Below are 56017 nucleotides of genomic sequence, written 5' to 3' on the forward strand. Positions count from 1 at the left end.
CTACCCCATGAACATCGCGATCAAGCTGGACCACGCCCGCATCGCCCGGAGCGAAGCCATCACCAGCGTCGTCACCGGCATGATCAACGTGACCAACAGCGCGGCAGACGGCGGACTGATCAAGGGCGACCTGTCGCTTCCCGAAACCCGCTACCGAATCGCATGGCAGGGCGGCGCCGACATCCGCCAGCTTCAGGGTGTCCGGCGCAAGGGCGAAGGCACCGACCTGCTCGACCAGCGCGTCGCGTCCCGGCAGGCGGCTGCCAAGCCGACCGACTGGAAGCTCGACATCCGGGTGCGCGCCGACAATGAAATCTACCTGACAGGCATGGGCCTCGATTCCGAATGGAAGACCAACATGCGGGTCACCGGCACTACAAAGGCTCCGCGCGTGGTCGGCAAGATCGAGGTGATACGTGGCCGCTACAGCTTCTCAGGGCACCAGTTCGACCTTGAACAGGGGATCATCACCTTCAACGGGCCGATGATGAACCCCGTGCTGGCGATCCGCGCCGAAACCCGGATAAACACGGTGGCGGCAGGCATCGCCGTCGGCGGCACGGCGCAGAAGCCGGACATCAGCTTCATCTCGACACCTACCCTGCCACAGGACGAGATATTGGCGCGCATCCTGTTCGGCGACAATGTCGCTAACCTGTCCGCCACGCAGGCGATCCAACTAGCCGCCGCGCTCAACGGGTTGCGCGGTGGCGGCGGCGGCCTCAATCCAATGGGCAAGTTGCAGAATGCGTCAGGGGTCGATCGCATCGGCATCGTCAGCGGTGACAAGGAAACGGGGCGCGGCGCATCGCTGGCTGTGGGTCAACACATCTCCAACAATATCTATGTGGAGGTGATCACCGACCCCAAGGGCTTCACCGCCACCCAGCTGGAAATCTCGCTGTCAAAGACGCTCAGCCTGCTGTCGAAGACCGGCACCAACGCCGGATCATCAGCAAATCTGCGCTATTCGAAGGATTATTGAAGCCGCTCGGCGCGGTAGCGGGCGATCAGCCCCTCATATTCATCCATGGCGGGAAAGCGCTCAAAGCTGATCGCTGCGCCGGTCTTCGCCCAAGGCAGCTTCTCCGCCGTTTGCGTCTCCATCCACGGCGCGAACCAGCTGGCATCGTCCAGCATCGTCGCGCGAACATTGACGAAGCCCATGTCGGCGGCGGGCCTGGTGAAGACCCAGCTCTTGCACCAGTCGCAATGATGATGGTGGACGTCTTGCCCATGCAGCCCGCCGATCACCGGGTCGCCCGCGATCAGTTCAAAGCCGCCCGAGGGCATGATGATCGTGGTGGAAAAGGCACTGCCCGTCATCTTCTGGCAGCCGGTACAATGGCAAGCCGCCTCACCCCATGGCGCTTCGTTCAACCGGAAACGCACACGGCTGCACCGGCAACCACCTTCGATGGGGAGATTGGGAATTGGCATGGGATTTCTCCTGATTTTGGGATGAAAGTTTATCCTCCCCATCGGAAGATGGGGAGGATTTTCCAGTCCCTCAATGAAAGTCCCGAGACCTCGGCAATATCCGCACATTGCGCGGATGGCTGGACGTGCGCGGATGCTGAGGGTGAACAAACTCATCCGCCCGCGACAAGGCGATCTGTGGCCTATGCGTATCCGACAGACGCGACAGCTCTGCGGTGCGATCATGCACGCGGCTCGCCATCAGGTGGACGACCCCCTCCTTGCTCCGCTGCACCTCGCCCTCGACCAGCATCAGCCGCGACGCCATCACCGGCCGCCGCTGCATTTCGAACAGCCGCGCCCACAGCAAAATGTTGGTGACCCCGGTCTCATCCTCGATCGTGATGAAGACGACATTGCCCTTGCCCGGCCGCTGCCGCACCAGCACCACACCCGCTGTCCGCACCTTCGTCCCGTTCTTCGCAGCCGATGTCTGGGCGCAGCTCAGCACCCCCTCGGCGGCAAAAACCGGCCGCAGGAACTGCATCGGATGCCCTTTGAGCGACAGGCGCGTCGTCTGGTAATCGGCCGCGACCTGTTCGGCGAGCGGCATGGCGGGCAACATCGCGTCCGGCTCCTGCCCCAATTCTCCCGCCGCCTTCTGGTCCCGCCTTCGCGCAGCGGCGAACAGCGGCAATTCATTGGATGGCGTCCGCCGCGCTTCCCACAACGCCGCCCGCCGGTCCTGTCCCAGAGACCGGCAAGCGTCCGCATCCGCCAATAGCCGCAACGCCCGCGCAGGCAACCCAGCCCGCCGCGCCAAATCCTCCAGGCTTGTAAACAGACCCGGCTCCCGCGCCTCGACCATCTGCGCAGCCCAAGCCTCGCGAAAACCATCGATTTGACGAAGACCCAGCCGCAGCGCCAACGCCCGCCCTTCTCCTTCACCCCGCCCCACGTTCCGCGACCGAAGCAGCGGTTCAAGCGCATTGTCCCACCCGCTCATATTCACATCCACATCATGCACGGCAACGCCATGCTCGCGCGCATCCCGCACGATCTGCGCCGGAGCATAAAAGCCCATCGGCTGGGAATTGAGCAGCGCGCAGGCAAAGACGGCAGGCTGATGGCATTTGATCCACGCCGACACATAGACCAGCCGGGCAAAGGACAAGGCATGGCTTTCAGGAAAGCCATAGCTGCCGAACCCCTCGATCTGGCTATAGCAACGCTCGGCAAAATCCTGCTCATAGCCGCGCCGCACCATGCCGCCGATCATTTTCTCCTTGAACTTGTCCATGCCCCCCACCTGCCGGAAAGTCGCCATCGATCGCCGCAGTTGATTGGCTTCCGAAGGCGTAAATTCCGCCGCGACAATAGCTAGCTTCATCGCCTGTTCCTGGAACAGGGGGACGCCGTAGGTATCCTTCAGCAACTCTCGCAATTCGTTGGGATTATGCGGTGGGCTAGGCGAAGGAAATTCCGGCTTCTCAAGACCTGCCCGTCGCCGCAGATAGGGATGCACCATATCGCCCTCGATCGGCCCAGGCCGAACGATCGCAACCTGCACCGTCAAGTCGTAAAGATTTTCCGGCTTCAGGCGCGGCAGCATGTTGATCTGCGCCCGGCTTTCCACCTGAAACACACCGATGCTGTCCCCCTTCTGAAGCATGGCGTAGACCGCAGGGTCTTCGGAATCGAGATCGACGGTCAGGTCATGATCGCCCAGGTTATGACGCCGCATCAATTCATAGGCCCTGCGAATGCAGCTCAACATGCCGAGCGCGAGCACATCGACCTTCATCAGCCCAAGCGCATCGATATCGTCCTTGTCCCATTCAATGAAGCTACGATCAGGCATCGCGGCATTGTGAATGGGCACCGTTTCATCCAGCCGGTTCTGGGTCAGAACAAAGCCACCGACATGCTGGGACAGATGCCGGGCAAAAGGCGCACGGATCAACTGCTGAACCAGCGAACGCAACCGCACGATCTCCGCATTGTCGAGGGAAAAGCCTGCATCGATGAAACGCCCATCCCCCAGATCGCTTGAGTAGCTGCCCCATACCGTACTCGACAGGCGCGCCGCGATATCTTCGCTCAGACCCAGCACCTTCGTCACTTCGCGCAAAGCGCTGCGCGACCTGTAATGGATGACGGTCGCGGCGATCCCCGCCCGCTCGCGCCCGTAGCGGCGGTAGATATATTGCATCACCTCCTCACGCCGCTCATGTTCGAAATCGACGTCGATGTCGGGCGGTTCGTTGCGCTCTTCCGACACGAAACGGGAAAAGAGCAGGTCGTGCTTCATAGGATCGACGGAAGTAACGCCCAGCAGGAAGCAGACGATGGAATTGGCGGCAGACCCCCGCCCTTGGCAGAGGATAGGCGGCTTTTGTGCGCGGGCGAAACGGACAAGATCGTGAACGGTCAGGAAGTAATAAGCATAGCGCTGCATTCGGATAAGGCGCAGCTCCTGTCCGATCAGCGCCCTTACCTTGGGAGGCAATCTGCGCCCGTAACGGCGCTTTGCCCGGCGACGCACCAAATCCTCCAGCCAGCCATCAGGTGACCAGCCGGACGGCACCGGCTCATGAGGATATTCATATTTTAGGTCGGTGAGGACGAAGTCGATCTCATCAACGAAGCGGATCGTTTCAGCCAGCGCTTGCGGATAGGCGGCATAAAGGCGGGCCATTTCCCGCGGAGATTTGAGATGCCGCTCAGCATGCGCTTCCAGCCGTCGCCCCGCTTGCTTGAGCGTCACGCCATCACGAATGCAGCTGAGCACGTCCTGCAATGGCCGCGATGTCGCTTCGGCATACAGCACATCATTGGTCGCGATGACTGGCACGCCCACCTCACGAGCAGTCTGCTGAATAGCGGTGGCATGTCGGCGGTCGCGCCCATGATAGTACCGAGTCAGGCCAAGCCACACGCGTCCCGGGGCTTTGTCCTGCAACCGGTGCAATGCCTCCTGCCATGTGGGCGGAGAGGCAGGCGGCACCAGTTTCAGGTGGAAAATGGGCAACGCCTCATCACCGGAAGGATAATCAGGGGGAGCCTTGTGCGCTTCTTGGGGCCGAGCCGTGGATAGCGGCAGGACAATCAACAAAAGGTCGTCAAGGTGGCTAAGCAAATCACCAAAGGTAAGAATGCAATCTCCCTTCACCGCCTCCATATTGCCCTTGGTCAGCAGGCGGGTGAGCCGTCCCCAGCCGAGGCGGCTTTTGGGATAGGCCAGAATGTCAGGCGTGCCATCGACAAAGACCAGACGAGCGCCCACCACCAGACGCAGATCGGTGTGACAGGCCGCCTCTTCCTCGGCAGTCAGCTCGGCCGCTTCACCCCTCTCCTTCTTTTCTTTGATGCTAGCGGCGCGCGCCTTGTCCGGCGCGTCACGCAACGCGACATAGGCGCGCACCACGCCAGCCACGCTGTTCCTGTCAGCAATACCAATGGCGCGAAGCCCCAGATGATTGGCTTGTGCGACAATATCTGAAGGGTGCGAGGCGCCGTGCAGGAAGCTGTAATTGGACATGACGCCCAGTTCGGCGAAGGCTGGGCCTTCTCTTGACGCTGGCGGTCTTACAGGCTGCTCTTGCCGCTTCTTCTCCCTTCCCTCAATCATGTCCAACTCCCGCCGGTCGGGGGACTTGGGCTTGGACGGATCAGGCCCCTTGCCGCGTTTCATGCGAACAGGCCGTGGATGTACCAGCCGGGATGTAGCGCCTCCGTGCCGTAAAGGCCGTGGCGGAAAATCCAGTAGCGGCGGCCGCGCGCATCCTCGATCCGGTAATAGTCACGCGTCATCCCTGCGCTTTCGCCCGCCAGCGCACCGTCCTTCGCCTTCCACCATTCAGGTGCGATCCGTTCCGGCCCTTCATAGCGGGTCACTTCATGCGCGCTACGCCGCCAGCGGAAATGATGCGGTGGACCGTCTGGCACCTCCGCCACCACCTCGATCGGCTGGGGCGGGTCGAACAGGTGGATGGGGCGCATCGGCGGATCGCCGGGCTCTCCCTGACGCGGCCAGTTGGACGGCGCGCGGCTTTCGATCGCAGGCAGCGCAAGCTGCGCCTGCTCGGGAATATGGCTGTCGCGCGGTTCAAGACGCTGGATGCGGTTACGGCCAGCCCGGACGGACAGCCGATCGACCAGCGCAGCCACCGCTTCCTCGCGCTTGGCCTCTCCTCCTTCCAGCGCCAGTTGGGTCGCGGCCATCGGTTCGGTCTGCGGCACGGTAAGGCGCAGCATGTCGAAGCCGAAACCGGGATCGACCGGATCGGACAGGCTGTCGATCCGCTCCTGCACCAGCCGCATGATCGCAGGCGCATCGCGCACCGGCAAACCTGTTTCCACCCGCAGCGGAAAGGCTAGGCCATCTGTGCGGAAGAACAGCAATTCGAACCGCCGCCCGCCCTCGCCCCGCTCGGTCAGTCGCTCGCCCGCTTCGGCCGCCATCTCCTTGACCCGTTGCAAGGCATAGGCGGTGCTGCCCACCGGCTCTGCGAAACGGCGCTCGATACGGAGGACAGGACGCGGGTGGCGGGGGGCAAGGGGGCGATGCCCCAGACCCAGCAGGCGGTGCAGCGCATCGACCGCCTCCTCGCCAAAGCGCGCGGCCAACGTCGCTGCGGGCCGGGCGGCAAGATCGCCGATGGTGCGCAACCCCGCGCGCCGCAGCGCTACGCCGCTCTCCTGCTCCAACTCCAGCGCCTCGACCGGCAAGCGACGCAAGGCGGCGTCCTCATCGGGCGCTGGCCCTGCCGAAAAGCGGCACAGCGCATGCGCGCCCTCCGGCGTCCCCGCTACTGCATGACGCACCTCCATGCCGTGCCGTTCAAACCGGTCCACCGCCTCGCGCGCCAGGGCTTCCTCACCGCCCCACAGATGCGCGCAGCCGGTGATGTCCAGCATCAGCCCATGCGGCGGATCGATCGCGGCCGCAGGCGTATAGCGCGCGCACCCATCGCACAGCCGCTCCAGCCAATCCTGATCCGCATGATGATCGGCCTCGAAGCTGACCAGATCCGGCTCTTGCGCCCGTGCATCGGCCAGCGTCATGCCCGCGCTCAGGCCCAGCGCCAGCGCATCAGCGTCCGGCGTCACAAGACGCATGGCCCCGCGCACAGCCTCCACAATGACGACCGGCCCGGCACCGGCCTGCGCTTGCCACAGGTCAGGCCGCGCGATGCGCAGCCGATCGACCGGCAGGAAGGGGAACCACAGCGCCAGGTAGCGCCGCCTCGTCAGCGTGTCCTCCGCTTGCCCATCCATGCTCATGGCGTTCATCGCACTCTTCTCCAAAATCTCCCCGCTCGGCATCCCACACCATCCGCCATGTCATGCCGTCTGCGCCCGAACGGCGGCGCAACAGGTGGAGCGAGAAAGCGCTCATGCCCGGCGCATTGCCCGGCAACGGCACGGATGGCGCAGCCTCCACCCGCCAGCGTGTTTCCGCCGCGCTCGGCACCGGATCGCCGCCGATCCGCAGCACGAAGGCGGTCACCCCCGACGTCTCCGCCGCCAGCGCCAGACGGCGGCTGGCAGTCAGGTCCAGCAGCGGCGCGCGTCCGCGCAGTTCGATGACCAGCGCGCCCAGCGCCGGGCAACGCAGCGCATCAACCGCCGCGCGCAACAGCAGCGCCTCATCCTTCATGACGCCGATCAGCAAATGGGCTGGATCTATTCCAAGCGCGGAGAGCCCCGGGCCATAAGGTTGACCCGCCGTTCCATCTGGAAGGCGCAACCAGAACAGAGGAGCCTCACGCGCTGCAAGATGGGCAAGGATCAGGGAAAGACCGGCAGTAGCGCCCTCATCTTCAGCATTCCCGAACAATTCATGCACCCGGCCGCTGGCAAGGCCACCCTGCAATGCCTGATCAAAAGCCGCATGTCCGGTCGCGATACGCGCGCCTGCTTTGACGGCCGGAATCCCTTCCAGTGATGCAATGTGCCGCCTGAGGGCTGCAAGCCTGTTCACCGAATCCACCATAGAATGTTCTCTATATGTTCTTTTCGGCGATAGTACATCCCCTGTCAATCAACTTGGCTGCCATCAGAAAAAAGGGAGGATGGTTTCAGCTTCTTACACACATTGGCCATCATCCGGAAAAGTTTCACACCCGGCTTTCTGCCAAGCTAATCTGTGTTGATGGACACGCCCCACATTGCCTCGCTGGCTCATGCGCCCTTCATTCTGGCGCGCCGCATCGCTTCGGCTCGCAGCCTGCGTCTTGTTTCCAGCGCTGCGACTGCGCTCCTCGCCTCCTACCCGAAGTCGGGCAGGACCTGGCTCAGGTTTATCCTGGCGCAATATTTCCTCGCGTCGCGTGCATATCCGCCCATTACGACCCAGAGCATGTTCACCTTCGCGCCCAATTTCGACTTGGATCCGGTGCGCGGCATACCGGCCTTTGTCCGCAGATCGGAGGAGGCCTCTTTCCCCCTGATCCCTTCCACTCATCTGCGCTTCAAGCCGACCCTGCCCGGTCGGCTTCCCATCATATTCCTGATCCGGGATCCGCGGGCCGTGCTCATTTCCGACTATCACCATGTGACCCGGCACAAGATGTCGTTTCAAGGCAGCGTTGATGATTTTCTCAGGGATGAGAATAGAGGCCTGCCCCACTATATCAAATATATGAACAGCTGGGCCAATGGCCTCGAACGGCATGATCATCACATCATATATTATGAGGATCTACTGCTTCAAACGGAGGCAGAAGTCGAAAAGATGCTCAATTTCCTGGATGAGCCAGTCAATAGCCGTGCTCTTGTATATGCGGTGGAAAACTCATCCTTTGAAAAGCTCAAGGCATTGGAACTCGCCCAGGGCATTCCCGGCCATGAATATGACAGATCGGATTCAGATGCCCTGCGGATCAGAAAGGGACAGTCCGACAGCTTCCGCCAGGAACTGACGATCGAGCAACAAAAATTCATCGAGGATGGCTGCAAATCTCAGTTGCACCCCCGGATGCTGGCCAAGCTGGATCGATACGGCTTTTCGGACCCGCCTTCGTCATCCACCGTGAAACCGATAGGGATATCGCAATCCGCGGCGCCCGAAAGACAAGTGCATGATCCAGTAACCAAGCGCCGCCTTCCCTCTCTTGGCGTGCAACTCTTGAGCGAGGCGATGGTCATAATCGGCCTCGCCGCCATGCTCATCGCCCCGACCATTCTGGCAATAGAAGTAGGCGAATGGTTTTTCCGGCGGGAATGGGATGGTCATTCCCTGGAAGATGGCCTCGCCTTGTTCGGGATCGACCGGGTCGGGCCTTTGGAAACACCGACCGAACAGATACTGGACGTCTTTCTCGCGCTGCCACTGACCATCGCTTTGTTCATGAACGGCCTCCTCATATTCCTGGCTGCCGTACATTTTGGAGACTGGGGTCTTCAGGGCGTACGGCTCAAGAAAAAGCTCGCCGTCGAGCAGAGCAAAAGGCGCCAGCGGAGCCACGCCAAAAATCCGCCCTCGGACCTCAAACCGGCAGGAATGGTGAATCCCAGCCGCTGATCAATGTTCATCTGGCCCTGTTGAGCAAGCCACGCCCAGTCGCGCTTTATAACGGTAAAAGGCCCGCCCCGCGAAAATGCGCGGGCGGGCCTTTTCAGTGCGTGAAACGAAAGGCGGGCAGAGCCGCGCGGCTATCCTGCGGCTGATCCGGCCGCAGGATAGCCGTGCTTATTCGCCATCATCCTCCGCTTCGGGTCCGGTCATCATCCCTTCGGCGACCTCTTCGGTCTTGCCCCGGATCACCTTTTCCAGGCGCTCCGCCATTTCGGGATTTTCCTTGAGGAAGGTCTTGGCATTTTCACGACCCTGGCCGATGCGGACGGAGTCGTAGGAGAACCAGGCGCCCGACTTTTCGACCACGCCAGCCTTAACGCCAAGGTCAAGTATCTCGCCGATCTTCGAAATCCCCTCGCCGTACATGATGTCGAATTCGACCTGCTTGAACGGTGGGGCGACCTTGTTCTTCACCACCTTCACGCGGGTTGCGTTGCCGACAATATCGTCGCGATCCTTGATCTGGCCGGTGCGGCGGATGTCGAGGCGAACCGACGCATAGAATTTGAGCGCGTTGCCGCCTGTCGTCGTTTCCGGATTGCCGTACATGACGCCGATCTTCATGCGCACCTGATTGATGAAAATCACCAGGCACTTTGAACGCGAGATCGAACCGGTGAGCTTGCGGAGCGCCTGGCTCATCAGACGCGCCTGAAGGCCGACATGGCTATCGCCCATTTCGCCTTCGATTTCAGCGCGCGGCACCAGCGCGGCGACCGAGTCCACCACCAACACGTCGATGGCATTAGAGCGCACCAGCGTATCGACGATCTCCAACGCCTGTTCGCCGGTATCCGGCTGCGACACGATAAGTTCGTCGATGTCGACGCCCAGCTTCTTGGCATAGGCCGGATCGAGCGCATGTTCCGCGTCCACAAAGGCCGCAATGCCGCCGGTCTTCTGCGCCTCTGCAATGGCGTGCAGCGCCAGCGTGGTCTTGCCCGAGCTTTCAGGGCCATAGATTTCGATGATACGGCCGCGCGGCAGGCCGCCGATACCCAGCGCGATGTCGAGCCCCAGCGATCCCGTCGAAACCGCCTCGATCTCAATCTTCTCGCGGCTGCCCAGCTTCATGGCCGAACCTTTACCGAAGGCGCGGTCAATCTGGGAAAGGGCCGCTTCCAATGCTTTCTGTCTGTCCATTGTCCCTGTCTTCTTGGAATCGATGAGTGAGAGCATTGCTGTCATCGGCCTATCCCCTGTCAAGCGGAAGCGCCGATTCAGTGGCGCCTTGGCCATCATGTATCCCCTTTGTTCTCAAAGAACAAGAGGGGAACGGAAATTTCCTATTTAGGCGGAAAGAACCTTCGTCAGCGCCCGCTCAACGGCGCCAATCGTGTAAGGTTTTGCCAGAGTCGGCCGATCCGAATGCCCTGACGGCACGTCATCAGCCATGCCCCCTGTCGCGAAAATAAAGGGGATGCCGTTTTGTGCCAGCAGGTCCGCGACCGGCCAGCTTTTCTCACCCTGCAAATTGCAGTCCACCAACGCGGCGTCGAAGCCGCCCTTGCGCGCATGGTCGCACGCCTCGTCCACCGACACGGCAATGGCATGCAGGCGATATCCCAATGTTTCGAGATAATCTTCCAGCATCATGCCGATCATCGCTTCATCCTCGACCACCAGGATGGTCTTGCCGTCCGACATGTGCGATCCCCTATTTCGTTACGCTCGCTATCTTATCATCGGCGCGCGGACCAGCATAAACGCCTGATCGTTCAAGAAGTTCATTCCACCCCTGCACCCATTGCCAGGGCGTCCCGGGCGGCCTCGGCCAGCTGGCTGACGGAAAATGGCTTGGGCAGGAAGGCGACATTGGCAAGGTCGATCGACTTGCGCAGCTGCTCCTCGGCATAGCCCGACATGAACAGCACGGGAAGGTCGGGATGCGTATCCCGTGCCCGCGCGACCATGGATGGGCCATCCATATTGGGCATGACCACGTCGGAGATCAGCAGGTCAATCTTCTCGCCGCTCGCCAGCACCTCAAGCCCCTGCTCGCCATCATTGGCGGTCAGCACCTTGTAACCCTGCCGCGAAAGCGCCCGTTCGGCGACGGCGCGGACCATATCCTCGTCCTCGACCACCAGCACCGTGCCCGTGCCCCAGGTCTCGCTGCGTTTGATCGGCAGCTTGGCGGGAATCGCCTGCTCCATGTCCGCGCCCTGATAGACGGGCAGGTAGATGACGAAGCTCGCCCCCCGGCCAATTTCAGATTCGGCGAAGATATAGCCGCCCGATTGCTTGACGATGCCATAGACGGTGGAGAGGCCAAGCCCCGTGCCCTTGCCCAATTCCTTGGTCGTGAAGAAGGGCTCGAATATCTTCGAAAGAATGTCGGGCGGAATGCCAAGGCCGGTATCTGACACGCGCAGCGCGGTATAATCGGCGGCGGGCAATATCTCCTGCCGCATCTCTCGCACCTTGCCCGCCGGGACGGCATAGGTCTGGATATTGAGGATGCCACCTTCGGGCATGGCGTCACGGGCATTGACGGCCAGGTTCACGATCACCTGCTCCAACTGGCCCGGATCGGCCCGCACCGCGCCCAGATTGCGGCCATGGCTGACCTCCAGCTTCACGCTTTCGCCCAGCAGGCGCTTCAGCAGGTTGGAAACGTCAGCGACGATGTCCGGCAGCTGTAGTACCTGCGGGCGCAGCGTCTGCTGGCGCGAGAAGGCGAGCAGCTGACGCGTCAGCCCCGCCGCGCGGTTGCTGTTCGATTTGATCTGCTGAATATCGTCATAATCGCTGTCACCCGGCGTATGGCGCATCAGCATCAGGTCACAATGGCCGATGATGGCGGTTAGGATATTGTTGAAGTCATGCGCGACACCGCCCGCAAGCTGGCCGATTGCCTGCATCTTCGTCGCCTGCGCCACCTGCCGCTTGAGCTTGCTCTCCTCGCTATTGTCCTTGAGGCTGAGCAGCACCGCCGCTTCGCCAAGGCCACGCACACCCGCCAGGCTGAGCGCCGTCGGTTCCTCCGGCTCGTTGCGCAACCTGATCGCGATATCGCCCGACATTTGCGGGCCAACGGCAAAGCGGCGTACGGCGTCGGCGACCGCCGCCTGATCCTCCCGCACCACCAAGTCACCGGGATAGCTGGGCCGCTCGGCACGCTTGAGCCCCGCCGCACGGGAAAAGGCATTGTTGAGGAACAAGACCCGCCCATCGCGATCCGCCATGGCAAGGCCGAAGGGCAGCAAGGACAGCAGCGTCTCGATATAGGAAAGCGCCGATGTGCCGCCTGCGCTGCCCGCTGGCTCATCGATCAGCAGCAGCAGCATCGGACCATCCTGGCCCACTTGGCTCCCAGCAGGCTGAGCCGCCCGACGCAAAGGGACCTGCAACAACCGCAGCGGCAGCCCGCCCGACTCCTCACGCGCCAGAAACAGCCGTCCCTTGTCATCGACGCGCATATGGGCGGCAAAGTCACGGCCGGTGATATTGGCGTCGATCCGGCCAGCGGCGCGCAGCAGGAAAGCCCCGTTCGCCGCGCGGATGCGCCCTTCACCGCCGATCATCACCGCCATGATCCCGGCCTCGCCCATCTGCCGTCCGGCGTCTCCGGTCAGCAGGCGGTGCACATCATCCAGCGCGTTTGGCTGGCGCACCGGGGTAAAGCGCCACAGCAGATAATCTTCCGACCGGCCCGTGCGGCACAGATCGACATCCAGCCGGAGAGCGCCCTGCGCAACACCTTCGACCCGCGCTTCTCCATCGCGCCAGGCCGCGCGGGCGGCCGCGCTCAGGCTTTCCGTCAGGCCCGGCTCGGCAGTGACATTGGGGGGCGTCGGAAATCCGGGAAACCATTCGCCGAACAGGTCGCTGGCGCAAACAAGCCGCCCTGCCCGGTCGGTCACGGCAATCGCCATGTTGGACGCATCCGCGGCGGCGCGCGCTACCGTCCAATCCGGCACCGCCTCGCCGTCTGCCGCCTCTTCCGGGAAAATACGCCGATACCAGCTGAGCAGTGCGGCAATGGCAAGGATCATGGCGCCGAACCCCGTGGCCATAGCGGGGTTGCCGGTCGCCAAGATGACGAGAACCGCCGAAAGCAGCGCCGCCAGTATCAGCAGCGGCAGGGACAGCCGGGAAGGGCGCTCGCCCGTCCACGCTTCCTCATCCCTTTTGACGCGCGAGGCCATCGGCCGGCCTTCCCCCTGAAAACGCCTGGACTATCCGCTCCGCGTCAGACGCGGGCGACTTCTTCCAATGCGCTGCTTTCGGGTGCCTTGCCAATCCTCAATTTACGCGCATGCCATTTCCGGCCCATCCGATGGCGCCAGATCCAGTCGGCAAGGAAGTAACCGACCACCGCGAACGCGATCGAAATCAGCGCCAGCCCGAACAGCATGGCGGGCGCCGCTTCGGAAAAGAGCCAGCCGCACCATTCGCGGATCGACGCATGTTTATCGACCAACGCCATGAAACCGGAAGCGTCCGCGCTGCGGCCCAGAAACCAGTTGCCCACATAGACGGACGCCATCAGGAACAGCGGTGTCGTCGCGGGGTTGGAAAGAAAAGTCATCGCCGCCGCCAGGGGAATATTGGCCCGGAAAGGCAGCGCCAGCAGCGCAGCCCCTGCAATCTGCACGCCGGGGATCAGCAGGAATATCCCCACCAGCAGCCCCAACGCCACGCCTCGAGGAACGGAACGGCGGGTGAAGCGCCACAGCGAAGGTTCCAGGACACGGTGCGCGACGGGGGCGATGAAGCGGTTGTCTTCCAGCGATTCACGGGTCGGGGCATTGGCGTGCCACCACCGCGACAGGCGGCCCATGCTCGCTCTCGGCCCCATCAGCGATGGTCCTTCATGATACGCTGCTGATCGCGCTTCCAATCGCGTTCCTTGATCGTCTCACGCTTGTCGTGCGTCTTCTTGCCCTTGGCCAGCGCCAGCTCAACCTTCGCCTTGCCCCGGCTGTTGAAATAGACGCTCAAGGGGACAAGCGTCATGCCCTTGCGCTCCACCGCGCCGTGCATGCGCGCGATCTCCCGCTCGTGCAGCAACAGCTTGCGGGGCCGCTTGGGCTCATGATTATAGCGATTGCCATGGCTGAATTCGGGGATGTTGCTGTTGACCAGCCACACCTGATCGCCCTTCACCTCGGCATAGCTCTCGGCGATGTTGCCCTCGCCGAAACGGAGCGATTTCACCTCCGTGCCTTGCAGCGCGATGCCCGCCTCGAACACATCCTCCAGGAAATATTCAAAACGCGCGCGCCGGTTCTCGGCGACGATCTTCTTCTTGTCGAACAGTTCGGGACGGGGGCGGGCCATGGGACTCTTAACTAACTCACTTCACCATATAAGGCCGCAGCCCATTTAGACGAGACCCGCAATTTCCAAAGCCCGATCAACAGCGGCGCGGCTCGATTCCGAAGGCCAGGTGATCGGCAGACGCAGTTCACCGGGCATGTCGGATCGCACGCGGCTGAGCGCATATTTAACCGGCCCAGGTGAAGAATCGCTGAACAGCGCGTCGTGCAATGGGTAGAGTCGATCCTGCAACGCCAGCGCACAAGCCCAGTCACCCGATGCGCAGGCCGTCTGGAACTCCGCACAGAGACGCGGCGCGACATTGGCCGTGACGGAGATGCAGCCCCTGCCCCCCATGGAATTAAATCCCAGCGCGGTTTCGTCATTGCCGGACAGCTGGCAGAAATCATCCCGGCAGGCGAGCCGCTGCGCGGTGACCCGCCCCAGATTCCCGGTGGCGTCCTTGATGCCAACGATCGTCTGATATTCTTCCGTCAGGCGATGGATCACCGGCACGCCAATGTCGGTGATCGTGCGGCTCGGCACATTATAGAGGACGATCGGCAGCTGGCAGCGCTCGGCCAGATAGGCGAAATGCTGATAGACGCCTTCCTGGTTGGGCTTGTTATAATAAGGCGCGACCACCAGCGCCGCGTCCGCGCCAGAAGCCTGCGCCGCGAACATATGCTCCAGAGCGATTCGCGTGTCATTGGACCCGCAACCCGCGATGACCGGCACGCGGCCCGCGGCCTGATCGACGCAGATGGCGACGACGCGATTATGCTCCTCGACCGTCATGGTCGCGCTTTCGCCGGTGGTGCCGCATGGCACCAGAGCGCTGCTTCCCTCCTCGATCTGCCAGTCCACAAGGGCGCGAAACGCGGCCTCGTCCACGCTTCCGTCGCGAAATGGGGTGACCAGTGCCGGAATCGACCCGGAAAACATCAACAAACTCCTTCAATTCACCGGCATTCCGGGGCACACTGTCGAGTGTAGGCCTCGGCGCGCTATAGCGCGTCATTCAAGGCCTGATAAGGATGGAATTGCGATGATGTCCAGTAGGCTGTCAGCTCGCCGCCCCGAAACAGCATTGGTCCGCATGCCCTTGATCGCTCTTCTTCTTTTTACCGCTGGCGCCAGCGCCCAGACCGAAGCCCCCGTTGCGACGCCCTATCCGGCTGGCGCGGTGGTCCAGCAACTGCCCGCCACGACTCAGTCATCGCCTCAGCCATCGCCCTGGAATCAGGTGAGCAGCCGAATCGGCGTCGCGTCCGATCCGTCCATCTCCGCGACGATCAGCCAGTGGCGCGCATTGCAGCAGAGCGATGGCTTGGGCTTTTCCTCCTATGCCAGCTTCATCCTCGCCAATCCCGGTTGGCCGGGGGAGGACCGGATGCGACGGCTGGCGGAAACCGGGATCAATCCCAACAGCTATGATCCGCGTCAGGTTACGGCCTTCTTCGCCCGCTTCCCTGCGCGCACCGCGACCGGCCATGCGCGCAACGCGCTGGCGCTGATGCAGATGGGCCGCATGCCAGAAGCGCGCATCGCCGCACGCAGCGCATGGGTCGGCGGCACGCTTTCGCCGGATGACGAGGCTCGGCTGCTCTCGCTCTTCGGCAGCAGCTGGACGAGTGCGGACCATGACCAGCGCGCCGACGTGCTGCTGTGGGGCGGCGACATCGCCGGGACGCAACGGATGCTCGCTTATGTGACGGCCACGCGGCGGCCGGTCTACGAAGCGCGCATCGCCTTCCGCCAGAAAGCTCCGGACGCCGCAGCTAGGATGCAAGCCGCGGAACCAGTCGGCATATCCGACGCTGGCTTCGTCGCGGACAAGGCGACCTGGCTGTTGAACACGGGCAATTGGATCGCCGCACGGCAATATCTCGCCAACCGGCCCCAGCTGGCCTTCCGCCCGGGCAATGCGGAAAAATGGTATGAGACATTGCTCGGCCAGGCGCGCGCCGCCGCCAACGACAGCCAGTGGAGCTTCGCCTATGGCATCGCCAGCAAGCTGGACGACACCTATGCGCCCGGCACCGACGTTTCCAGCCGCCCGATTGGCGAGCGTGATGACTATACCAGCCTCGCCTGGCTGGCGGGATCGACCGCCTTCTACAATCTGAACCGCCCATCGGACGCGGCGGCGATGTTCCGGCGCTACGCAACGGCTGCCAAATCCCCCCAGACCCAGTCGAAGGGCTATTATTGGGCAGGCCGCGCAGCGCTGGCAGCCGGTGATACGGCTACCGCGACCAGCTATTTCGCCCAGGCTTCGGTGTTCCCGGATCAGTTCTACGGCCAACTTGCCCTGGAACGCGTCGGAAAGCCGGTGCCCGCGCCTGCCCGCGTGGAACGGGCCGTGGAGATTTCCGCCGCCGATCGCACCGCCTTCGCCAGTCGCTCCGTCGTCCGCGCGGTGAAAGCGCTGGGGCAGATGGGCTATTGGGAGGATCAGAGCAAATTCGCCCGCGCGATCGCCAATAATGCCGACAGCGACAGCGACCATTATCTCGCCGCCGAACTCGCCAAGAGCATCGGCAGGCCCGACATGGGCGTGATGGTCGGCCGCCGCGCCGTGTCCAGCGGCCTCACCGGCTATGGCGAAAGCGCCTTCCCCCGGGTGCCCGTGCCGCCGACGGCCCAATCCAACTGGACGATGGTGCATGCCATTGCGCGGCAGGAAAGCCAGTTCGACCGCCAGATCGTCAGCCACGCTGGCGCGCGCGGCCTGATGCAGCTCATGCCCGGCACCGCGCGCGAACAGGCGGGCAAGCTTGGCCTTGGCTACGACCCCGGCTCGCTCAACGACCCGAGCTACAACATCATGCTCGGTTCATCCTATTTCCAGCGCATGCTCGACTATTATGGCGGCAGCTATCCACTGGCGGTCGCGGCCTATAATGCGGGGCCGGGCAATGTGAACCGCTGGGTCACCGCCAATGGCGACCCCCGCCTGCCGGGCGCCGACATGTTGCGCTGGATCGAGCAGATCCCGCTTTTCGAAACGCGGAACTATGTACAGCGCGTGCTGGAAAATGCGGTCGTCTATGAAGCCATGAACCCCGAACGCGCCCGCTTCCGGGGTTCCAATACCCCACTCTCCAAATATCTGGGCAAGCAAACTCCAGGCTGACCGCCTTTATTCTTCGTTCGGGCTGAGCCTGTCGAAGCCCTTCACTTCTCTTCGTTGAGATGAGGACTTCGACAAGCTGCATTCGAAGGGATAGGGAAGTCCGGTCATGACCCCTCACCCCAACTACATCAGCCCCGAAGGCTTTGCGAAGCTACGCGCCGAATATGACCAGTTGCTTGGGCAGGAGCGGCCACGCATCGTGGAGATCGTCAGCTGGGCAGCGGGCAATGGCGACCGCAGTGAGAATGGCGACTATCTCTACGGCCGCAAGCGCATGCGCGAAATCGACGGCCAACTCCGCCGCCTGTCAAAGAAGATGAAAGACGCCAAAGTCGTCGATCCCCGTCAGCAACCCGACAAGACCCGCGTCTTCTTCGGCGCGACCGTGACGATCGCTGACGAGAACGACAATCACCGCACCGTCACCATCGTCGGCAATGACGAAGCCGACGCCAGCGCAGGCCGGATCGGCTGGAACTCCCCCATCGCGCGCGCCCTGCGCAACGCGGCGATAGGCGACCTGCGCCGCGTCATGCTGCCCGCCGGGGAAAAGGAATATGAGGTGATGGAGATCGGTTATCCGGAGTGAGCACGTCCAAATGACTGGCTTCCCAACGTCGCCGTGGCCGCTGCGTTACACATGATCCTGTCAAAGGGTCTGAAAGCGACCACAGCACGCCGTTCAATGCCGATTGACCTGCCTACATTTCCCGCCATGCTTCGCATCGGTTAGGAGGCTTGCTGTCAATGCTCATTCTCGTTCAGCTCGACATTTCCGAAGCGGATATTGGCTTGTTCGAGGAGTACGAGTCTCAGGCGCTCCCTCTCCTGGAAAATCACGGCGTACAACTGCTTGAACGATTGCGCTCGATGGATGGCAAGCTGGAAGTCCATGTGCTGCACTTTCCTAGCGACAGGGCGTTGGATGCATTCCGGGCCGACCCAGCCAGAGCACGGCTACAAGAATTGTGGCTGCGGTGTGGAGCCTCAACCAGCCTCACGGAAGTTCGACGATTAGACCAGCAGTAAAATAAAGCTCCAAAAATTGGCTCTCATTTCTAAATTGCCGAAAGCCTCCAATCTACTTACCATCCAGACCTATCGCCGCCAGCCAAAACACCGAACCGGCGCGCCCGTTACGGGATGTGGCGCGTCCTTGATGGCGAACAGACCATGTCGCTTGTAAAAGCGATGTGCCGCAAGGTTGGTGACAGTACGGCGCATGGGCAAGGCAGATTTGACTTTTTAGCGCTTCGGGCGTTGCTTCCTGATCTGAACAGGAAGGATGACGCGCATGGCGATAGACCTTGCCGATTATGAGAAGGGCAAGCCTCTCAAAGGCGACTATGAGGCGGAGCTGGAAAAGCTGCAGGAGCGGCTGGCGAAGATTCAGGTTGCCCATGTGATCCATGACCGCCGATCGGTCATCTTGTTCGAAGGTTGGGATGCGGCGGGCAAGGGCGGCATCATCAAGCGCATGACCGCACAATGGGACCCGCGCTATTATCGCGTCTGGCCCATCGCCGCGCCGTCCGCCGAAGAATGCGATCATCATTTCCTCTGGCGTTTCTGGACGCGGCTGCCCGCGGGCCGCAACATCGCGGTGTTCGACCGCAGCTGGTACGGGCGCGTGCTGGTGGAACGGGTGGAAGGGCTCTGTTCCAAGGGCGAATGGAAGCGCGCCTATGACGAGATCAACGCCTTTGAGAAGCAGCAGGCGGACGCGGGCACGAACATCATCAAGCTGTTCGTCCATATTACCCAGGAAACGCAGGACAAGCAGCTGGCTCAGCGGCTCGATACGCCGTGGAAGCGGTGGAAGACGGGCAAGGAGGATTATCGCAACCGGGCGCGGCGCGACGATTATCTCGACGCGATGCACGACATGTTCAAGAAGACGGACAGCAAATATGCGCCATGGCATGTGATCGACAATAACCACCGTGCGGCTGGGCGGATCGCCGCACTGAAATATGTGGCCAAGTCATTGGAAAAGCTGGTGCCGATGGATTTTCCTGAGGCCGACCCGGAGGTGGTCAAGCTCGCCAAAGAAGCATTCGACTATCAACTGCCATAAAAAACCAAGACAAAACAGTGCGTTGTCATAAATCTGTCATCAAAACCTAACTGCTCATTTACCATTCGGGCGCTACCAGCGGCTCATGTACGCGCCCATGATGCTCGATCCTTCGCCGTCGCTGCCTCGCTGGCAGGGCTTGCCCTTCGTCTCTACCAGCCCGGCGATCCGGGCCGGACGGCCGTTGAGCGAAGCGGTGGAGCATTTTCAGCAAAACCCTTCGCTGCGGCTGCTGCCCGTGCTGGACGAAGCGGATCGGCCCAAGGGCGCGATCTACGAGCGGGACATGCGGCGGATTTTGTTCAATCCGTTCGGTCATGCGCTGCTGCGCAACCCCAGCTTTGGCGGGCGGCTGGATGATCATATCCGGCCCTGTGCCTCGGTCGAGCGGAGCGCGACGATCGAGATGCTGATCGACCTCTACGCGGCGCAGGGGCAGAAATGCGAAGGGCTGATCGTCATAGAAGGCGGCCGTTATGCCGGGATGGTCGGCGGGCAGTTGCTGCTGAAGCTGGCGGCGGAGCGGGATGCACGCGTGGCAATCGCGCGGGCCGAGCGGCTGGAGCGCGTGACGCGGGAGAGCGGCAGCTTTCGCGACGATATCGCAACGCTGATCGCCGATCTGGTGGGGATGGCCGACATGCTGTCCCGGCTGGCGAGCGACGCGGCGGAAAGAGCGGCCCATAACGGGCAGGCGGCAGCAGGCATGGCGGTGGCCGCCGCGCAAACCGCTGACAATCTGTCCGGTATCGCTGGGTCGGCCAACGACCTTGGCCTGCTGTTCCAATCGATCGAGGACGAGGTGCGTCAGGCTGGCGCCGCGATCAAGGCGGCGGTCGAACAGACGCGACTGGGATCAGCCCAGACCCAACAGTTGCGCGTTCAGGCTGATGGCATCGGAGAGGTGACGGCGTTGATCGACGCGGTGGCGCGGGCGACGGCCACGCTGGCCCTGAACGCGGGCATCGAGGCCGCGCGAGCCGGGGAGGCGGGGCAAGGCTTTGCCGTTGTGGCGCGCGAGGTGAAGCTGCTCGCGGGGCAAACCCGCGACGCCGCGGCGGAAATTGCCGACCGGATAGACCATATCCGCGCGACCGTCGGTCATGTGGCGCAGGGCCATGAGCTGATGGGTTCTGCCATCGAGACGGCCGATCGGCTGTCGGCTTCCGTGTTCGACGCGGTGGCGCGCCATGGCGCCTTCAGCCGGGGCATCGCCGCCAGCATGGCCGAAGCGGGCGAGTCCAGCGATCATGTCCGGCTGAGCGCCAGCCAGATCAGCGGCAATGCCGACGCGGCGGTCGATGGCGCGCGCAACATCCGTCATGCGGCAAGCCAATTGGCGGGCGAAGCGCAACGGCTGGACGCGCGGGCCAGCCTCTTTATCGAGGCTATTCGATTGGATTGACGCCGACTTCAGGGAAAAATGGCTGGCGCCATGCGCAAATGCGGCTAACCTCAACATCCAACAAGAAGGAGAGGAAAGCCATGCTCGTGATGTTCGTGGGCGCCGACCGGACCGAAACCGCCATCAATGCCGCGCAGGTCACCTTCGTATCGTCCGTCACGGATGGCACCCGCATCCGCTTTGGTGAAGGCCGCAGCGTAACCGTGGTGGAACCGATCGCCCAGGTGATGGAGGATCTCAATCAGGCGTTACGGCCGCACGAATAGCGCCGCGTCGGGCGCTACGCCGTAACCGATGCTTTGCGTATGCCTGAGAAGCATCCTATACTGATGGCTTGATGCCAGGACTCAGGACAGCAATGAAATCCAATTTCTTCCGGGGCGCCGTTGCCCTTGGCGCACTTGCGCTTATCCCTGCCACCACGGCCGCGCTCGCGGACGGGGAAGCGAGCAGCTACAAGGCGCTCGACGAGTTCATGGACGTCTTCCAGAAAGTCCGCAGCGACTATGTCGAGAAGGTCGATGATGAAAAGCTGATCAAGGGCGCGATCGACGGCATGCTTGCCAGCCTCGACCCGCATTCAAGCTTCCTCGACGCACGCGATTTCGCGAATCTGCGCACACAGACGGAGGGCAGCTATGGCGGCCTTGGCCTGTCGGTCACGCAGGAGGATGGCGCGGTCAAGGTGATCGCGCCGACGCAGGACACTCCCGCCTGGCGCGCGGGGATCAAGGCGGGCGATTATATCACCCATCTCGACGGGCAGCTCATCTATGGCGGCACGCTGGATGAAGCGGTCGATAAGATGCGCGGCGCGCCGGGCACGTCGATCAAGCTGACCATCGTGCGCGCTGGCCGTGACAAGCCGATCGAAGTGACGCTGACGCGCGAGATCATCCAGCTAAAGCCGGTAAAGTGGGAAGTGAAGAACGGCGTTGGCGTGATTAATATCGTCAGCTTCTCCGCCAATACCGGCGCCGACCTGCGACAGGCGATCCGCAGCATCGACAAGAGCCTGGGCCATAAGCCGACCGGCTATATCCTCGACCTTCGGTCCAATCCGGGCGGGTTGCTGGATGAAGCCGTGTCCGTGAGCGACGCGTTCCTGGAGCGCGGTGAGATTGTGTCGCAGCGCGGCCGCAACAAGGGCGATGTCGAGCGCTATTATGCCAAGCCCGGCGACGATGCGAAGGGATTGCCGATCGTCGTCCTGGTCGATGCGGGCTCCGCTTCGGCGTCCGAGATCGTCGCGGGCGCGTTGCAGGACCAGCATCGCGCACTGGTGATGGGCGAGCGCAGCTTCGGCAAGGGCAGCGTGCAGACGATGTTGCCGCTGACTAACACGACTGCGCTCAAGCTGACGACGGCGCGTTATTATACGCCGTCCGGGCGGTCGGTGCAGGAAGGCGGGATCGAGCCTGACGTGCGCGTGCCGCAGTTGTCGGACCCCGATTATAAGAACCGGCCGAAATTCCGCGAAAGCGACCTGCGCCGTCACTTGATCAACGAGATCAAGACGGACAATGCCGCGCTGGAAGAAGACACGAAGGAAGATCCGCGCTTCGCCATGTCGGCCGAGGAACTGAAGAAGAAGGGGGTCGAGGATTTCCAGCTGGATTACGCGCTGAAGACGATCGCGCGGCTGGCGGCGAAGCCGGGTGCGGTGATCGCGCAGGCCCAGCCGGTGGGGAAGAACGCGGCGCGGTGAACGAGCGGGGCTGAGGACGGTTTAGTGACCCCCGGCCTTCCTCCCTTTGTCATGCCAGCGCAAGCTGGCATCTCTCTCGATTGGGCAGAAGCCCTCCTAAGATCCCCTGAGTTCACGGAACAAGTGCACCATCTGCTAAGGTGTGTGCGCGATGGGAAGACATTATGGCGAGCTCAGCCTTGAAGAGCGCATCGAGATATACCGGCTGCATGCAGCCGGTATATCTTGCCGCAAGATAGCCCAAGCGATCGGCCGGGCGCATACGACGGTTGGCCGTGAACTGCGGCGAAACAGCAAGCCGACGAAGGTGTGGCGGGGCGGCTATGCTCCGGCACGCGCCCATGACCTCGCGATCCGGCGGCGGCGATGGGATTGCCGCTTCAAGCTGGAACGCCAGCCGGACCTGCGAAGGCTGGTGAAGAGCGGCCTTGCGATGGGATGCTCTCCTGAACAGATCGCTGGCCGACTGACGCTGGAACATGGTCGCACCATGATCAGCCACGAGTCAATCTATCGCTACATTTATCACCGGTCGGCGCAGAAGGATTATTGGCACCGCCTGCTGCCTCGCCACAAGGCGCGGCGCGGGCGCCGCAGCCGCCAGGGCGGCAGCTCGGTCAAGCTGATCAGGCATCGCGTGCCGATCGCCCAGCGGCCCGCCGAAGCTGCCGATCGAGCCCAGCCGGGCCATTGGGAAGCGGATTATATGCTGTTCGCCAAATATGGCGATAACGTCCTTGTCCTTCACGAACGGCACACCCGCTTCACTATCCTCGACAAGCCGCCCAACCGGCAGGCCGGGCTCACCGCCCGCCGCATCACCTGCCGACTGCGCCGCATCCCCAAAGACCTGCGCAGAACCGTCAGTTTCGACAATGGCAATGAGTTCGCCGAACATTATCATCTGCACGCCAGCCTCGGCGTCCAGACCTTCTTCTGCGATGTCAGAAGCCCATGGCAAAAGGGCGGCGTCGAAAACGCCATCGGCCGCTTGCGCCGGATGCTCCCGCGCAAAACCAGCCTCAAGACCGTCAGCAACAGGCAATTGCGCGCCTATGCCGATCGCCTCAACAATATCCCCAGAAAATGCCTTGGCTTCAAAACTCCCGCTGAGGCATTCTACCAAATCTCAACCGGTGCACTTCAATCGTGAATCTACATCCCAGCTTTCGCTGGGATGACGGTAAGGTGATTAGGCCTTGGCCTGCGGCTCCACGACCCGGACATGCAGTTCACGCAGCTGCTTGAACTCCGCCGCGCTCGGCGCTCCCATCAGCAGGTCTTCGGCGCGCTGGTTCATCGGGAACAGCGTCACTTCACGCAGATTCTGCGCCCCACAGAGCAGCATCACGATGCGATCGACACCAGCCGCCATGCCGCCATGCGGCGGCGCGCCATATTGGAACGCGCGGTAGAGGCCACCAAAGCGCTCCTCCACATCCTGCTGGCTAAGGCCCACCTTCTCAAACGCCTTCACCATCAGCTCAGGCGACTGGTTACGGATCGATCCCGAAGCAATCTCAAAGCCGTTGCAGACCATGTCATACTGATACGCCTTGATCGTCAGCGGGTCCTGATGCTCCAGCGCATCCATCCCGCCCTGCGGCATGGAGAAGGGGTTGTGCGCAAAGTCGACCGACTTCGATTCCTCATCATATTCATAGAAGGGGAAATCGACGATCCAGCACAGCTCGAACCGATCCTTGTCGATCAGGTCCAGCTGCTCGCCCACGCGAATACGCGCCAGACCCGCCAGCTTGGCCGCCTGCGATTCCTTACCCGCCGCGAAGAACACGCCATCATTGGGACCAAGGCCGAGCGCCTCGATCAGCTTCGCCGTCCGCTCCTCGCCATGATTCTTGGCGATGGGGCCGCCGGGGACGCCATCCTTGATGTTGATATAGCCAAGGCCGGAATAGCCTTCGCCCCGCGCCCAATTGTTCATGTCGTCGAAGAATTTCCGGCTACCCGCGCCAGCGCCCGGCGCCGGAATCGCGCGGATGACGCTGCCGCTTTCCACCAGCGAGGCGAAGATGCCGAAACCGGAGCCAACGAAATGCTCGGTCACGTCCTGGATCAGGATCGGGTTGCGCAGGTCGGGCTTGTCCGACCCATATTTCAGGATGGCCTCTTCATGAGGAATGCGCGGAAAGCTGCCCGCAGGCGTCACCGGCTTGCCCTCGGCGAACTGCTCGAACACCTGCGCGATAACCGGCTCCATCGTGTTCCACACATCTTCCTGCGTGACGAAGCTCATTTCCAGGTCGAGCTGGTAGAACTCGCCCGGCAGGCGGTCGGCGCGTGGGTCTTCGTCACGGAAGCAAGGCGCGATCTGGAAATAACGGTCGAAACCCGCCACCATCAGCAGCTGCTTATATTGCTGCGGCGCCTGCGGCAGGGCGTAGAATTTCCCCGGATGGATGCGGCTCGGCACCAGAAAGTCGCGCGCGCCTTCCGGGCTGCTCGCGGTCAGGATCGGCGTCGAATATTCGGTAAAGCCCGCCCCTTCCATGCGGCGGCGCATGTCGGAGATGACCTTCGTGCGCTTGACGATGTTCGCATGCAGCGTCTCGCGGCGCAGATCGAGGAAGCGATAGCGCAAGCGAATATCCTCGGGATATTCCTGCTCACCCGCGACCGGCAGCGGCAGGTCGGCGGCAGCCGACAGCAGCACCGCATCGAGCGCCCGGATTTCGATCTCGCCCGTCGGCAGGTTCGGGTTCACCGCTTCGGGCGCGCGCGCCACCACCTTGCCGGTCACCGTCACGACGCTTTCGGCGCGCAGCGATTCGATCACCTTGAAGACGGGACCGTCCACCTCGGTGACGATCTGCACCATGCCATAATGATCGCGCAAATCGATGAAGACCAGGTCGCCATGATCACGCTTGCGATGCACCCATCCGGACACCCGCACTTCATTGCCAACTTCGGCAGAAGTCAGGGCGCCGCAAGTATGAGTGCGATAGGCGTGCATGGCGATTGTATCTTTCAGCTTCGTTTTACGGAAATGACAAAGTGCCGCAGCCCCGCTATGGGCGGTCTTGTCAAGCATTGACGAGCCCGTGAGCGACGGGCCAGCCCATAATAAGATCGAAGACCATATGCAAATCCATCCGCTGATCACCGACAGCAAGACACTCGCCCAATTCTGCGCCCGTATCGCCAAATCGCCCTACATCGCGGTCGATACCGAGTTCATGCGCGAAAACAGCTATTGGCCCGACCTCTGCCTCGTCCAGGTGGCCGACAGCAACGAAGCCGCCGCGATCGATCCCAAGGCCCCCGGGCTCGACCTTAGCCCCCTGCTCGACCTGATGGTTGATAATGAGGATGTGCTGAAGGTCTTTCATGCAGGCGGGCAGGATCTGGAAATCATCTACAACCTGACCGGCCGCACCCCGCACCCGATGTTCGACACCCAGATCGCCGCCATGGCGCTCGGCCTTGGGGAGCAGATCGGTTACGGCAACCTCGTCGACGCATGGCTCGGCGTGCAGCTCGACAAGGGCGCACGCTTCACCGACTGGGGACGCCGCCCGCTCGACAAGCGGCAGATCGACTATGCCATCGGCGACGTCACCTACCTCATCCAGATTTTCCCGATGATGCTGGAGGAGCTGCGCAAGACCGGCCGGGGCGACTGGCTGGATCAGGAAATGGAACGCGTCTGCGACCCCTCCAATTATGTGAACGAGCCGCACGAGGCCTGGAAACGCGTCCGCATCGCGAGCCGCAAGGCAGATGTCCTCGGCCGTTTGAAGTCGCTCGCCGCATGGCGCGAGATAGAAGCGCAGGACAAGAACCTGCCGCGTGGCCGCATCGTCAAGGATGAGACGCTGGCCGACATCGCCAGCCATCCGCCCCGCTCTCAGGAAGATCTCGGCAAGGTGCGGGGCCTGTCCGCCACATGGAAAACCAACGACATCGGCGCCCGCCTGATGGCCGCGCTCGGCAGCCACACCCCGCTCGACAAGGATGAGATGCCCGAACGCGATCCAAAGCGCCCCGGCCTCGGCAAGGACGGCGCGCTGGTCGCGGATTTGCTCAAGCTCCTCCTCAAGATCCGCTCACGCGACATCAACGTCGCCGCCCGCCTGTTGGCCCGCAGCGACGATCTGGACGCGCTGGCCGCAGGTGTCCGCGAAGACCTGTCGATCCTGGAAGGTTGGCGCTATGAACAATTCGGCCGCGATGCCGTTGACCTTGTCGAAGGACGCCTGGCCTTCGCCGTGAAGGGCGGTCGCCTCAAGATGACGCGCACCGAATAGGAGCAAATATGATGCGGGCAGCGGCGCTGATGATTCCCCTTCTGTTGGCGGCCTGTACCACAGCTGACGGACAAGCCCCCGGCACCACGCCAGCGACAGCCGAGGGGCCTTGCCGCAACGAGGGCCTCGACCGCTTCGTCGGCCAGCCCGCCAGCGCCGACATCGGTGCACAACTGTTACAAGCATCTGGCGCCCGAACCCTACGCTGGGGCGCCCCAGGCATGGCCATGACAATGGACTTCCGCCCGGATCGCCTAACCGTCAGCTACGACGAGAAGATGGTGATCACTTCCGCAAGGTGTGGTTAGGCACACTGCTCCCCCTCCCGCAGGCGGGAGGGGGCCGGGGGGTGGGCCAGCGCAACGCCGGTTTCATAGAAGAAGCTCGCTTCGCTCGCACCCACCCCTAACCCTTCAAACGAGTCACGTGCCTCGTTTGGACGCTTGCGGGAGGGGAATAACTAATCAGCGCCGCCGTCACCCAAAAACCACACCCCCTCCAAAAACCATCCTATTCCCAACGTCAGCCCAAAATTCACCCTGTCCTATTCCCCCACAACAACCCTATCCCCGCCCCTCTCTTTGAAACGTCCCACATCACCCCCTCGCGCCCACGCGCGCCTGCCCTCGCGCGCGCATACACTGTGAACTTCGACGGAAATCCGCCATTTTTAGCGCATCGCCTCAACATTCCAGTCCTACAAGCGCCCCGCTGCCAATCCGGTTCACATGGCGCTTGCCATCGATCTCCAGCCAATCCGGCGTCACCTCCAGCCGCCGCCCCCGGATCGTCGTGCGCAAATGTTCGACCGCGATCCGGTTACGCGCCACGATCCGCAAAATGGCTAACCCCTCGCCGCGCGCCGCCATGACGCTGTAGCGATCACCACGCAGCAGGAACCGCCAGCTACCATTGGCAGCCAACCACTCATTGCCCTGAATCACCTGCACGGGATTGCCGTCCGGATCACCGAGCCGCAGGCTGATCCGCGTCGCGCCCCGACTGCGGCGTGGCGGCGCGAACATCAGGATCGGCTCGCCATCCAGCACCAGCGGAATCGGCGTATCGCGCAGAGGCCGTGAGCCCCCGACGATCAAAGTCGGCAACTCCGAAGAAAATGGCATGCGGTCCCGCGCGAAGTGCCGCTGGCGGACCACCGGATTGGTATGAAATCCCTGCACCTGCGCCGTGGTCAGCCGCCCCTCCTCCACCAGCGCGTGGCAAGTCGGGCAGAGCAATGTCGCTTGGGGCGAATCGGGCAGGCGAAGATAACGATAGATGGTTACGCCGCATCGGACGCAGGCAAAACCGCAGGCCTCGCGAACGGCCTCACGCTGCGGCTCCGTTAATTCAGGCAGCGATAGCATCACCGGCAAGGCCATGAAGGACACCCTTTGCAACCGCGCCCCGCGCCATTGCGAAGCAGCGTTACCCAGCGGCATCCTTCCCCGGATACAGGCTTTTCACTGTCCCTTCAGTCCGGACATATGGTCGAAATAAATTGGCGTCAGGTCAAGGGGGCGCGAACACCCGTCAACGCTGTGGCAGCAAATCCAGATTGCGCGACGCTGCGATGTTCCGGATGCGGCCCGGCCGAGGCATGGACTTGACCGCGATTTCCGCGATGTCGCCCGCACTGAACAGTTCGACATTGCCGACATCGAAGATGCGCTGGCCGAATGTCTGCGTGATGCGCACGCTGCGGATGCTGGATAGGGCAATCTCCGTACGCTGCTTGGCCAGCAGCCCGCGCTCCATCAGCACCTCCCGGTCGGACAACGCCAACCGTTCCCCCTTCGCCCGCAGCCACCAGACCGCAATCGCCAGCAGCCCGACGACAGAAATCAGCAGCAGGATGAACAGGAACGGATGCGCGCGAAACATCGCAGGATGCTCGTCATACAACCAGGCGTCGCTCATCATTCGTCCCATCAAGAAGTACGCACGAACATGATCATGGATGCCCCGCCCGCGTCAATCCTTGCTCAGCGCAGCCCTCTTACCCTTTTCCAACGAAAGGAGGACACTTCGAGAAGGTCACCCCGAACGAAGGAGTGTTTAGCTCTCATCCCCCATCCGCAGCGCCGCAATGAAGGCCTCCTGCGGGATCTGTACAGACCCATATTCCCGCATCCGCTTCTTGCCCTCTTTCTGCTTCTCCAGCAGCTTCTTCTTACGCGTGATGTCGCCGCCATAGCATTTCGCCGTGACGTCCTTGCGCATCGCCGCAATCGTCTCACGCGCAATCACCTTGCCGCCGATCGCCGCCTGGATCGGAATCTTGAACAGGTGGCGAGGGATCAGGTCCTTCAGCCGCTCGCACATGTGCCGCCCGCGCGCCTCGGCCGCGCTCCGGTGAACGATCATCGAAAGCGCATCGACCGGTTCGTTGTTCACGAGGATGCTCATCTTGACGAGGTCGCCCTCGCGCGTGCCGATCTGATGATAGTCGAAGCTCGCATAACCGCGCGAAATCGACTTCAAGCGATCGTAAAAGTCGAACACCACTTCGTTGAGCGGCAGCTCATAGGTAACCTGAGCGCGTCCGCCGACATAGGTCAGGTTCTTCTGGATGCCGCGCCGGTCCTGGCAGAGCTTCAGGATCGACCCCAGATATTCGTCGGGGCAGTAAATCACCGCCTCGATCCAAGGTTCCTCGATCATCTCGATATGGTTGGGATCGGGCATGTCGGCCGGGTTGTGCAGATGGCGCACCTCCCCATCCTTCATATGCATCTCATAGACCACCGACGGCGCGGTGGTGATGAGATCGAGATCATATTCGCGCGTCAACCGCTCCTGAATGATCTCTAAATGGAGCAGCCCCAGGAAGCCGCAACGGAAGCCAAAGCCGAGCGCCGCCGACGTCTCCATTTCGAAGGAGAAGGACGCGTCATTGAGCCGCAGCTTAGAAATCGAATCGCGCAGCTTCTCAAAATCATTGGCATCCACCGGGAACAGCCCGCAGAAGACCACCGGCTGCACTTCCTTGAAACCCGGCAGCGGATTGGCGGCAGGGTTCTTGACCGTGGTGATAGTGTCGCCCACGCGGGTCTGGCTGATGTCCTTGATCTGCGCGGTGATGAAGCCGATCTCGCCCGGGCCGAGTTCCGGCAGTTGCTCGATCTTGGGCCGCATGCAGCCCACGCGGTCGATAAGATGCTCGGTCTCGCCGATCATGAACTTGATCTGTTGCCCCTTCTTGATCACGCCATTTACGACGCGCACCAGAATGACGACGCCGAGATAAGGGTCGTACCAGCTGTCAACCAGCATCGCTTCCAGCGGCGCGTTGCGATCACCCTTGGGCGGCGGGATTTTCGCGACGATAGCCTCAAGGATGTCATCGATGCCAATGCCAGACTTGGCGCTCGCCAGCACAGCTTCCGATGCATCGAGGCCAATCACTTCCTCGATTTCCGCTCGCACCTTCTCAGGCTCAGCGGCGGGCAGGTCGATCTTGTTCAGCACCGGCACGATCTCATGGTCATGCTCGATCGACTGATAGACATTGGCCAGCGTCTGCGCTTCCACGCCCTGCGCCGCGTCCACGACCAGCAGCGCGCCCTCGCACGCAGCCAGGCTCCGGCTCACTTCATAAGCGAAGTCGACATGGCCTGGCGTGTCCATGAGGTTGAGCTCATATGTCTCACCATTTTTCGCGACATAGTCGAGGCGCACGGTCTGCGCCTTGATCGTGATGCCGCGCTCCTTCTCGATATCCATATTGTCGAGGACCTGGGCCGACATCTCCCGGTCGGTCAGCCCCCCGGTGCGCTGGATCAGCCGGTCGGCCAGCGTCGACTTGCCATGGTCGATATGCGCGATGATCGAGAAATTACGGATGTGCGAAAGATTGGTCATGGACCGCGCCGATAGCAGCCATTTGCGGGCCTGTCAGCAGAGCTTACAAACAGCCTGACCATCAGTAGGAAAAGCCCGCGAGCTATGGTAATTGACGCGAGCCTTAAACGGGTCGTACCATAATAAAAAATTCCATAATTAACCGCTCGAAAGGGATTTGGGGCAATGTTCAAAACGGTTTCCGCGCTCGTCGCGACAGCATCGATGCTTGCGACGCCGATGTCTGCGATGGCGCAGACGAATATGAGTTCTTCTGGCAAGACCTATAAGGATGGCACCACCAAAGGCGCATCCTCGGGTCGCAGGTCGCAGGAGCGCGCTCAGCAGGAGATTCCCCGCTGTACCCGCCGCCTTGGCACTGTCGCGATCGTCGAACCCGACAACCAGTGGTGGCGCGAGTTGAACTTGGGCAGCCCGGAAGCGATCCTCAAGGTGTTCATCCAGCAGTCCGGCTGCTTCGGCATCGTCAACCGCGGCCGCGCCATGCAGAGCCGGGCGATGGAACGCGCCATGGCGGACTCGGGCGAATTGCAGGCTGGATCGAACCTGGGCCGGGGCCAGGTCAAGGCAGCCGACTATTATCTGGAGCCTGATATCGTATCGTCCAACCGCAACTCTGGCGGCGGCGGCTTCGGCGCTGCGCTCGGCGGCCTGATGGGCGGCACATTCGGGGCACTTGCTGGCGGCCTCAACATCAAGAAGAAGGAAGCGAACGTCACGCTTTCCATCGTCAACGCCCGCACGACGGAAGAAGAGGCGCTGACCGAAGGCTATGCGCGCAAGACCGACATCGGCTTCGGCGGCGGCGGCGGTGCTGGTTGGTGGGGTGGCTTTGCTGCTGCCGGTGCCAGCGGCTACCAGAATACCGAGATCGGCCAGGTGATCGTTCTGGCCTATCTAGACGCCTATACCAAGCTGGTCACGCAGATGGGCGGGTTGCCTGCCAACGCGGCAGCAGCCGCCCCCCGCGCACAGTAAAATCTTAATGCAGGGGCTTGGCATCGAATGCCGAGCCCCTGTTCTTCTCTTTCCGCTCACCATCACTGTCGGCGCGACGGAATAGACATTTTCATTAAATAGGCCGGGACGAGGCTTCAGCGTGCACCAACCTATTTCCACGCCGCCGTCGCCACCATGATATTATGGCCTCGCCTGCGGGGCGCTCCACCAACCTGTTGATGCCTGTGCCCAAAGTTAACGCGACAAGAAACGCGGAGAAGAAGGCGAGCCACGGGCTGTAGCCCTGCTCCGCCATTTTCAGCATCACGACGAAACCCACATGCTGATGGATAAGGTAGAAGGAATAGCTGATCCCACCCATCCAGAGCAGTGGACGTGACGCGATCCACTGCAAATGCCCTCGGATCAGCGCTGCAAAGCCTGCAAGCAGAATGCACGCCATCAGCGTGACGTCCCAGCTTTCCATGAAGGCGACCGACAACAGCGCAAGCGCGGCGTAGGGAGATTGCTGGCGCCAGCTCCGCTGACCAGACCAGACGCGGTACGACAACATCCCGATGATGAAGAAGGGGAGATAGCGCAGTACGAAGAGCATGACGATGCGTTCTGGCATGTCGGGCCATAACCCATAAATCGCGCGAACCGCGAGCCACAATGCCAGCATCGGTTCGAGCCGTTTCAATCCAGCCCATTTCCAAATTGATATCATGCAGAAGTAAAAGGCGATTTCGACGGTCAATGTCCAATAAGCGCCGTCTACTTCAGGAAGAAACGCGAACCCCTGCAACATCGTGAAGTTAGCCAGGATCGCACTGGGACCCACCAGCAATTGGGACGCCTTTGCCGCATATTCGATCGACAGAGTCAGCAACATCGCGACGATATAGGCCGGATAAAGCCGGGCGATCCGGTTTACCGCAAAGTCGGCGACGCTAACGATCCGATCCAGCGTGAAGAATATAGCGAAGCCTGAGATCGTGAAAAACAGCAGGACGCGATAATTGCCCCCGGGAAAACTGAACGGCACATGCGCCGCTTGGGGAAAAAGCTCGTGGAAACGCGTGGAATAATGAAAAACCAGCACACACAGTGCACCGATGCCTCTCAAGGCATCCAATTCCGCCAAGCGGTTCCGAGTGAGCGAAGCAGTCACCCGGATGCATTAGCAATGAAACAGCAATCAATCGGTTAAGATATTGGGGTCGGATACACATTGTTGCTGGCGCCTCGATGCGGAGTCCAGCGTGGAAGGTCAGTCGCCCTGCTCCGCTGGGGCTTCAGCCGTGCAAGCTCGGCCAGCACCTTGGCCACAATGGGCGCAATCTGCACCAGACCCATTCGCATATAGCCTCTCGCGACATGCCTACACGAACATCCTTGCCCGCCGGAGAGAGGGCGATGTCGAGCATGCCAGTGACCGCCACGATGCAGAGGCCCCAAGACCCCGGAAAGCCTTAAATGCCTATATGGTGCGGCAAAAATCATGCGAGCATGTTCGACACTGCCTGCCGACCCGCATTGGCCGGGAAGCTGTTCATACTTTCCTCCCGCCTCTGAAAGACGGGAGAAATTACCTTAGCCTTTAGCGTGATCCAATATGCCCACGATTGCCGCAGTCACATCGTCCATGTCAGCCATGCCGTCCACACGAGACACGATCCCTCGCGCCTCATAGATTGGAAGGATGGGGGCGGTCTTAGCACGATATTCCGCCATCCGGGTGCGAACCGTATCTTCATTGTCGTCGGGACGACGCTTGAACTCATGCCCATGGCATTTGTCGCACTCATCAGCGACCTTGGGCTGCTTGAAGCTGTCGTGATAGCCCTCACCACAGGTCGCGCAGGTGAAGCGGCCCGTGATGCGCTCAACCAGAGCGTCCTCATCGACGTCGAGTTCGATGACATGGTCCAATGTACGGCCGCGATCAGCAAGAATGGCGTCGAGCGAATGGGCCTGAGCTTCGGTGCGCGGATAGCCGTCGAAGATCACACCAGTGCTGTCGGCCAACCTATCCAATGCTTCGCCGATGATACCGGAAACGATTTCATCCGAAACCAGTTCACCCGCTTCCATCACCGCCTTGGCCTTGAGGCCAATCGGCGTCTGCGCCTTTACCGCCGCCCGAAGCATGTCACCCGTCGACAGCTGAACCATGCCACGGGTTTCGACCAGGCGGCTCGCCTGCGTGCCCTTCCCTGCTCCTGGAGGACCCAGCAGAATGATATTCATTTTGCGCATACTCCCCTGTTCTTGCGCTGCGCCTGATGCTTATTAGCGAAGGCGTCCCTTGAGCTTGGCCTTCTTTATCAGATCCCCATATTGGTGAGCCAGCAAATGGCTCTGGATCTGCGTCACGGTATCTACCGTAACATTGACGACGATCAGCAGACTTGTCCCGCCCAGATAGAAGGGAATACCCGCCCGGGCGATGGCAAATTCCGGCACCAGGCATATGATGGCCAGATAGGCAGCACCAATCACCGTGATCCGGGTCAGCACATAGTCCAGATAATTTTCGGTATTCTTGCCGGGACGGATGCCGGGGATAAACCCGCCATTCCGCTTGAGATTATCCGCCGTCTCCTCAGGATTGAACACGACTGCGGTGTAGAAGAAGCAGAAGAACACGATACCCAGGCCGTAAAGGCCCATGTAAACTGGGCTGCCATGTGACAGATATTGATTCAGCGTTAGTACGAAATCCCCCAGCCTGCTCTCACCGGCAATGGTTCTACCCGCGAACTGGGAAATCGTGAGTGGCATCAGCAGAAGCGAACTGGCGAAGATCGGCGGGATAACGCCGGCGGTATTTACCTTGAGCGGCAGATGGCTGCGATCCGCCTGCATCAATCCCTGACGAGTCTGACGCTTGGGATACTGGATCAGAACACGGCGCTGCGCGCGCTCCATGAAACAGATCAGCAGGATCAAGCCCACCGCCAACGCGATGACCATCACGATCAGCAGGCCCGAGATCGATCCCTCGCTGCCCGATTTGAAAAGATTGCTTAGGGTGACCGGAAGCTGAGCAACGATACCAGCCATGATTATGAGGCTGACGCCGTTGCCGATACCGCGCGACGTGATCTGTTCGCCCAACCACATCAGGAACATCGTGCCCCCGATCAGCGAAACGACCGCTGCGATCCGGAACAGAAAACCGGGATCGACCACTGCTTGCACGCCCGATTGCGCGCCGAAGCTTTCGAGGCCGACCGCGATGAAATACCCCTGCACCGCAGTCAGGCCAACCGTGCCGTAACGCGTATATTGGTTGAGCTTTTTGCGACCGCTCTCGCCTTCCTTCTTGATCGCGGCGAGCTGCGGCGAAAGGCTGGCGGCGAGCTGTACGACGATCGAGGCAGTGATATATGGCATCACCCCGAGCGCGATCAGGCTCATGCGTGACAGAGAACCACCCGAAAAGGTGTTGAAGATGTCCAGGACACCACCGTTCGTCTGCTTATAAAGCTGAGACAGCGCGGTCGGGTCGACGCCCGGTAGCGGCACGAAGCTCAGGAAGCGAAACACGATCAAGGCGCCCAATGTGAACCATAGGCGCTTCTTGAGGTCGGTCGCCTGGCTGAACTTCGCCAGGCTGAGATTGGATGCGAGCTGGTCGGCTCTCGATGCCATCTTGGCTGCCCTTCAAAACATCTTGCCGGTCAGATACCCGGCGCGGAATCGCTAACCCCTTAGCGGCGTGATCGCGCCCTGTCGAACTCGGAAATTCACACCGTTCATTCTGAACCAGGCCAGAGCCAGCGATAAAGGCACCTGAGCCTAAAAACACACAAGGCCCCGCTCACCCATATCGGGCAGCGGGGCCATGCTTGCAAGCCTTGGCGGCTTGTTATGCCTTCTTGGCGGCCTTGGCGCTGCCCTTCTTGGCGGCGGCCTTTTCGGCAGCCGGAACGACAGCAATCACTTCGACCTTGCCGCCAGCCTTCTCGACCGCTTCCACCGCGCCCTTCGACGCACCGGCAACAAGCAGGCTGAGCTTTGCGGTCAGTTCGCCTTTACCGAGCAGGCGCACGCCGTCCTTGCCACCGCGAGCCAGTGCGGCAGCCTTCAGGGCCGCATGGTCGATGGTGGCGTTTGCGTCGAGCTTACCAGCGTCGATCGCCTTCTGCAGCGCACCCAGGTTTACGATCGCGTAATCCTTGGCGAAGATGTTGTTGAAGCCGCGCTTCGGCAGACGCATGTGGAGCGGCATCTGGCCGCCTTCGAAGCCGTTGATCGCAACGCCCGAGCGTGCCTTCGCACCCTTCTGGCCGCGACCGGCGGTCTTGCCCTTGCCCGAGCCGATACCACGGCCAACGCGCATCCGGCCCTTGCGGGCACCAGCATTGTCATTAAGTTCGTTAAGCTTCGTCATTGTGCACTCGCTTTCGCTATGTTCGCGCGAGGCGTGATTGCTCTTTAAGCAGTCACGCCGAAGTCCCAGCGAAGGCTGGGACCGCTGGCGGCTGAACGCGACTTCTCGAGTCGCGCCTAGCCAAATGAAACCGGGGGTATCCTCACAAGAGGACTCGCCATCCGGCATGAGATCCCAGCCTAGGCTGGGATTTGGAAGTCGCGCCTTTAGCGCGTCTTCCAAAAAAACGAAAGAGGGGTTTCCCCCTCTCCCGCTTCATTCCGTTGTGATCGGAAGGCTCAGCCCTCGACCACTGCAACCATGTGGGGAAGCTTGGCAATGGCACCGCGGACTTCCGCTGTGTCTTCCAGTTCAACCACGCGGTGCATCTTGCCAAGGCCGAGGCCGATCAGAATCTTCTTCTGGTCGGCAGGACGGCGGATCGGTGAGCCGATCTGCTTGATCTTGATCTTCGCCATATCCGTTACTCCACGATCGCTTCGGCGTCGGCCTGGGCGACTTCTGCCGAGGCACCACCGCGACGAAGCAGGTCAGCGACCTTCTTGCCACGACGCTGCGCCACCGACTTCGGACTGGTCTGCTCGCCCAGCGCCGAGAAGGTCGCACGAATCATGTTGTACGGGTTCGACGTGCCGTTCGACTTCGTCACGACGTCTGCAACGCCGAGGCTTTCGAACACGGCGCGCATCGGACCACCGGCGATGATACCCGTACCGGCCGGAGCCGAACGAACCGTGACCTTGCCCGCACCGAAATGGCCGAGGCCATCATGGTGCAGCGTGCGACCTTCCTTCAGCGGAACGCGAACCATCGCCTTCTTGGCCGAAGCGGTCGCCTTGCTGATGGCTTCGGGCACTTCACGCGCCTTGCCATGGCCGAAGCCCGCACGACCCTTGCCGTCGCCGACAACCACCAAAGCAGCAAAGCCGAAGCGCTTACCACCCTTGACGGTCTTCGAGACGCGGTTGATGTGAACCAGCTTCTCGATCAGCTCTTCGCCCTGTTCCTCGTCACGGTTACCACCGCGGCGATCGTCACGACGGCCACGGCCGCCACGCTCACCACGGTTGCGATCACCGCCGCGACCACGGCCGCGACCGGGACCACGGCCCTCGGTCGGTGCATTCTCGCCGCCTTCAACGGCAGCAGGTGCGCCCGCCTGGGCCTGGATTTCGTTTTCGTCAGCCATGATCAGAACTCCAGCCCGCCTTCGCGGGCGGCATCGGCCAGCGCCTTGACGCGGCCATGGAACAGGAAGCCACCGCGATCGAATACGACCTTGGTGACGCCGACAGCAGTCGCCGCAGCGGCAACGCGCTTGCCGACTTCGGCAGCGGCTTCGGAAGAGGCGCCAGTTTTACCCAGAGCCTTCGACCCGACGTCCTTGTCCAGGGTCGACGCGGCGGCCAGGGTTTTGCCCTGCGCATCGTCAATGACCTGGGCATAGATGTGACGGCCCGAACGGTGGACGCTGAGGCGGGGCTTGTGGCCCGAAACTGCCTTGAGCGCGGTGCGGACGCGGCGACGACGCCGCGCGAAGAGGGAAAGCTTTGCCATCTTACTTCTTCTTCCCTTCCTTGCGGAAGATGAACTCGCCGGCGTACTTGATACCCTTGCCCTTATAGGGTTCGGGCTTGCGCCAGCGGCGGATCTCGGCCGCAACCTGACCTACCTTCTGCTTGTCAATGCCGCTGATCTCGACCGTGGTGTTATCCGGGGTCTTGATTTCGATGCCTTCCGGGATCGCAAAATCTACGTCGTGCGAATAGCCGAGCTGCAGCTTCAGGGTCTTGCCCTGCGAGTTGGCGCGGTAGCCGACACCGGTGATGAGCAGCTTCTTGGAAAAGCCCTCGGTCACACCGGTGATCAGGTTAGCGATCAGCGTGCGCTGCATGCCCCAGAAAGCGCGGGCGCGCTTGCTGTCATTGGCAGGCTTCACGACGATCGATCCGTCCTCGATGCTGTAGGTGACTTCGTCGGCCAGCGGAATAGCGAGGGTACCCTTGGGACCCTTCACCGACAGCTGACCGCCTTCGATGGCGGCGGTGACGCCCGCAGGGACGGCAACCGGTTTCTTACCAGTGCGGCTCATCAGAACACCTCCGCCAGCACTTCGCCGCCGACATTCTGCTCACGCGCTTCAGCGTCGGACAGAACACCGCGAGGCGTCGAGACAATGGTGATGCCCAGGCCATTGCGGACCACCGGCAGTTCCTTGGAACCCGAATAGACGCGGCGGCCAGGCTTGGACACGCGGGCGACGTGCTTGATCGCGGGCTGGCCCTCGAAATATTTCAGCTCGATGCGCAGGCCCGGGTGCTTGCCGAGAGCTTCCTCGGAATAACCACGGATATAGCCTTCGCGCTGCAGCACGTCGAGCACGCGGGCGCGCAGCTTCGAAGCGGGGGACACAACACTGTCCTTCTTCGCCTGCTGCCCGTTGCGGATGCGGGTGAGCATATCACCCAGGGGATCGGTCAATGCCATCTCAAATGATCCTTACCAGCTCGACTTGGTGACGCCGGGGATCAGGCCCTTGTTGGCCAGATCACGCAGCTGCACGCGGCAGAGGCGGAATTTGCGGTAGTAAGCGCGGGGACGCCCCGTCAGTTCGCAGCGGTTCCGAACGCGCGTCGGGTTGCCGTTGCGGGGAATCTCCGCCATCTTCAGACGCGCGATCAGACGATCGCTGTCGTCGGCCGCGGTATCATTCGCGATCGCCTTGAGCTTCGCATAGCGGCCGGCATATTTCTTAACCAGCTTCTTGCGGCGCTCATTCTTGTTGATCGAACTCAGTTTCGCCATGACTTAAGTTCTCTTTCCTTGGGTGTCTTTGGAAAGAGAAGCGGGACCTGGTTCAGGCCGCCTGCTTCTCTTCGATCGGGAAGGGGAAGCCGAAGAGACGCAGCAGTTCGCGCGCTTCCTCGTCCGTCTTCGCCGTGGTGGTCACGATGATGTCCATGCCGCGCACTTTGTCGATGCGGTCATAGTTGATCTCCGGGAAGATGATCTGCTCCTTGATGCCGAAGGCATAGTTGCCACGGCCGTCGAAGCTCTTCGGATTGAGACCACGGAAGTCGCGCACGCGGGGCAGAGCAACGTTGATCAGGCGATCAAGAAACTCATACATGCGCTCACGACGCAGCGTGACCTTGGCACCGATGGGCATGCCTTCACGCAGCTTGAACTGCGCGATCGACTTGCGGGCCTTGGTGATCACGGGCTTCTGGCCAGCGATCAGTTCCATTTCCTCGGCGGCCGAAGTGACCTTCTTCTTGTCCTGGGTCGCTTCGCCCACGCCCATGTTGAGCGTGATCTTCTCGATCTTCGGGACCTGCATGACGTTTTCGTAACCGAACTTCTCGGTCATCGCCTTGGCGATTTCGGCGTCATACTGCGCCTTGGAGCGCGGGGTGTACTTGTCGCTCATTACAGCACCTCACCGGACTTGACGGCGACGCGGACCTTCTTGCCGTCGCGGTCCTCGAAACGGACGCGAGTCGGCTTGCCATCCTTGTCGGCGACAGCGACGTTCGAAATGTGGAGCGGCGCGGGCTTGCGCTCGATGCCACCCTGCGGGTTCGCCTGGTCGGGCTTGCGGTGACGCGCATGCACATTGATGCCTTCCACCAGGACCTTGTCGTCCTTGGGCAGCACAGCCAGGACGGCGCCGGTGCGGCCCTTGTCCTTGCCCGCCAGCACGACGACCTTGTCGCCCTTCTTGATTCTAGCAGCGCTCATTACAGCACCTCAGGAGCAAGGCTGATGATCTTCATGTGCTTCTTGGCGCGCAGTTCGCGAACGACGGGGCCAAAGATACGGGTGCCGATCGGCTCCTCGTTCTTGTTGATGAGCACAGCAGCGTTGCCGTCAAAGCGAATCACGCTGCCATCAGCGCGACGCACGTCCTTGGCGGTGCGCACAATGACGGCGCGATGCACGTCACCCTTCTTCACCTTGCCACGAGGCGCGGCTTCCTTGATCGAGACGACGATGATGTCGCCCACGCTCGCAAAGCGACGCTTCGAGCCGCCCAGCACCTTGATGCACTGGACGCGCTTGGCGCCGCTGTTGTCAGCGACGTCAAGATTGGATTGCATCTGGATCATTGATCCGGTTCCTTCTTGTCTGGCCTACCGAGACTGTCCCGGCGGTTCCGAATTCGGGTTTCGACCGGAAGATTCGAAACACGAAGCGCGGGCCTGTAACCTCTCCGAAAAGAAAAGGCCAGCCCCGCGTCCGAAATTTCGACCCTTAAGGCCGGTGACTAACCTCAGGCCGCCGTTTCAGGTGACTTGTGGGTGTCCACGCGCTCAATGACCTTCCAGGTCTTGAGCTTGGAAATCGGAGCGGTCTCTTCGATGCGGACCGTTTCGCCTTCCTTGTAAACATTACCCTCGTCATGGGCATGGTACTTCTTCGAGCGGCGGATGATCTTGCCGTAGAGCGCATGCTTAACCTTGCGCTCTACGCGAACCACCACCGTCTTGTCGGTCTTGTCGGAAACCACCGTTCCCGTCAGCACGCGCTTGGGCATCGTGTGTTTCCTTTACTTCGCGGCGGAGCTGTTACGCTCCGTCTGCAGGGTCTTGATCTGCGCGATCGAACGGCGGACTTCCTTCACGCGGCTGGGCTTTTCCAGCTGGTTGGTGGCCGCCTGGAAACGCAGATTGAACTGCTCGCGCTTCAGGTTGTTGAGTTCGGTCGACAGTTCGTCGTCCGTCTTGGTCTTGAGGTCGGCAACGTTCGCCACGGCTTAGCCCTCCAGGTGCGAGGTGTCGCCGAGGCGGGCAACGACCTTGGTCTTGATGGGCAGCTTCATCGCGGCGCGCGAGAATGCCTCTGCTGCGAGCGGGCCGGGAACGCCGTCGAGTTCGAACAGGATACGACCCGGCTTGACGCGAGCCGCCCAATATTCGACCGAACCCTTACCCTTACCCTGACGGACTTCGGCAGGCTTCTTCGACACCGGAACGTCGGGGAACACTCGGATCCACAAACGACCCTGACGGCGGATGTGCCGTGTGATCGCGCGGCGGGCCGCTTCGATCTGACGCGCGGTAACACGTTCGGGTTCCAGAGCCTTCAGGCCATAGGAGCCGAAGTTCAGGTCCGAACCGCCCTTGGCGTCGCCCTTGATCCGGCCCTTGAAGGTCTTGCGGAACTTCATTTTTTTCGGTTGCAGCATGACGCTATACCTACCTTATTCTCAGCGCGCCGGGCGTACGCCGGAGGTCTGAGCCTCCAGCATCAGCCGGTCGGTAGCCATCGGATCATGACCAAGGATTTCGCCCTTGAAGATCCAGACCTTGATGCCGCAAACGCCATAGGCGGTGTGCGCCGTGGCTTCAGCATAGTCGACGTTCGCACGGAGCGTGTGCAGCGGAACGCGGCCTTCGCGATACCATTCCACACGTGCGATCTCCGCGCCGCCCAGACGGCCGCCGCAGGTGATCTTGATGCCCTCGGCGCCAAGACGCAGGGCCGACTGAACCGCACGCTTCATCGCCCGGCGGAACGCGACGCGGCGTTCCAGCTGGTCGGCGATGCCCTGCGCAACGAGTTTGGAGTCGACTTCCGGCTTGCGAATCTCGACGATGTTCAGGCTGACGTCCGAAGAGGTCAGGCTGCCCAGCTTCTTGCGCAGCTTCTCGATGTCCGCGCCCTTCTTACCGATGATCACACCGGGACGAGCGGCATATACCGACACGCGGCACAGCTTGGCCGGACGCTCGATCACGACCTTGGAGATCGCGGCCTGCGGCAGGTTCTTCATGATATACTGGCGGATCTTCAGATCCTCCAGCAGCAGGCGACCATAATCGGCGCCTTCCGCGTACCAGCGGCTATCCCAGGTGCGGTTGATCTGCAGGCGCAGACCGATCGGATTGCTCTTGTGACCCATAGTCTTACGCCTCCGCTTCTTCAGCTGCTTCGCGAACGACGATGCGTACGCGGCTGAAGGGCTTCAGGATCCGGGTCGACTTGCCGCGGCCGCGGGCGTGGAAGCGCTTCAGGGTGAAGCTCTTGCCCACCGACGCTTCCGCGACGACCAGCGAATCGACGTCCAGATTGTGATTGTTTTCCGCATTGGCGATGGCCGAAGCCAACACCTTGCGCACGTCGACAGCCATCGCCTTCTTCGAGAAGGCCAGGATGTTCAGCGCCTCTTCGACCTTACGGCCGCGGATGAGCGTGGCGACCAGGTTCAGCTTCTGGGCCGAACCACGGATCTGCGTGCCAACGGCCAGCGCCTCATTGTCGGCGACGCGACGGGGAGCCTTTTCCTTGCTCATTAGCGCTTGCCCTTCTTGTCGGCAGCGTGGCCGGGGAAGTAGCGGGTCGGGGCGAATTCGCCCAGCTTGTGACCCACCATGTCCTCGTTCACCGAGACCGGCACATGCTTGCGGCCATTATAGACGTTGAACGTCAGGCCAACGAACTGCGGCAGGATGGTGGACCGGCGCGACCAGGTCTTGATCGGACCGGAACGGCCACCGGCGTCCTGCGCCACTTCCGCCTTCTTCAGAAGGCTGAGGTCCACGAAAGGACCTTTCCAGACGGAACGAGCCATCTCGCTTACCTCTTCTTCTTCGCGTGGCGGCTACGGATGATGAACTTGTCCGTTGCCTTGTTGTGGCGGGTGCGCGCACCCTTGGTCGGCTTACCCCAAGGCGTAACCGGATGACGGCCGCCCGAGGTCCGGCCTTCACCACCACCATGCGGGTGATCGACCGGGTTCTTCGCCACGCCGCGCGTCAGAGGACGAATGCCGTTCCAACGGTTGCGGCCTGCCTTGGCGAGATTGGTGTTGCCATTGTCCGGGTTGGACACGGCACCGATGGTGCCCATGCAATCGGAACGGATGTAGCGCTGCTCGCCCGAGGACAAACGCACCATTACCATGCCGCGATCGCGGCCGACCAGCTGGGCATAAGTGCCCGCCGACCGGCAAAGCTGACCGCCCTTGCCCGGCTTCATCTCGATGTTGTGGATGATCGTGCCGACCGGCATCTGACCCAGTTCCATCGCATTGCCCGGCTTCACGTCGGTCTTCTTGCCCGCGATGACCTTGTCACCGGGAGCCAGACGCTGCGGCGCCAGGATATAGGCCTGGGTGCCGTCGGGATAGTTGACCAGCGCGATGAAGGCTGTACGGTTGGGGTCATATTCCAGACGCTCGACCGTACCTTCGACATCCCACAAGCGGCGCTTGAAGTCGATGATGCGATAGCGCTGCTTGTGACCGCCGCCGATACCGCGCGAGGTCACATGACCCTTGTTGTTACGACCACCAGTCTTGCGCTTGCCTTCGGTCAGCGCCTTGACAGGCTTGCCCTTGTGCAGGCTGGACTTGTCGACCAGGATCAGGCCACGCTGCGCGGGGCTGGTCGGGTTGTAGCTCTTAAGCGCCATGATCAGCGCACTCCTTCGGTGATGTCGATCGACTGGCCGTCAGCCAGACGAACGATCGCCTTCTTCACGTCCGAACGCGTGTAGGGCTTGCCCTTCCACTTCTTCGTCTTGCCCTTGGCGACCAACGTGTTCACGCTCTTGACGGTCACGCCCCAGAGCGCTTCGACGGCCGCCTTGATCTCCGGCTTGGTCGCATCATTGGCGACCTTGAAGACTACGGCGTTGTTTTCGGAGAGAAGGGTCGACTTCTCGGTGATGACCGGGGCGACGACGACGTCATAATGACGGTTATCGACCTTCGCGGCTTCTTTCTTAGCCATTGAAACGCGCCTCCAGCTTTTCGACCGCGGCACGCGTCAGCACCAGCGAATCCGCCCTAAGGATGTCGTAGACATTGGCGCCGACGGCCGGCAGCAAGTCCACGCCAACGATGTTCGCCGAAGCCTTTGCAAAACTGACGTTCACCGCGTCGCCGTCAATGAACAGCGCCTTGTTGAGGTTCAGCTTGGCGAGGTGCGCGACCAAAGCCTTGGTCTTGCCTTCCGCCACGTCGAGATTGTCGAGGACGATCAGCGAACCGTTCTTGGCCTTCGTCGACAGAGCCATTTTCAGGCCCAGTGCGCGAACCTTCTTGTTGAGGTCGTGACCGAAGGTGCGGGCACGGGCACCGTGCGCCTTACCACCGCCGATGAAAACCGGCGCCTTGCGATCGCCGTGACGGGCGGTGCCACCACCCTTCTGACGGCCGAACTTCTTGCCGGTGCGGGCCACGTCCGAACGCTCACGGGTAGCACGGGTTGGAGCACGACGCTTTTCGAGCTGCCAGAGGACGACGCGGTGCAGGATGTCGGTGCGGGGCTCGATACCGAACACGGCATCGTTCAGTTCCACGTCACCAGCAGCCTGTGCGTCGAGGGTCTGTACATTGACCTTCATGATTAGCCCTCCTGGCCTTCGGTCGCTTCGGGAGCAGCCGCTTCTTCAGCGGGCGTCTCGGCCGGAGCGTTGTTGCTGTTGGCTGCCTGCTTCAGGCTTGCCGGATAAGGCGCATCCGCCGGACGCTTCACCTTGACGGCGTCGCTGACGGTCAGCCAGGTGCCCTTGGCACCCGGAACGCTGCCCTTGACGAACAGCAGACCGCGCTCGACGTCGGTGCGTACGATCTCGAGGTTCTGCTGGGTCCGCTCACGGTCACCCATGTGACCCGCCATCTTCTTGTTCTTGAAGACGCGACCCGGATCCTGGCGGTTACCCGTCGAACCATGGGCACGGTGGCTGATCGACACACCGTGGGTGGCGCGCATACCGCCGAAGCCCCAGCGCTTCATGGCACCAGCAAAACCCTTACCCTGGGTATGACCGGCGACGTCGACCAGCTGGCCAGCGATGAAATGATCGGCCGCGATCTCGGCGCCGACATCGAGGAGCGCATCCTCGGCGACGCGGAATTCGACCAGACGCGCCTTCGGCTCCACTTCCGCCTTCGCGAAGTGGCCGCGCTGCGGCTTGGCAACATTCTTGACCTTCGCGACACCCGCGCCGAGCTGAACCGCGACATAACCGTCACGATCAACTTCCTTGCGAGCTACGACCTGGTTGCCCTCAAGGGCCAGAACCGTAACCGGTACATGCCGTCCGTCCTCCTGGAACAGACGGGTCATCCCGACTTTCTTAGCGATCACGCCTGTGCGCATCACTGATTACTCCCATAGAGGCCCGCCTTAGCAGCGGGCGTATCCAACGAAAAAACCGCTCAGGATCCCTCCTTCGCGGCCAACCCAAATAACAATCACCCCGTCCGGGTTGGTTACCACTCCCTACTCGGGAACGGCGACGGGGGACCAGGACCACGAGCCATTTCCGGTTCACCGGAGAGGCCGTGCGGTATCCCTTGTGTCGTTTGAGCTTCCGGCCTCCCAGAATGCCCGATACCCTGCCATCCTTGCGGAAAGCAGGGACTTGCCAGCCTATTAAGCCAGCTTGATTTCCACGTTCACGCCGGCAGCCAAGTCCAGCTTCATCAGCGCGTCGACCGTCTGCGGCGTCGGCTGCACAATGTCAAGCATACGCTTGTAGGTGCGGACCTCGAACTGCTCGCGCGACTTCTTGTCGATGTGCGGACCACGGTTGACCGTGAACTTTTCGATGCGCGTCGGAAGGGGAATCGGACCGCGAATAAGGGCGCCGGTGCGGCGGGCGGTTTCGGCGATGTCGCCGGTCGCCTGATCAAGCACGCGATGATCGAACGCCTTGAGGCGAATGCGGATGTTGCTGTCCATTGTTCCTGTACCGATGCGAAAGAGCCAAAAACCTGGAGCATTTTCAGAAATCAGCTGGAGCAGCCGATGACTTGTGAGAATGCACCACCAAAAAATATCCGCCCCGTTTCCCGCCTTTCTAGCTCAGTCGAGCCGGAGAAAGGCATCCGGGGCGGTTAAAATCCTCAGCGGCGCGAATCAGGCGATTCGCGCCGCTGCGGTCCTATATTACTTCGAGATCGTGCCGACAACCCCGGCGCCGACGGTGCGGCCGCCTTCACGGATGGCAAAGCGCAGACCCGAGTCCATCGCGATCGGGGCGATGAGCTTGATGTTCAGCTTCACATTGTCGCCGGGCATGACCATCTCAGTGCCCTCAGGAAGGATCACTTCGCCGGTGACGTCCGTAGTACGGAAGTAGAACTGCGGGCGATAGTTCGCGAAGAACGGGGTGTGACGGCCACCTTCTTCCTTCGACAGAACGTACACTTCAGCGTCGAACTCGGTGTGCGGCGTAACCGAACCGGGCTTGGCCAGAACCTGGCCACGCTCCACGTCTTCACGGCCAACGCCACGAACCAGCGCACCGATGTTGTCGCCAGCTTCACCCTGGTCGAGCAGCTTACGGAACATTTCGACGCCGGTGACGGTGGTCTTGCGGGTGTCGCGGATGCCGACGATTTCGACTTCTTCGCCAACCTTGACGATGCCGGTCTCGACACGGCCGGTCACGACGGTGCCGCGACCAGAGATCGAGAACACGTCTTCGATCGGCATCAGGAACGGCTTGTCAACCGGGCGCTCCGGCTGCGGGATGAAGCTATCGACAGCTTCCATCAGCTTAAGAACGGCGCTGCGACCGATTTCGTCGTTCGAACCGTCCAGCGCCTTCACGGCCGAGCCGGGGATGACGGGGATGTTGTCGCCGTCGAAATCATACGAGCTCAGCAGCTCGCGGATTTCCAGCTCGACCAGCTCGAGGATTTCCGGATCATCGACCAGATCGACCTTGTTCATGAACACGACAAGCTGGGGAACGCCGACCTGCTTGGCGAGCAGGATGTGCTCACGGGTCTGCGGCATCGGGCCGTCGGTAGCCGAAACGACGAGAATCGCGCCGTCCATCTGGGCCGCACCGGTGATCATGTTCTTGACGTAGTCAGCGTGACCCGGGCAGTCGACGTGCGCGTAGTGACGGGCTTCGGTCTCATATTCAACGTGCGCCGTCGAAATGGTGATGCCGCGCTCGCGCTCTTCGGGAGCCTTATCGATGTTCGCGTAGTCAACGAAGGTCGCGCCGCCGGTTTCGGCCAGCACCTTGGTGATCGCCGCGGTCAGCGAGGTCTTGCCATGGTCAACGTGACCGATGGTGCCGATGTTGCAGTGCGGCTTGTTCCGCTCAAACTTAGCCTTAGCCATTTTTTCCTACCTTCTAATCAAAATCAGCTTTGGTCTGACCGCTCGGCCGCGCCTCGCGAAGGCGCGTCCATAGCAGCAAATTCACAGATTACCAGCCCCTAACCGAGCCGTTTGCACGGCTCGGTTAAGGAAAATCATCAGGCCATCTTCGCCTTGACTTCGTCCGCCACATTCTGCGGCACTTCGTCATAATGGGAGAAGATCATCGAGTAGTTCGCGCGGCCCTGTGTGAAGGAACGCAGCGAGTTCACATAGCCGAACATGTTGGCCAGCGGCACCATGGCTTCGACCACCTGGGCATTGCCGCGCGTGTCGGTGCCCTGGATCTGACCACGACGGCTGTTCATGTCGCCGATGACGTCGCCCAGATATTCTTCGGGGGTTACGACCTCGACCTTCATGACCGGTTCGAGCAGCGTGATGCCCGACTTCTGCGCCGCTTCGCGCATCGCGCCACGGGCACAGATTTCGAACGCCAGAGCCGACGAGTCGACATCGTGGTAAGCGCCGTCATAGAGTACTATTTCGAAGTCGATGATCGGGAAGCCGATCAGCGAACCGGTGGCCGCGGTCTCCCGGAAGCCCTTTTCGATCGCCGGGATATATTCCTTGGGAATATTGCCGCCCTTGATCTCGTCCTTGAACAGGATGCCCGCACCACGCTCGCCGGGCGTCAGCTTCACCTTGACGCGGCCGAACTGGCCGGTGCCGCCCGACTGCTTCTTGTGGGTGTAGTCGATGTCGACCGGCTTCTTGAGATACTCGCGATAAGCCACCTGCGGCGCGCCGACGTTCGCCTCGACCTTGAATTCGCGCTTCATGCGATCGACCAAGATTTCGAGGTGAAGTTCACCCATGCCCTTGATGATCGTCTGGCCCGATTCGTGATCGGTCGTGACGCGGAAGGACGGATCCTCAGCAGCGAGGCGGTTGAGCGCGACGCCCATCTTTTCCTGGTCGGCCTTGGTCTTCGGTTCCACCGAAAGTTCGATAACCGGCTCGGGAAATTCCATCCGCTCGAGAATGATCGGCTGACGCTCGGCGCACAGCGTGTCACCCGTCGTGGTTTCCTTCATGCCGGCCAGCGCGACGATGTCGCCCGCATAGGCGGTGTCGATATCTTCACGGCTGTTGGCATGCATCAGCAGCATGCGGCCGATCTTTTCCTTCTTGTCCTTGACCGAGTTCAGATAGGTGCCTTTGGTCAGGGTGCCCGAATAGACGCGCAGGAAGGTGAGCGAGCCGACGAACGGGTCGTTCATGATCTTGAACGCCAGGCCCGAGAAAGGCGCGTCGTCAGCGGTTGCACGGCTGTCGGGCTGATCGTTCGCGGGGTTGATGCCCTGCACGTCCTCAATGTCGAGCGGCGAAGGCAGATAGTCGACGACCGCGTCGAGCAACGGCTGAACGCCCTTGTTCTTGAACGCCGAGCCGCACAGCACCGGGGTAAACGCCTGGCCCAGCGTGCCCTTGCGGATCAGCGCCTTCAGGGTCGCAACGTCGGGCAGGTTGCCTTCCAGATAAGCTTCCATGGCGGCATCGTCCTGCTCGACGGCAAGCTCGATCAGCTTTTCGCGATATTCCGCTGCCTTGTCAGCGAGGTCGGCGGGAATCTCTTCATAGGAGAATTCTGCGCCCAGATTTTCATCCTTCCAGATGATCGCGCGATTCTCGACCAGATCGACCAGGCCCCTGAAGTCCGATTCCGCACCGATGGGCAGATAGAGGACGGCCGGGGTGGCGCCCAGGCGATCAATGATCGTCTGCACGCAATAATAGAAGTTGGCGCCGGTACGGTCGAGCTTGTTGATGAAGCACATGCGCGGTACGCGATACTTGTCGGCCTGGCGCCACACGGTTTCCGACTGCGGCTCAACACCAGCAACGCCGTCGAACGCAGCGACCGCACCGTCGAGCACGCGCAGCGAACGTTCAACTTCGATGGTGAAGTCGACGTGACCGGGGGTGTCGATGATGTTCAGGCGATGCTCGGGACCCTTGCCCTCTTCGGCCTTCCACACGCAGGTGGTCGCGGCCGAGGTGATGGTGATACCACGCTCCTGCTCCTGCTCCATCCAGTCCATGGTGGCGGCGCCGTCATGGACTTCGCCGATCTTGTAGGACTTGCCAGTGTAATAAAGGATACGCTCGGTCGTGGTGGTCTTGCCGGCGTCGATATGCGCCATGATACCGAAATTGCGATAGCGTTCGAGCGGATGGCTGCGGGCCATGATGCTTCTCCGTTGCCGGTGCGCCGGCGGTCAAGTGAATGAGTCTTGCGGCTGGCCCCTAAACCAATCCGTTCGCCATGGGTAGCCCACGGCGAACGGACGATCTTCAAAACCAGATGACGAAGCGGGCGCCGGAACGCCCGCAAGGTCTTACCAACGGTAGTGCGAGAAGGCGCGGTTCGCTTCCGCCATGCGGTGCGTATCTTCGCGCTTCTTGACCGCGTTACCACGGTTGTTGGCAGCGTCCAGCAGCTCACCCGACAGTCGGGCGGCCATGGTGGTTTCGCTGCGGTTGCGCGAAGCCGTGATCAGCCAGCGGATCGCCAGCGCCTGGGCGCGCTCGGGGCGCACTTCGACGGGGACTTGATAGGTCGCACCGCCGACGCGGCGGCTGCGGACTTCGATGCCGGGCTTCACATTGTTCAGCGCGTCATGGAACATGCCGATCGGGTCCTTCTTGGACTTCGTTTCGACAGTTTCGAGCGCACCGTAAACGATGGACTCGGCGACGGCTTTCTTGCCGTCCTGCATGATGCTGTTCATGAACTTCGACAGCACGATATCACCGAACTTGGGATCGGGCAGGATAACGCGCTTTTCGGGGCGACGACGACGTGACATATTCTAGTCTCCCTTACTTCGGACGCTTAGCGCCGTACTTCGAACGGCTCTGCTTACGGTCCTTGACGCCCTGGGTATCCAGAACGCCGCGCAGCACGTGATAGCGCACACCGGGAAGATCGCGTACGCGACCGCCGCGGATCAGCACGACGCTGTGCTCCTGAAGGTTGTGGCCTTCACCCGGAATGTAGGTGATGACTTCGCGCTGGTTGACCAGACGCACCTTCGCCACCTTACGGAGAGCCGAGTTCGGCTTCTTCGGGGTCGTCGTGTAAACACGGGTGCAAACGCCGCGCTTCTGCGGGTTCGCTTCCATTGCAGGGACCTTGGACTTGGTCTTCTGCAGTTCGCGGCCCTTGCGGACCAGCTGGTTGATTGTTGGCATGAAGCCCTTCACCTTTTCAGTTACTTTACCGCAAGCATTCCCGCGTTCTTCACGGCCTGAAAAGGATGACCTTTCAAACAGCAAAGGCCCCGGCGGGCAATAACCCGTCTGGAGCCGCAAGAGCACCGGCAATGTTCAGCTCTATGTCGCCTGGCATGTCACCGACCAGAAAGACCGAATCTTTCGAGGTGGATCGCCGCTGGGCAGGCGCGCCTATAGCGAGGCACGGTAAGCCGGTCAAGAACGGCGGCGCGCCACCCTGTTTCGGCTTCGTTCCAAGATGGTGAAGCCTTCATTAGCAGATTGATAACCGACAATATTCTATTGATTGCCAGTGGCGCCACCGGGTGCGCCGACGTGGATTGGCCGTGACCCATCTTTCTCTCTTCACGGGTGAGTTTCTCAGCCGGACACAGGAAGCCGCTTTTCAAGCGGAGCGCCTCACCGAGTCGCGTCGGCACGCCCGCATGCTCTTCATCTGCTCGGCCGCCCTGAACGCGCTTTTCCTGCTGAGTGATTGGCGCTTTTTCGGCACGCCCCATTTCTGGATCGCAGTACCGGCGCGCCTCATTGTGGTGCTATGGTCACTTGGATGCCTGTATTTCAGCCGGACGCTGGACTCCTTCCAGAAGGTCGAGCGACTCTGCTTCGCCTGGCAAACCGTAACCGCAATCGGCGTGGCGTTCCTGGTCAGTTCCCGCAGTGATATCGCGATTTTCGTGCTCGTGATGCTGCCGCTGATCTTTTACCTGGGCGTGCCTACCAGCTTCCGGGGCAATTTCGGCGGCGGGCTTGGATGTGGAGTTGCGCTACTCATCGGCTATCTGGCGCCTGCGCCCTTATCCCCCACCGCCCCCGGCATGATCATGGCCGTGCTAATCCTTCATTGCGGCATGTGGATCACGATCATGCGAACCAACCGCCTCCAACGTCTGGAGTGGATGGCGAGCCAGGCGGCCGGTGCAGCGCGAGCCGCGTTGGCGCGCAACAGCGAAACACTGGAGCGCATGTTCATGAGCGTACCCATCCCGCTGCTGGTCACGCGTCAGGACGGCACGGTAATCCGCTTCAACAATGCTGCTGCTCAGACCTTCGGATCAGACGGCGACATTTCGCGCGTTCACCTGCTTGGCGAGGGCTCCGCCGCGCAGGCGAGCCTGCGGGACCAGATCGCAAGCGGCGATGCGCTTAACAATCAGGAATGCCGAATCGTCGGAAAAGATGCGGTGGTCCACGACGTGCTGCTCGCCACGCGCCCGATTCAGATAGACGACGAAGACTGCATTCTTTCCAGTATCGTCGACATCACAGACCGCAAGGATGCTGAGCGGCACCTGGCCCATCTTGCCATGACCGACGCGCTCACTGGTTTGGCAAATCGCTCGCATTTCATGGCGACGTTAGCGCAGGCGGCAAGCGCGACAGGCCATGCGGGCGGGCAGATGGCGGTTGTGCTGATCGACGTCGATGAGTTCAAACGGATCAACGACAGCGCGGGGCATGCAGTCGGCGACGCGCTCCTTTGCGCTGTAGCCGAGCGCCTGCGGCGCGCGGTGCGGCCGGGAGATCTGGTTGCGCGCATGGGAGGCGACGAATTTGCCGTGCTGTTGACCCGTTTGCGCAATGGACCGGATCTGGAAGCGATCCTGGCCCGGATGATGGCTCAACTTCATCAGCCACTCGCCTACGGCCATCGTGACGTCGATTGCCGCGTCAGCATGGGCGTCGCACTTTTCCCGGAACATGCAGGGGACATTGCGGACCTCATAAAATTCGCGGACATCGCCCTTTACGAAGCGAAAAATGGCGGACGAGGTCGCGCGTGCCTGTTCGAGCCCTCGCTACTCGAACGCTGGCAGCAGGAAGCCCGAATGCTGGATCGCGCACGCCACGCCCTCGTCCATGCCCCGCCCGTCCCATGGTATCAGCCCAAGATCGATCTATCGACGGGCGCCATTATCGGCTTCGAGGCGCTACTTAGATGCGTCCGTACTGACGGCTCGGTCATCATGCCGTCCGAAGTTGCCGCAGCGTTCGAACATTCCGAGCTAGGCCGGACAATCAATGAACGGATGCTGGATCAGATTCTTGCCGACTGTCGACGCTGGCAGAATCAGGGACTGGATTTCGGCCATGTCGCCATCAATGTGCCAGGGATAGAGCTTCACGATGGCAGTTTCCCTGATCGTTTGCTCTCCCGACTCGCCACGACAGGCGTATCCACTGCGAGGATCGAACTGGAGGTGACGGAGTCGGTTTTTCTTGGCCGGAATGCGGAGGTCGTGGAACGCAGTCTTCATCAATTGAGTACAGCGGGCCTGTCCATCGCGCTGGATGATTTCGGTACCGGCTATGCGTCACTCTCGCATCTGAAGCAGTTTCCAATAGATATCATCAAGATAGATCAGCGTTTCGTCCGGGACCTGGAAACCGATCCGGATGACGCCGCCATTGTGCGAACATTGCTGAACCTCGCCTACAGCCTTGGAATTCGAACGGTCGCCGAGGGCGTCGAAAATGTCCATCAGGTTGATTATCTGCGTGCTGGTGGGTGCCATTATGCACAGGGCTTTCATTTCGGAGCAGCCGTCCCGGCTAGCGAAGTTCCCGCTCTGCTGGGGTTGCATGTCGCAGCCCGTCCCACCGAGGCATAATTTTTGCTTTTCGTCAGGAACCGGAACGGCCGAAGCACGTTTCGCCCCGATCTGATTTCGACTCGTCACGAGTCCGCTTCGGTGGATTCGCGTGCTGCTCTTCCCCTTGCTAACGGGCCGATTCTCTAAGAATTGAGCACGGGGTCGTCATTGTTGCAGCGGTGTAGATTAGGCATTTTCAGCCTATGGGCTAGGATTGCCGCTTTGTGCCCGGAGCGGCAATTCATCTTCCAGTCTGGCGGAAAGCTGCAGCGTGTCCGCATCTCGAGCCGCACCCAGGTATCGACGCTTCTGCTATCCGCAGCGCTGCTGATCGGCGCGGCTTCGCTGGCTTTGTCGTTTTCCTGGAACCGATCTGAAATGGAGAGGGAAAGCGCCGCGATCAATGCGAAAACCAAGGCGATAGCTAAGGCCGCGGGCAAAACGGAAAGCTACAGGAAATCCTTTGAACAACGGGCGCGCGACCTCGAAGCCCGGCAAGACTTCATAGACGATCTTTATCGCGCTCATTTTGGCGAGGACGCTTCCCAAGCTGGCGGGGCACTGAAAGACCTGTCCGGACAAGCTTCCACGCAAGGCGGGGCCGATTCATCAAAGGTGCGCATCAGTGCCGCGCAAGACATTCATCCTCTGGGAGCGATTGACGCGAGACAGCGCCGGTTCGCCGCGCTTCTTACTCATGCGGTCAAGCGCCGGGCGGACGAAACGGCGCATGCAATTCGCCGCCTGGGTCTTAATCCCGACCTATTGGCGCGTGCCGCTCCCCGTGCGCAAGGCGGTCCCTTCGTGCCTTGGCGTGATGTGCAGAGGCCGATGCCCCAGGAATTCGAGCGTCTTGCTGATGCTCTTTCCCGTATGGAATCCTTGGAGACCAGTCTGAAGACCATTCCATCTGGCCTCCCAACGATGGCCCCGATGCAATCCAGTTCCTATGGCTATCGCCGCGATCCGTTCAACGGTCATGCCGCATTCCATGCGGGCATCGACTTTCCCGGCCGTCACGGCGAACCCATATTGGCCGCCGCGACAGGCAGGGTCAGTTTCGTTGGTCAGCGGAGCGGCTATGGCAATGTGGTGGAGATCACCCATGGTAACGGCTTGATGACACGATATGCCCATCTATCCGGTTTCAATACCCGGATTGGACAACAGGTCATCCGTGGACATCCGATCGCGCGCATGGGTTCAACCGGCCGTTCGACGGGTGACCACCTCCATTTCGAAGTGCGCTTGAAGGGCGAGCCCATCAATCCGCGACCTTTCCTGGAAGCCGCCCGAAACGTCCAGCAAGTCGCCGCTGCCCGGAACGCTGACATCCGAAACCGCGGATGAATCTCCGCGACTCCAACGGTTTATAGTCCGGCGGTTTCACCCATAAGCGTCATACTAGCCGAGGCTTTTCGGGTCAGTTGACGGGCGCCCTCCGCCTGTAGCTGAGCGCTTCGGCCACATGTACGCGGCCGACCTGTTCCGCGCCCGCGAGGTCGGCGATCGTCCGGGCTACGCGCAATACCCGGGTATAGCCCCGGGCAGAGAGCTTCATCGCCGCCGCCGCCTGCGCCAACAATTCCCGCCCAGCGGTATCAGGACCGGCAACTTCCTCAAGCCGATCACCATCGACTTCCGCATTGGTTCGCACGCGGGTCCCGGCATAGCGCTGCGTCTGGCGGTCGCGCGCGGCCGCCACTCTGCCCGCCACTTCCACCGAACCTTCAGTTGGAGGAGGGAGAACGAGATCTGCCGCCGTCACGGCCTGAACCTCGACATGCAGATCGATACGGTCGAGCAGTGGCCCCGAAACCTTTGCCTGATAGTCGGCGGCACAGCGCGGCGCGCGTGAGCAGGCAAGGGCTGGATCGGCAAGATGGCCGCAGCGACAAGGGTTCATCGCTGCAACAAGCTGAACCCGCGCCGGGAAAGTGACATGGGCGTTGGCGCGAGCAACCGTAACCTCGCCTGTTTCCAGCGGCTGACGCAGAGAATCGAGCACGGTGCGCTGAAACTCGGGCAGCTCATCAAGGAAGAGGACGCCAAGGTGCGCCATGCTGACCTCGCCCGGCCGCGCCTTGTGTCCACCGCCGACCAGCGCCGCCATCGATGCACTATGATGTGGACTACGAAATGGCCGTGCTCGGCTGATGCGACCGCCTTCCAGTGATCCCGCAACGCTTGCCACCATGGACGTTTCCAGCGCTTCGGCCGGGGTGAGTTGCGGCAGGATACCGGGCAGGCAACTTGCCATCAGTGACTTGCCTGCGCCCGGTGGCCCAACCATCAACAGATTATGGCCTCCGGCTGCGGCTATCTCCAGCGCGCGCTTTGCCGTTTCCTGCCCCTTCACCTGGCGCAGATCTGCCGTGCGATGTGGAACCTCAACGATGCCCGGCTGTGGCGGGGAAAGCGCGGCATTACCTTTGAAGTGGTTGAGCAAACTCAGCAGATCGGGGGCGGCGATGACCTCCACCTGCCCCGCCCAGGCTGCTTCCGGCCCCTGAGCGACAGGACAGATAAGGCCCAACTCCTTTTCGCCAGCATGCAATGCGGCGAGCAGCACGCCGGGGGTCGAAGCGATGCGGCCATCAAGCCCCAATTCTCCCACGACGACATAGCCCGACAGAGTCTCGGCATCGATCACCCCCATCGCGCCGAGCAGCGCAAGTGCAATGGGGAGATCGAAATGCGATCCTTCCTTGGGGAGGTCGGCAGGTGAAAGATTTACCGTGATCCGCTTGGGCGGAAGGGACAGGCCGATCGCAGCGATGGCATTACGCACTCGCTCGCGGCTTTCCGCCACGGCCTTGTCCGGCAAGCCGACAAGGATGAAGTTGGGGAGGCCCGGAACGAGTTGACACTGCACCTCCACGCTGCGCGCGTCCAGCCCGAGATAGGCGACCGTCGATACCGTCGAAACCAATGTGCCCCCATTTTCTGAAAAACGCTGCGCGTGGCTGCGTCAGCCCTG

The 56017-nt window shown here is 61.5% G+C and carries 59 protein-coding genes (2 of these 59 only partly in view); 15 read left to right on the forward strand and 44 right to left on the reverse strand.

Features of this window, described 5'->3' with window-relative positions; genetic code table 11:
- A protein-coding gene (locus AC6JBC_RS12765) for a translocation/assembly module TamB domain-containing protein (protein ID WP_498024646.1) crosses the window boundary here: on the forward strand, positions 1-985 show its final stretch. Its footprint begins 3230 nt before the window's first position; the window shows 985 of its 4215 coding nt (coding positions 3231-4215); its start codon lies off the left edge, out of view; it ends in the stop codon at positions 983-985.
- On the opposite strand, the gene AC6JBC_RS12770 is transcribed toward AC6JBC_RS12765, so the two are convergent.
- The 4 genes from AC6JBC_RS12770 to AC6JBC_RS12785 form a co-directional block, all read right to left on the reverse strand.
- On the reverse strand, positions 979-1440 hold the full coding sequence (locus AC6JBC_RS12770) for a GFA family protein (RefSeq protein ID WP_498024647.1): 462 nt from the start codon (positions 1438-1440) through the stop codon (positions 979-981). The genes AC6JBC_RS12765 and AC6JBC_RS12770 overlap by 7 nt on opposite strands.
- A gap of 70 nt (positions 1441-1510) precedes the next feature.
- Positions 1511-5113, reverse strand: a complete 3603-nt coding sequence (locus AC6JBC_RS12775; RefSeq protein ID WP_498024648.1) for an error-prone DNA polymerase — start codon at positions 5111-5113, stop codon at positions 1511-1513.
- Positions 5110-6705 carry a Y-family DNA polymerase gene (locus AC6JBC_RS12780; protein WP_498026077.1) on the reverse strand — a complete coding sequence of 532 codons (1596 nt, stop codon included), beginning with the start codon at positions 6703-6705 and terminating at the stop codon, positions 5110-5112. The genes AC6JBC_RS12775 and AC6JBC_RS12780 overlap by 4 nt, the downstream gene beginning before the upstream one ends.
- Complete coding sequence (locus tag AC6JBC_RS12785; protein WP_498024649.1) at positions 6602-7417, reverse strand: ImuA family protein; 816 nt, start codon at positions 7415-7417, stop codon at positions 6602-6604. Before AC6JBC_RS12785 ends, AC6JBC_RS12780 begins: the two co-directional genes overlap by 104 nt.
- Before the next feature lie 159 nt (positions 7418-7576).
- On the opposite strand from AC6JBC_RS12785, the gene AC6JBC_RS12790 reads away from it, so the two are divergent.
- Positions 7577-8947 (forward strand): sulfotransferase domain-containing protein, encoded by a 1371-nt coding sequence (locus AC6JBC_RS12790; RefSeq protein ID WP_498024651.1) that lies wholly within the window; start codon positions 7577-7579, stop codon positions 8945-8947.
- Between the two features lie 168 nt (positions 8948-9115).
- Here AC6JBC_RS12790 and recA read toward each other — a convergent pair whose 3' ends face one another.
- The 6 genes from recA to dapA all read right to left on the reverse strand — a co-directional run bounded on the left by recA (position 9116) and on the right by dapA (position 15211).
- Entirely contained in the window at positions 9116-10189 is a 1074-nt protein-coding gene (recA, locus tag AC6JBC_RS12795; protein WP_464787942.1) for a recombinase RecA, read from the reverse strand.
- A gap of 102 nt (positions 10190-10291) precedes the next feature.
- Positions 10292-10648 carry a response regulator gene (locus AC6JBC_RS12800; protein WP_498024653.1) on the reverse strand — a complete coding sequence of 119 codons (357 nt, stop codon included), beginning with the start codon at positions 10646-10648 and terminating at the stop codon, positions 10292-10294.
- A gap of 80 nt (positions 10649-10728) precedes the next feature.
- Entirely contained in the window at positions 10729-13152 is a 2424-nt protein-coding gene (locus AC6JBC_RS12805; protein ID WP_498024654.1) for a hybrid sensor histidine kinase/response regulator, read from the reverse strand.
- Between the two features lie 44 nt (positions 13153-13196).
- Positions 13197-13787: a DUF2062 domain-containing protein gene (locus tag AC6JBC_RS12810; protein WP_498024655.1), complete on the reverse strand. Its 591-nt coding sequence runs from the start codon at positions 13785-13787 to the stop codon at positions 13197-13199.
- Positions 13788-13804: 17 nt separating this feature from the next.
- Positions 13805-14287, reverse strand: coding sequence for an SsrA-binding protein SmpB (smpB, locus tag AC6JBC_RS12815; RefSeq protein WP_196225111.1), 483 nt, complete (start codon positions 14285-14287; stop codon positions 13805-13807).
- A gap of 45 nt (positions 14288-14332) precedes the next feature.
- Positions 14333-15211: a 4-hydroxy-tetrahydrodipicolinate synthase gene (gene dapA, locus AC6JBC_RS12820; protein WP_498024657.1), complete on the reverse strand. Its 879-nt coding sequence runs from the start codon at positions 15209-15211 to the stop codon at positions 14333-14335.
- 154 nt (positions 15212-15365) lie between these two features.
- On the opposite strand from dapA, the gene AC6JBC_RS12825 reads away from it, so the two are divergent.
- The 8 genes from AC6JBC_RS12825 (at position 15366) to AC6JBC_RS12860 (ending at position 23748) form a co-directional block, all read left to right on the forward strand.
- Complete coding sequence (locus AC6JBC_RS12825; protein WP_498026078.1) at positions 15366-17405, forward strand: lytic transglycosylase domain-containing protein; 2040 nt, start codon at positions 15366-15368, stop codon at positions 17403-17405.
- 106 nt (positions 17406-17511) lie between these two features.
- Complete coding sequence (gene greB, locus AC6JBC_RS12830) at positions 17512-17994, forward strand: transcription elongation factor GreB (RefSeq protein ID WP_498024659.1); 483 nt, start codon at positions 17512-17514, stop codon at positions 17992-17994.
- Positions 17995-18152: 158 nt separating this feature from the next.
- Complete coding sequence (locus tag AC6JBC_RS12835) at positions 18153-18434, forward strand: DUF1330 domain-containing protein (RefSeq protein WP_498024660.1); 282 nt, start codon at positions 18153-18155, stop codon at positions 18432-18434.
- Positions 18435-18699: 265 nt separating this feature from the next.
- Positions 18700-19482, forward strand: coding sequence for a polyphosphate kinase 2 family protein (locus AC6JBC_RS12840; RefSeq protein WP_498024661.1), 783 nt, complete (start codon positions 18700-18702; stop codon positions 19480-19482).
- Between the two features lie 85 nt (positions 19483-19567).
- Positions 19568-20887, forward strand: coding sequence for a methyl-accepting chemotaxis protein (locus tag AC6JBC_RS12845; protein WP_498024662.1), 1320 nt, complete (start codon positions 19568-19570; stop codon positions 20885-20887).
- An 80-nt stretch (positions 20888-20967) separates the two neighbouring features.
- Positions 20968-21153 (forward strand): hypothetical protein, encoded by a 186-nt coding sequence (locus AC6JBC_RS12850; protein ID WP_196225106.1) that lies wholly within the window; start codon positions 20968-20970, stop codon positions 21151-21153.
- 92 nt (positions 21154-21245) lie between these two features.
- Positions 21246-22595, forward strand: coding sequence for a S41 family peptidase (locus tag AC6JBC_RS12855; protein WP_498024664.1), 1350 nt, complete (start codon positions 21246-21248; stop codon positions 22593-22595).
- Between the two features lie 151 nt (positions 22596-22746).
- Complete coding sequence (locus tag AC6JBC_RS12860) at positions 22747-23748, forward strand: IS30 family transposase (RefSeq protein WP_498024665.1); 1002 nt, start codon at positions 22747-22749, stop codon at positions 23746-23748.
- Positions 23749-23787: 39 nt separating this feature from the next.
- Here AC6JBC_RS12860 and aspS read toward each other — a convergent pair whose 3' ends face one another.
- Complete coding sequence (aspS, locus tag AC6JBC_RS12865) at positions 23788-25572, reverse strand: aspartate--tRNA ligase (protein ID WP_498026079.1); 1785 nt, start codon at positions 25570-25572, stop codon at positions 23788-23790.
- Positions 25573-25699: 127 nt separating this feature from the next.
- On the opposite strand from aspS, the gene rnd reads away from it, so the two are divergent.
- On the forward strand, positions 25700-26866 hold the full coding sequence (rnd, locus tag AC6JBC_RS12870; protein WP_498026080.1) for a ribonuclease D: 1167 nt from the start codon (positions 25700-25702) through the stop codon (positions 26864-26866).
- 29 nt (positions 26867-26895) lie between these two features.
- Positions 26896-27174, forward strand: a complete 279-nt coding sequence (locus AC6JBC_RS12875; RefSeq protein ID WP_498024666.1) for an I78 family peptidase inhibitor — start codon at positions 26896-26898, stop codon at positions 27172-27174.
- 375 nt (positions 27175-27549) lie between these two features.
- Here the strand turns inward: AC6JBC_RS12875 and AC6JBC_RS12880 are convergent, their stop codons facing one another.
- The 3 genes from AC6JBC_RS12880 to lepA all read right to left on the reverse strand — a co-directional run bounded on the left by AC6JBC_RS12880 (position 27550) and on the right by lepA (position 30730).
- Entirely contained in the window at positions 27550-28233 is a 684-nt protein-coding gene (locus AC6JBC_RS12880) for a hypothetical protein (RefSeq protein WP_464772651.1), read from the reverse strand.
- 166 nt (positions 28234-28399) lie between these two features.
- A complete protein-coding gene (locus tag AC6JBC_RS12885; protein WP_498024668.1) occupies positions 28400-28789 on the reverse strand; it encodes a PH domain-containing protein in 390 nt (129 codons plus the stop codon).
- 135 nt (positions 28790-28924) lie between these two features.
- Positions 28925-30730, reverse strand: a complete 1806-nt coding sequence (lepA, locus tag AC6JBC_RS12890) for a translation elongation factor 4 (RefSeq protein WP_449470824.1) — start codon at positions 30728-30730, stop codon at positions 28925-28927.
- 243 nt (positions 30731-30973) lie between these two features.
- Between lepA and AC6JBC_RS12895 the strand changes: the two genes are divergently transcribed.
- Positions 30974-31708, forward strand: a complete 735-nt coding sequence (locus tag AC6JBC_RS12895; RefSeq protein WP_498024669.1) for a CsgG/HfaB family protein — start codon at positions 30974-30976, stop codon at positions 31706-31708.
- Positions 31709-31802: 94 nt separating this feature from the next.
- On the opposite strand, the gene AC6JBC_RS12900 is transcribed toward AC6JBC_RS12895, so the two are convergent.
- From AC6JBC_RS12900 to rpsL, 28 genes are all read right to left on the reverse strand, one after another.
- A complete protein-coding gene (locus AC6JBC_RS12900) occupies positions 31803-32843 on the reverse strand; it encodes an acyltransferase family protein (protein WP_498024670.1) in 1041 nt (346 codons plus the stop codon).
- Between the two features lie 422 nt (positions 32844-33265).
- Positions 33266-33922, reverse strand: a complete 657-nt coding sequence (locus AC6JBC_RS12905; protein WP_498024671.1) for an adenylate kinase — start codon at positions 33920-33922, stop codon at positions 33266-33268.
- A 42-nt stretch (positions 33923-33964) separates the two neighbouring features.
- Positions 33965-35329 (reverse strand): preprotein translocase subunit SecY, encoded by a 1365-nt coding sequence (gene secY / locus AC6JBC_RS12910; protein WP_196225099.1) that lies wholly within the window; start codon positions 35327-35329, stop codon positions 33965-33967.
- A 217-nt stretch (positions 35330-35546) separates the two neighbouring features.
- Positions 35547-36071, reverse strand: a complete 525-nt coding sequence (gene rplO, locus AC6JBC_RS12915) for a 50S ribosomal protein L15 (RefSeq protein WP_498024673.1) — start codon at positions 36069-36071, stop codon at positions 35547-35549.
- Positions 36072-36349: 278 nt separating this feature from the next.
- A complete protein-coding gene (gene rpmD, locus AC6JBC_RS12920; RefSeq protein WP_196225097.1) occupies positions 36350-36529 on the reverse strand; it encodes a 50S ribosomal protein L30 in 180 nt (59 codons plus the stop codon).
- Between the two features lie 5 nt (positions 36530-36534).
- On the reverse strand, positions 36535-37260 hold the full coding sequence (gene rpsE / locus AC6JBC_RS12925) for a 30S ribosomal protein S5 (RefSeq protein WP_449470819.1): 726 nt from the start codon (positions 37258-37260) through the stop codon (positions 36535-36537).
- A 2-nt stretch (positions 37261-37262) separates the two neighbouring features.
- A complete protein-coding gene (gene rplR, locus AC6JBC_RS12930) occupies positions 37263-37628 on the reverse strand; it encodes a 50S ribosomal protein L18 (protein WP_498024674.1) in 366 nt (121 codons plus the stop codon).
- A gap of 1 nt (position 37629) precedes the next feature.
- Positions 37630-38163, reverse strand: coding sequence for a 50S ribosomal protein L6 (gene rplF, locus AC6JBC_RS12935; protein WP_498024675.1), 534 nt, complete (start codon positions 38161-38163; stop codon positions 37630-37632).
- On the reverse strand, positions 38163-38558 hold the full coding sequence (gene rpsH, locus AC6JBC_RS12940; protein WP_021239751.1) for a 30S ribosomal protein S8: 396 nt from the start codon (positions 38556-38558) through the stop codon (positions 38163-38165). Before rpsH ends, rplF begins: the two co-directional genes overlap by 1 nt.
- Positions 38559-38570: 12 nt before the next feature.
- Positions 38571-38876, reverse strand: a complete 306-nt coding sequence (gene rpsN, locus AC6JBC_RS12945) for a 30S ribosomal protein S14 (RefSeq protein WP_007707881.1) — start codon at positions 38874-38876, stop codon at positions 38571-38573.
- A 52-nt stretch (positions 38877-38928) separates the two neighbouring features.
- On the reverse strand, positions 38929-39501 hold the full coding sequence (rplE, locus tag AC6JBC_RS12950; protein ID WP_449470813.1) for a 50S ribosomal protein L5: 573 nt from the start codon (positions 39499-39501) through the stop codon (positions 38929-38931).
- On the reverse strand, positions 39501-39812 hold the full coding sequence (gene rplX, locus AC6JBC_RS12955; protein ID WP_196225092.1) for a 50S ribosomal protein L24: 312 nt from the start codon (positions 39810-39812) through the stop codon (positions 39501-39503). Before rplX ends, rplE begins: the two co-directional genes overlap by 1 nt.
- Entirely contained in the window at positions 39812-40180 is a 369-nt protein-coding gene (gene rplN, locus AC6JBC_RS12960) for a 50S ribosomal protein L14 (protein WP_007686569.1), read from the reverse strand. Before rplN ends, rplX begins: the two co-directional genes overlap by 1 nt.
- Before the next feature lie 164 nt (positions 40181-40344).
- The gene (gene rpsQ / locus AC6JBC_RS12965; RefSeq protein WP_006960320.1) at positions 40345-40608 is read right to left on the reverse strand and encodes a 30S ribosomal protein S17; all 264 of its coding nucleotides are present in this window, start codon (positions 40606-40608) and stop codon (positions 40345-40347) included.
- Positions 40609-40620: 12 nt separating this feature from the next.
- On the reverse strand, positions 40621-40824 hold the full coding sequence (rpmC, locus tag AC6JBC_RS12970; protein ID WP_056691689.1) for a 50S ribosomal protein L29: 204 nt from the start codon (positions 40822-40824) through the stop codon (positions 40621-40623).
- A gap of 3 nt (positions 40825-40827) precedes the next feature.
- Complete coding sequence (gene rplP / locus AC6JBC_RS12975; RefSeq protein WP_267249803.1) at positions 40828-41259, reverse strand: 50S ribosomal protein L16; 432 nt, start codon at positions 41257-41259, stop codon at positions 40828-40830.
- Positions 41260-41280: 21 nt separating this feature from the next.
- On the reverse strand, positions 41281-41976 hold the full coding sequence (gene rpsC / locus AC6JBC_RS12980) for a 30S ribosomal protein S3 (protein ID WP_196225090.1): 696 nt from the start codon (positions 41974-41976) through the stop codon (positions 41281-41283).
- Between the two features lie 4 nt (positions 41977-41980).
- Positions 41981-42367 (reverse strand): 50S ribosomal protein L22, encoded by a 387-nt coding sequence (gene rplV, locus AC6JBC_RS12985; RefSeq protein ID WP_449470811.1) that lies wholly within the window; start codon positions 42365-42367, stop codon positions 41981-41983.
- Positions 42367-42645: a 30S ribosomal protein S19 gene (rpsS, locus tag AC6JBC_RS12990; RefSeq protein ID WP_007686576.1), complete on the reverse strand. Its 279-nt coding sequence runs from the start codon at positions 42643-42645 to the stop codon at positions 42367-42369. The genes rplV and rpsS overlap by 1 nt, the downstream gene beginning before the upstream one ends.
- Before the next feature lie 5 nt (positions 42646-42650).
- A complete protein-coding gene (rplB, locus tag AC6JBC_RS12995; RefSeq protein WP_196225088.1) occupies positions 42651-43487 on the reverse strand; it encodes a 50S ribosomal protein L2 in 837 nt (278 codons plus the stop codon).
- Positions 43488-43489: 2 nt separating this feature from the next.
- On the reverse strand, positions 43490-43807 hold the full coding sequence (locus tag AC6JBC_RS13000) for a 50S ribosomal protein L23 (protein WP_021239762.1): 318 nt from the start codon (positions 43805-43807) through the stop codon (positions 43490-43492).
- A complete protein-coding gene (gene rplD, locus AC6JBC_RS13005; protein ID WP_464787923.1) occupies positions 43800-44423 on the reverse strand; it encodes a 50S ribosomal protein L4 in 624 nt (207 codons plus the stop codon). Before rplD ends, AC6JBC_RS13000 begins: the two co-directional genes overlap by 8 nt.
- A 2-nt stretch (positions 44424-44425) precedes the next feature.
- The gene (gene rplC / locus AC6JBC_RS13010) at positions 44426-45181 is read right to left on the reverse strand and encodes a 50S ribosomal protein L3 (protein ID WP_196226665.1); all 756 of its coding nucleotides are present in this window, start codon (positions 45179-45181) and stop codon (positions 44426-44428) included.
- A 276-nt stretch (positions 45182-45457) separates the two neighbouring features.
- Complete coding sequence (gene rpsJ / locus AC6JBC_RS13015; protein WP_004208724.1) at positions 45458-45766, reverse strand: 30S ribosomal protein S10; 309 nt, start codon at positions 45764-45766, stop codon at positions 45458-45460.
- Positions 45767-45973: 207 nt separating this feature from the next.
- A complete protein-coding gene (gene tuf / locus AC6JBC_RS13020; RefSeq protein ID WP_464787922.1) occupies positions 45974-47164 on the reverse strand; it encodes an elongation factor Tu in 1191 nt (396 codons plus the stop codon).
- Between the two features lie 137 nt (positions 47165-47301).
- Positions 47302-49395 (reverse strand): elongation factor G, encoded by a 2094-nt coding sequence (gene fusA / locus AC6JBC_RS13025; RefSeq protein ID WP_464787921.1) that lies wholly within the window; start codon positions 49393-49395, stop codon positions 47302-47304.
- Positions 49396-49545: 150 nt separating this feature from the next.
- Positions 49546-50016 carry a 30S ribosomal protein S7 gene (gene rpsG, locus AC6JBC_RS13030; RefSeq protein WP_066560556.1) on the reverse strand — a complete coding sequence of 157 codons (471 nt, stop codon included), beginning with the start codon at positions 50014-50016 and terminating at the stop codon, positions 49546-49548.
- A 13-nt stretch (positions 50017-50029) separates the two neighbouring features.
- A complete protein-coding gene (gene rpsL, locus AC6JBC_RS13035) occupies positions 50030-50401 on the reverse strand; it encodes a 30S ribosomal protein S12 (protein WP_007686591.1) in 372 nt (123 codons plus the stop codon).
- A 368-nt stretch (positions 50402-50769) separates the two neighbouring features.
- Between rpsL and AC6JBC_RS13040 the strand changes: the two genes are divergently transcribed.
- The gene (locus AC6JBC_RS13040; protein ID WP_498024679.1) at positions 50770-53055 is read left to right on the forward strand and encodes a putative bifunctional diguanylate cyclase/phosphodiesterase; all 2286 of its coding nucleotides are present in this window, start codon (positions 50770-50772) and stop codon (positions 53053-53055) included.
- A gap of 204 nt (positions 53056-53259) precedes the next feature.
- On the forward strand, positions 53260-54387 hold the full coding sequence (locus tag AC6JBC_RS13045; protein WP_498024681.1) for a M23 family metallopeptidase: 1128 nt from the start codon (positions 53260-53262) through the stop codon (positions 54385-54387).
- Positions 54388-54460: 73 nt separating this feature from the next.
- Here AC6JBC_RS13045 and AC6JBC_RS13050 read toward each other — a convergent pair whose 3' ends face one another.
- Both AC6JBC_RS13050 and AC6JBC_RS13055 read right to left on the reverse strand, forming a co-directional pair.
- Positions 54461-55969: a YifB family Mg chelatase-like AAA ATPase gene (locus AC6JBC_RS13050; protein ID WP_498024682.1), complete on the reverse strand. Its 1509-nt coding sequence runs from the start codon at positions 55967-55969 to the stop codon at positions 54461-54463.
- A 39-nt stretch (positions 55970-56008) separates the two neighbouring features.
- Positions 56009-56017, reverse strand: the 3' portion of a protein-coding gene (locus AC6JBC_RS13055; RefSeq protein ID WP_498024683.1) for an RlmE family RNA methyltransferase. It continues 666 nt past the right edge of the window; 9 of the gene's 675 nt are visible here — the last part of the coding sequence; its start codon lies beyond the right edge, outside the window; its stop codon occupies positions 56009-56011.

This window comes from Sphingobium sp. RC1 (genome assembly GCF_059738765.1).

Coding starts and splice junctions, on each gene's coding strand:
- AC6JBC_RS12770 (WP_498024647.1), bottom strand. CDS start 1,440: ATGCCAATTCCCAATCTCCCCATCGAAGGTGGTTGCCGGTGCAGCCGT.
- AC6JBC_RS12775 (WP_498024648.1), bottom strand. CDS start 5,113: ATGAAACGCGGCAAGGGGCCTGATCCGTCCAAGCCCAAGTCCCCCGAC.
- AC6JBC_RS12780 (WP_498026077.1), bottom strand. CDS start 6,705: ATGAGCATGGATGGGCAAGCGGAGGACACGCTGACGAGGCGGCGCTAC.
- AC6JBC_RS12785 (WP_498024649.1), bottom strand. CDS start 7,417: ATGGTGGATTCGGTGAACAGGCTTGCAGCCCTCAGGCGGCACATTGCA.
- AC6JBC_RS12790 (WP_498024651.1), top strand. CDS start 7,577: ATGGACACGCCCCACATTGCCTCGCTGGCTCATGCGCCCTTCATTCTG.
- recA (WP_464787942.1), bottom strand. CDS start 10,189: ATGACAGCAATGCTCTCACTCATCGATTCCAAGAAGACAGGGACAATG.
- AC6JBC_RS12800 (WP_498024653.1), bottom strand. CDS start 10,648: ATGTCGGACGGCAAGACCATCCTGGTGGTCGAGGATGAAGCGATGATC.
- AC6JBC_RS12805 (WP_498024654.1), bottom strand. CDS start 13,152: ATGGCCTCGCGCGTCAAAAGGGATGAGGAAGCGTGGACGGGCGAGCGC.
- AC6JBC_RS12810 (WP_498024655.1), bottom strand. CDS start 13,787: ATGGGCCGCCTGTCGCGGTGGTGGCACGCCAATGCCCCGACCCGTGAA.
- smpB (WP_196225111.1), bottom strand. CDS start 14,287: ATGGCCCGCCCCCGTCCCGAACTGTTCGACAAGAAGAAGATCGTCGCC.
- dapA (WP_498024657.1), bottom strand. CDS start 15,211: ATGTTTTCCGGGTCGATTCCGGCACTGGTCACCCCATTTCGCGACGGA.
- AC6JBC_RS12825 (WP_498026078.1), top strand. CDS start 15,366: ATGCCCTTGATCGCTCTTCTTCTTTTTACCGCTGGCGCCAGCGCCCAG.
- greB (WP_498024659.1), top strand. CDS start 17,512: ATGACCCCTCACCCCAACTACATCAGCCCCGAAGGCTTTGCGAAGCTA.
- AC6JBC_RS12835 (WP_498024660.1), top strand. CDS start 18,153: ATGCTCATTCTCGTTCAGCTCGACATTTCCGAAGCGGATATTGGCTTG.
- AC6JBC_RS12840 (WP_498024661.1), top strand. CDS start 18,700: ATGGCGATAGACCTTGCCGATTATGAGAAGGGCAAGCCTCTCAAAGGC.
- AC6JBC_RS12845 (WP_498024662.1), top strand. CDS start 19,568: ATGTACGCGCCCATGATGCTCGATCCTTCGCCGTCGCTGCCTCGCTGG.
- AC6JBC_RS12850 (WP_196225106.1), top strand. CDS start 20,968: ATGCTCGTGATGTTCGTGGGCGCCGACCGGACCGAAACCGCCATCAAT.
- AC6JBC_RS12855 (WP_498024664.1), top strand. CDS start 21,246: ATGAAATCCAATTTCTTCCGGGGCGCCGTTGCCCTTGGCGCACTTGCG.
- AC6JBC_RS12860 (WP_498024665.1), top strand. CDS start 22,747: ATGGGAAGACATTATGGCGAGCTCAGCCTTGAAGAGCGCATCGAGATA.
- aspS (WP_498026079.1), bottom strand. CDS start 25,572: ATGCACGCCTATCGCACTCATACTTGCGGCGCCCTGACTTCTGCCGAA.
- rnd (WP_498026080.1), top strand. CDS start 25,700: ATGCAAATCCATCCGCTGATCACCGACAGCAAGACACTCGCCCAATTC.
- AC6JBC_RS12875 (WP_498024666.1), top strand. CDS start 26,896: ATGATTCCCCTTCTGTTGGCGGCCTGTACCACAGCTGACGGACAAGCC.
- AC6JBC_RS12880 (WP_464772651.1), bottom strand. CDS start 28,233: ATGCTATCGCTGCCTGAATTAACGGAGCCGCAGCGTGAGGCCGTTCGC.
- AC6JBC_RS12885 (WP_498024668.1), bottom strand. CDS start 28,789: ATGATGAGCGACGCCTGGTTGTATGACGAGCATCCTGCGATGTTTCGC.
- lepA (WP_449470824.1), bottom strand. CDS start 30,730: ATGACCAATCTTTCGCACATCCGTAATTTCTCGATCATCGCGCATATC.
- AC6JBC_RS12895 (WP_498024669.1), top strand. CDS start 30,974: ATGAGTTCTTCTGGCAAGACCTATAAGGATGGCACCACCAAAGGCGCA.
- AC6JBC_RS12905 (WP_498024671.1), bottom strand. CDS start 33,922: ATGAATATCATTCTGCTGGGTCCTCCAGGAGCAGGGAAGGGCACGCAG.
- secY (WP_196225099.1), bottom strand. CDS start 35,329: ATGGCATCGAGAGCCGACCAGCTCGCATCCAATCTCAGCCTGGCGAAG.
- rplO (WP_498024673.1), bottom strand. CDS start 36,071: ATGACGAAGCTTAACGAACTTAATGACAATGCTGGTGCCCGCAAGGGC.
- rpmD (WP_196225097.1), bottom strand. CDS start 36,529: ATGGCGAAGATCAAGATCAAGCAGATCGGCTCACCGATCCGCCGTCCT.
- rpsE (WP_449470819.1), bottom strand. CDS start 37,260: ATGGCTGACGAAAACGAAATCCAGGCCCAGGCGGGCGCACCTGCTGCC.
- rplR (WP_498024674.1), bottom strand. CDS start 37,628: ATGGCAAAGCTTTCCCTCTTCGCGCGGCGTCGTCGCCGCGTCCGCACC.
- rplF (WP_498024675.1), bottom strand. CDS start 38,163: ATGAGCCGCACTGGTAAGAAACCGGTTGCCGTCCCTGCGGGCGTCACC.
- rpsH (WP_021239751.1), bottom strand. CDS start 38,558: ATGGCATTGACCGATCCCCTGGGTGATATGCTCACCCGCATCCGCAAC.
- rpsN (WP_007707881.1), bottom strand. CDS start 38,876: ATGGCGAAACTGAGTTCGATCAACAAGAATGAGCGCCGCAAGAAGCTG.
- rplE (WP_449470813.1), bottom strand. CDS start 39,501: ATGAGCGACAAGTACACCCCGCGCTCCAAGGCGCAGTATGACGCCGAA.
- rplX (WP_196225092.1), bottom strand. CDS start 39,812: ATGAGCGCTGCTAGAATCAAGAAGGGCGACAAGGTCGTCGTGCTGGCG.
- rplN (WP_007686569.1), bottom strand. CDS start 40,180: ATGATCCAGATGCAATCCAATCTTGACGTCGCTGACAACAGCGGCGCC.
- rpsQ (WP_006960320.1), bottom strand. CDS start 40,608: ATGCCCAAGCGCGTGCTGACGGGAACGGTGGTTTCCGACAAGACCGAC.
- rplP (WP_267249803.1), bottom strand. CDS start 41,259: ATGCTGCAACCGAAAAAAATGAAGTTCCGCAAGACCTTCAAGGGCCGG.
- rpsC (WP_196225090.1), bottom strand. CDS start 41,976: ATGGGTCACAAGAGCAATCCGATCGGTCTGCGCCTGCAGATCAACCGC.
- rplV (WP_449470811.1), bottom strand. CDS start 42,367: ATGAGCAAGGAAAAGGCTCCCCGTCGCGTCGCCGACAATGAGGCGCTG.
- rpsS (WP_007686576.1), bottom strand. CDS start 42,645: ATGGCTCGTTCCGTCTGGAAAGGTCCTTTCGTGGACCTCAGCCTTCTG.
- rplB (WP_196225088.1), bottom strand. CDS start 43,487: ATGGCGCTTAAGAGCTACAACCCGACCAGCCCCGCGCAGCGTGGCCTG.
- AC6JBC_RS13000 (WP_021239762.1), bottom strand. CDS start 43,807: ATGGCTAAGAAAGAAGCCGCGAAGGTCGATAACCGTCATTATGACGTC.
- rplD (WP_464787923.1), bottom strand. CDS start 44,423: ATGAAGGTCAATGTACAGACCCTCGACGCACAGGCTGCTGGTGACGTG.
- rplC (WP_196226665.1), bottom strand. CDS start 45,181: ATGCGCACAGGCGTGATCGCTAAGAAAGTCGGGATGACCCGTCTGTTC.
- rpsJ (WP_004208724.1), bottom strand. CDS start 45,766: ATGGACAGCAACATCCGCATTCGCCTCAAGGCGTTCGATCATCGCGTG.
- tuf (WP_464787922.1), bottom strand. CDS start 47,164: ATGGCTAAGGCTAAGTTTGAGCGGAACAAGCCGCACTGCAACATCGGC.
- fusA (WP_464787921.1), bottom strand. CDS start 49,395: ATGGCCCGCAGCCATCCGCTCGAACGCTATCGCAATTTCGGTATCATG.
- rpsG (WP_066560556.1), bottom strand. CDS start 50,016: ATGTCACGTCGTCGTCGCCCCGAAAAGCGCGTTATCCTGCCCGATCCC.
- rpsL (WP_007686591.1), bottom strand. CDS start 50,401: ATGCCAACAATCAACCAGCTGGTCCGCAAGGGCCGCGAACTGCAGAAG.